Genomic DNA, 55882 nt, shown 5'->3' on the forward strand with positions numbered 1-55882 from the left:
CACCGCGGCGCACACCCTCTACGAGATCCTCCGGTTTGCCAACGCCCATAAGGTAACGAGGTTTGTCAGCCGGCATCAGGCCCGGCAGGTAATCCAGCACCTTGATCATCTCGTGCTTGGGCTCGCCCACTGACAGGCCGCCGATGGCCAGGCCGTCGAAGCCGATCTTGTCCAGGCCTTCGAGCGAGCGCTTGCGCAAGCTTTCATGCATGCCGCCCTGCACAATACCGAACAGGGCAGCGGTGTTATCGCCATGGGCGTTTTTCGAGCGCTGGGCCCAACGCAACGACAGTTCCATGGAAATCCGCGCGACGTCTTCATCGGCCGGGTACGGCGTGCACTCGTCGAAAATCATCACGATGTCGGAGCCCAGGTCACGTTGCACCTGCATCGACTCTTCCGGGCCCATGAACACTTTGGCGCCGTCCACCGGGGACGCGAAGGTCACGCCCTCCTCCTTGATCTTGCGCATGGCGCCCAGGCTGAACACCTGGAAACCACCGGAGTCAGTGAGGATCGGGCCTTGCCACTTCATGAAGTCATGCAGGTCGCCATGCTTCTTGATCACTTCGGTGCCCGGGCGCAGCCACAGGTGGAAGGTGTTGCCGAGGATGATCTCGGCGCCCGTGGCGACGATGTCACGCGGCAGCATGCCTTTTACCGTGCCGTAGGTACCGACCGGCATAAAAGCCGGGGTCTCGACGGTACCGCGAGGGAAAGTCAAACGGCCGCGGCGAGCTTTACCATCCGTGGCCAGCAATTCAAACGACATACGACTCATGATTGTTCCTCTGGGCCGCGCGGCGCCGGATTACGGGTGATAAACATCGCATCACCGTAGCTGAAAAAACGGTATCCGTTATCGATGGCGGCTTGATAAGCGGCCATGGTCTCGGGATAACCGGCAAATGCCGACACCAGCATCAACAGCGTGGATTCCGGCAAATGGAAATTGGTCACCAGAGCATCGACCACATGAAACGGCCGGCCCGGGTAGATAAAGATGTCTGTGTCGCCACTGAACGGCTTGAGCACGCCATCGCGCGCCGCGCTTTCCAGCGAGCGCACGCTGGTCGTACCGACCGCCACCACCCGCCCGCCGCGCGCCTTGCACGCGTCAACCGCATCCACGACGTCCTGGCTGACTTCCAGCCACTCGCTGTGCATATGGTGGTCTTCGATGTTATCCACACGCACCGGCTGAAACGTGCCGGCCCCCACGTGCAGGGTCACATAGGCCGTTTCAACGCCTTTGGCGGCAATCGCATCCAGCAGCGGCTGGTCGAAATGCAGCCCCGCCGTCGGTGCAGCCACCGCGCCCAGTCGCTGGGAATACACCGTCTGATAACGCTCGCGGTCCGAGTCTTCATCCGGGCGGTCTATATAAGGAGGCAACGGCATATGGCCGACGCGTTCCAGCAGCGGCAACACTTCCTCGGCAAACCCAAGCTCGAACAACGCATCATGACGGGCCAGCATTTCTGCTTCGCCACCGCCATCGATAAGGATCTTCGAACCCGGTTTCGGCGACTTGCTGGAGCGCACATGGGCCAGCACGCGATGGCTGTCCAGCACCCGCTCCACCAGAATTTCCAGCTTGCCGCCGGATGCTTTCTGGCCAAAAAGGCGAGCCGGAATCACCCGGGTATTGTTGAAAACCATCAAGTCGCCTGGGCGTAAATGCTCAAGCAAATCAGTGAATTGACGGTGTGCGAGGGCACCGCTGACCCCGTCCAGGGTCAGCAGTCGACTGGCGCGACGCTCGGCCAAAGGATGGCGAGCGATCAGCGAATCAGGGAGCTCAAAAGTAAAGTCAGCAACGCGCATGATGGGGTTCGTCTAGCAGGGCCGGGAAGTCTAGCGGAAATAGTGAAAATTGACCATGAAACGTGATTGACCAACGGTAATCTCATCTCTATACTTCGCCGCCATTGAGCCCTGATGGCGGAATTGGTAGACGCGGCGGATTCAAAATCCGTTTTCGAAAGGAGTGGGAGTTCGAGTCTCCCTCGGGGCACCATCTAAAGGTTTCATGTTGTTCTGACATGCTGCTGATACACAGCAAAGCCGGCCACTGCGCCGGCTTTCTTGTTTCTGCTTATCCCTTCTTTTTCCAGTATGTTCCTTGTTGTCTTATTCGGCGTTGATGTATGTTCGCCAAAAATACGAACTTGGCTCCATGAAAATTGAAGCGGTCCGGCATCAAGCGCGCCCTTCTCGCTGACACAGTCCTGTTATCACTTGAACCCGAAGCCAAGCAGTGCTGTGAGACCTATGACGTCGCTCGTACTTACTTCCGTGCGCCGCAAGCAAGCCTGCCAGTCACTGCGGAACATGATCCATGTGCGAGCCAAGGACGCGTCAGGCGACGCCCTGACCGGCCGCTTCAGGCCAGAGCTCAGCACGAAGGTGAGCACCCGGTAGAAGCTCATTACAACAGAACACAGTACAATCAACCCCTTTAGAACCGCCGCCTCTTTACAAGACGATAGACAATCACAAGGAACATCGTCATGCAGCGCATCGTTTTGACGGTATAGCCCAGGCACGATGACAAAAGGCAGGCACACAACAACTCGTCGGTGACGAAGCAATTTCATTCGGGGCCGGCCGTGACTTGACAGCTGCCCAAATTCGTTAAAAGGAGTCAACATGAATACTTATGCAATTGTTGGAGCTGGGGGATTTGGCCGAGAAGTGCTGCCACTCGTAAGAGAGAAACTCGGCGTGCTCAGCGAGGAAAAATTTCAGATTGTATTTGTCGATGATGGATCGCAAGCGGCAGAGATTAACGGCGTAGCAGTGATGACCACCGCTGAATTCAATGCATTGTCATCAGGCGAAAAATTCTTCAACATCGCCATAGGTAATAGCAGGATTCGCGAGCGAATTGCCGCCGAAATGATTTCTTCGGGAGCGCTGCCATTCACAATACACTCCATCAATAACAGTGTAAGTTTAGCCTGCAACGTAATAGGTGAGGGCGCAATTTTATGCCCATTCACAACCATTACATCCAATACAAAAATCGGGAAATACTTTCACGCCAACCTGTACTCTTATGTCGCACATGATTGCACGATAGGTGACTTCGTAACTTTCGCACCAAGCGTAAAATGTAACGGTAACGTCACCATAGAAGATCATGCCTATATAGGAACAGGTGCCATTATTAAGCAGGGAACACCAGAAAAACCAATTGTCATTGGTGAAGGGGCTGTTGTTGGGATGGGAGCCGTAGTGACCAAGAGCGTTGCACCGGGCACCGTAGTTGTCGGAAACCCGGCCAAACCACTTCGAAAGGGACTGGGCAGCTGATGAGAGACTTTACCATGGGGTCCGTTCCCATTGCTGAAATTACAGTTGGAATGAAGGCAAGCTACTCTCAAACTATAACGGACGCTGATATCAAGGCATTTGCAGGTATTAGTGGCGACCACAACCCTGTACACATCGACAGAGAATATGCTGAGGCTTCAAGGTTTGGCAAGCGTATCGCACATGGATTAATGTCTGCTGGGTTTTTCTCTGCCATATTCGGCACAAAAATCCCGGGGCCTGGTTGTGTGTATGTATCGCAGAGCCTGAATTTTTTACGCCCCGTCTATATTGACGACACTATCGTTGCCGAAGTTACAGTAACTAAAGTAGACTTGGAAAAACGCCGAGTTTTTTTCGATACTATCTGTAGCGTAAAAGGCAAGAAAGTCATTAGCGGATCTGCAGAAATCTTTATCCCAAACAAATAGCAACCACCCCGCTTTTTTGGGCGGGGCGGTTTCATCAATGGCGCAGAATGACTATCTCAACTCGAGAGCTTCAAGGCTTACAGTTGAAGACTAAATTACAATAGTACCCCTCAACACAATGCGCCACTCGCTTAAGAAAAACTTTGCATATTAGAAATATAGCATTCAGTGTTTTCCGGGCTTTCGTAACGATCAAGGATGAGAGGCATGTCGGTCCTCGGGCGAAGAAAGCCACTTCTCAGCGATTGAGTGTAGACTCCAACGTTAACATTATTGCGACGAGCCCTTGCGTCGACCGACACGCTGTCAATGCAGTAATTCATTGCACTGCCATTCCCACAAAGCTCGCCGCCGCTATTTATCATGCGGGATGAGTCCTGCCCTTCCATCACAACACCCCAAGCATTCTGCTCTGGCCCACCGCCTGGCACAGTGCCGGTGCAATAACAGTCGATCACAGAGTTGTTATTGCCGCCATTATCAATAAGAACAAGCGCTCGTCCTTTCCAATTAACCGACGTGATGTTCTGCACTGTACAATGCTGAGCGTAATGTAAATGCACGCCTACGGCGGAGTTCCCCGTAAATTCAAGACCTCGAATAAAGACGTTACGAATCGGCACACAAGTTGCCACGATAGCGCCGTTAGGATGTGCCGTCTTCAAGGCGTTATTAATTACCAAGGAGCCACCAAGCACGCGGAGAACTTGGCGAACCTCCATCGGTCCGTCGAGTGGCAGAGGCATACTTGCAAAATTAGTCGATGCATCCGAAATTACAATCCAATCCCCCGCCACATACTTTGTCGCGTCAGCGACGAAAATTTCAGTTTGATTCAGACCTGCTGCGCGAACAAGATAACTTGCCGGGCGTACCTTTCCTTGGTAATCAAACGCAGCATAACTTGGATCGGTAGGGGAGTTGGGGTTGCGGCCGATTCCGCTTGAATCAATTCGTACCTTTTCAATCCCCGGTGCTGGCTCGATGATGAGGCCATGAGCCGGAGTTAAATCCAACTTATTGAGAGATACGGGGGTCTTGATCGGGCATACGTCCCGATTGATTTGAATCCAACGATATCCAGCCTGAATGATTGATCTTAGCTGTGGCCCGTTATCGAGCGATGCGCTTGGCATAAACACATATGGAGTATCTTGATACATTGGTTACCTTATTCCTTAAATTAAATCGTCTCGCCTTCCTGGCGAGAAACAACTGTACATATAAACAGTACAAAAGTAAAGAAATGTGTAGGGATTTTCTCAGCCCCCCTAAATTCTGACACCACATGAGCGCTCGATTCGATAAGCCTGCCGTAGCGCCAAGCGCAGTGACCAGCGTTGCCCTGGACTGAGCGGCGCGCCCGACCAAGGATATGATGCGCCTACTGGACATTGATCGTACGACCCTGCCTCCCCTTCAAATCTCGGCCAATGTTTGGATCAACCTCAAAGGCAGACAGTAAGCACACTGCGTAAGTATACTTGTCGCGGCCCGCCATCTTCACAGGGCAACAGTTGCAACAAAACGTCGTCACACAAACCTCCCTCTATGGTCACGTGTATGGACGAACTTGAAACACCTATGGCCCTCAAGGTTGCTGAATAGCTTGGCCCTCCCAATGAGGCGACCATCTTAAAAAGACCTTGAAGTCCAAGGTCTTTTTTTCGCCTGCAGGAAAGTGATGATGGGCGGGCGAACGCGAGAAAAGAGGAACCTTGGCCATGGAACAGACGCTGGAAGCTGTAGCGCTTTTTGCGCTCAAGCTGGTGCATGAGACCGAAGGCGCGAGCCCGATTCTGCGGGACGACCTGGTCATGGACGGCTATGAGCGGGAGGTGTTTGGCTTGCTGGTGCGCAAGGGCGATATCAATGCCATCCAGCATAAGATCGACGAGTGCCTGGCATTGGCCCTCGAATCCCTGGGCGGTGCACACACCGTGATGGGCCGCGAGCTGCAACGGCTTGCGGTGGATGCGCGCCAAGCGACGACACTCGAAGAACTCAATGCCCCGCTCAACGCACTCAAGGATTACCTGAAGGCGATCCTTTAACGCCTGCCTTCGACCGCCATGCGTACAGCCAGGCCCATCAGCACCGAGCCCATCAACCAGCGCTGTACGGTTTGCCAGACCGGTTTGCGGATGAAGAACCCCGCGATCGAGCCCGCCATCAGAGCGATCAGCCCGTTGACGCTCACGCTGATCATGATCTGCGTAAAGCCCAGTACCAGCGATTGCGACAGCACACTGGCGTGCCCGTTGGGGTCGATAAACTGGGGCAGCAACGACAGATACATCACTGCCACTTTGGGATTCAGCAGGTTGGTGACAAAGCCCATCATGAACAGCTTGCGCGGGCTGTCCTTGGGCAAGTCCCGCACCTGGAAGGGCGACCGGCCACCCGGCTTCACCGCCTGCCAGGCCAGGTAAACCAGATACAGCGCCCCGCCGAGCCGCAGCGCGTCGTAGGCATAGGGAACCGCCATCACCAACGCGGTGATACCCAATGCCGCGCAGAACATATAGACGACAAAACCCATCGCAACGCCGCCCAGGGAAATCAGCCCGGCCACTCGCCCCTGGCAGATCGACCGCGAAATGAGGTAAATCATGTTCGGGCCGGGCGTCAGTACCATGCCGAGCGAGATCAGGCCGTAGGCAAGCAGGCTGGAGAGTTCGGGCATGGTGTGGCTCCTTGACGACGTAAAACCTTGTGATGGCCGGCGGGTTGTTGGCGCCATGGTAGGTCGATAAAAGGAACACCGTTAGATACAGATCCGCGAGCAAAACGTCATACACCGGTACCGGCATCTGCTGCACCACTCACCCAAGGAAAGGCACATGATCGACTTCAACAACAAAGGCTTCTTCAAGCTCAAGCAGAACAACGAATACGCCGAGCGCGTTTCGTCATTGCTGCTGGATGATGAGCAGGTCATCGATTCCTATAAGGCCATGCGCGATGGGGTGGTGTTCACCACCAAGCGCATCATCGCCGTGAACGTGCAAGGGATTACCGGCAGCAAAAAAGACTTCACGTCCCTGCCGTACAAAAACATCGTCGCGTATTCGGTGGAAACCTCCGGGACGTTCGATCTGGATTCGGAGCTGGAGATTTACTTTTCGGCGGTGGGGAAAGTGAAGTTTGAATTCACGGGAAAGACGTCGATTGTTGAGATATCGAGGGTGATTTCCAGGCATGTGCTTTGAACCGTTACGAAAACTCCGCTTTTAAGGATTTCCCACTATGGGCCCAAAAACCGCAGAGCTAATCGATGTGCTTGAGGAACTTGCCATCCTGCTGGAAAGCGATGGGGACAATCACTGGAGCCGATGGATGCGTAAGGCCAAAACCTTATTGCAAGCATCCGATTACTCCGGAATCACCTATTTGCGCTCTGCATACGGCGGAATGGGCTCGTTCAATGACCTCGTTCTTGGACAAAGCAGCGAAGGCGGCGTTTTTTTCTGGAAGCCTGGATACAAGGAGTTGAACGACCGGTTGGACGGGTTACGTAATAAAGCCGCGCAGTTGGGCGCGCAGATACAGCGCTCTCAGGCAGAGTAAACGTGCTTGAATCAATGTAGCGATTGCTAAAGTGACTTTTCCCACACCTCCCATCGAACAACGAGAATTTCAGGTTCTTCTCCGCTCTCATAGGCTCGCTTCCTTGCACAGGGAAGTGAGCAGCCATGACAGAGCGCGCGTATCCCATTACCGAAGAAGAGCAGCTGAAGCGGCGAATCCTGACGCCGCAGCCTAAGCAGATTCCGTATTCACCGTTCATTGATTTGTATGAAGCCCCTCCCGCGCCCACGCCTGAACCCGCGAGAATTCCAGGTCATGTATTCGCCAAGTCGTGCCAACTGCCCGACGGGATCATCAGCTACAACAACCCCACCGGTTATGTGCCGCTTGAGCTGATCAAGGATTACGGCCACTTCACGCTGTTAGGCGGACGGGAAGTGGACAGCCAAGGCGGCGTATCCCTCAGGAAAATCAGCGGTAGTGCCCTACCCGTTGGGCTTGGCCAGCTTGTGCTGCGTACATCCGCGTTGAAGTCCGCGGCTGCGGCGGTCGGTGCCGCCGCTGGGGGTTTGCTTGCAGGGCTGGTGGCGCTGGCCTGGCCGTCGGAGCTTGGCGACAGTGCGCTCTATAGCGAAGAGCAGCTTCGTCACCTGCAAAAAGCCCGTTCGCGGATGCGGTTGCATATCGAGCAACGCGCCGATGGGACGCTGAAGGGATATGGGTTTTACACCGGTAAAAATACCGACTGGCAGATGATCGATGTGGTGCAGTTTCAGAGTCGTGACAGTCAGTTCGTGGCGGATCTTGGCGAGGGTGTGGAGCTGATTTGGACGCCGGCCATTGATCCTGGCGACACCCTTGGCATTCCGGCATTGGAAGCTGCACCGCAAGCTCCGGTGATGTGGATTTATCCGCCGACGGAGGCTGCCGAGCAGATTCTGGTTAACCCGATTTATCCGCCGGAGTATCGGGATTTTATTCTGGTGTTTCCGGTGGAGTCGGGGGTTCGGCCGCTGTATGTGGTGGTTAGCGTTAGGGCGGGCGATCACAAATACCATTCCGCTCCCGGCACAGACGAAATCACCGGTTTCCTAAACCTGAGCAAGGCAAAACCCAAGACCCCAAAGCAAGGTGGGGCAGGGCTTAGAGAGCGCTGGATTGATGACAAAGGACGGATAATTTACGAGTGGGACTCGCAGCACGGCGAACTAGAGGCGTATAGAGCAAGCGATGGCAGTCACTTGGGGGCGTTCAACCACATAACTGGTGAACGGCTGAAAAAGCCTAAGAAAAAACGAAATATCAAAAAATTTTTGTGAGGGCATATGGGACTGAAATTAAGACTGGAATGGTTCGATAAGTCGACAGAGCTTGGTTTAGGAATAGAGCGCTCCGCAGACTTGGGCGAGGACTATACCGTTGTCGACTCGCTCAGACTGTCCGTTGAAGACGACATTAACAACGGAATGTTCCAGCTGCGTGAAGAATGGCTATTAACTATACAGCCGCTCTTCAGCCACAAAATTATTTCGTCGGAAAGTGACTACTTTCTCGCTCTCGATTATAGAAAGTCCTGGTGATCAAGAATAAGCCCGGGCCTCACAAACAGAAGCAAACCAAGAGTATTCATACCCTATGCGTCGTCTTGCACTTTCAGACAAAAAACTCCGCAACATCCCCAGGCGCTTGCGCGAAATAAGCCGATGGGCAGATAGTTTCGAAGGCTGGTTTTTAGAAGACTTCCCAGTGAGGCGAGGATTTGAAAACTTCAAAATCCCCGTCATAGAAACCTTGGTCGAAGGCAAGCAAACAACCCCGGCGATCCAGGCACACTGCGCTCAGCAATTGATCAACGCGGCCGCGCACCTGATTCAAGCCCGGCCCGATGAAACACCTGAATGCTGGATCGTAGCAGCCATTCTTGTGCCCGACATGTTCTCAAGCGAAGTCTGCGTCTACATCGATAAAAGCCGCTACCTCGGCGCTATTCTGCCCTTCGACCACGACTACTTTCGCCAAACCCGAATAACGGGCAGAAGCCTTGCAAACGAATGGGGGTTGATCATCCCCCCAGGCCTACACGAGGTGGGTTTTCACTTCATCCACGAAGATGAGGACGGAGAACAGTTCGAGTCAGAGCATTGGTATTTCGGCGAGGTCAGTTCATCGGATGAAGACCCGGGCGGCGACCGCTGGAAGTACAAGACTTTCAAAGCATTTCAGGCAGAACATCCGCATTTATTCAGCACAGCACCGTAGCCTTGCGATGAAAGCCGTGCTTATAACGACGGCCTTTTCAAGCAGCCCCCTCGCTAAAACTCAACCGCGCACACAACCCACCCACCTCCCGGTTATACAACTCCAACCGCCCCCCAATCTTCCCCACGATCATCTGCACAATCGCCAACCCCAACCCCGCCCCATTTGCATTCCCACGGCTATAAAACCGCTCGAACAACCGCCCAATCTCCCCCTCATCAATCCCCGGCCCCGCATCCTCCACACAAAGCTGCACCCCTCCTGAATCCGTCCCCCGCACCATCACCCTCACCTCACTCCCCGCCGGCGAGAAATTCAGCGCATTGGTCACCAGGTTCTGCAGCGCAATCGCCAACGCTATCGGGTCCGTTTCAATCCAGCATTCCTCATCCCCTTCCAGCACCAACTCAACGCCTTTCTCCATCGCCAGGGGCGTCAGTTCCGCAAGTTCTTCGCGCACCAACTCCGTCAACGGCACACGCACTCGTACGGTGTTGTTCAACTGCGGCTCGATGCGCGCCATGGTCAGCAGTTGGCTGCCAATGCGCGTCGCCCGGTCCACGCCATTTACCAGGAAGTCCAACGCCTCTCGCCGCTCCTCCCCGGTACCCGCGCTCTGGGCGTTCTGCGCGTGAATGCGCAATATCGCCAACGGCGTGCGCAGTTCATGCGCCGCGTCAGCGATAAACCGACGCTCCCGCTCCAGCAGGTCATCCACCTGCACCAACAACCGGTTCAGCGCGGTTTGCATCGGTTCCAGGTCCGTGGGCAATGGCTCAAGCTGCAGCGGTCGCAACGTATTGCTGTCCCGCCCGCGAATGGCCTGGGCCATGGCGCGCAGGGGCTTGAGGCCCCAGCCGATGGTCAGCCAGATCAACAACGCCAGCAGCGGCACGCCAATCAGGATGGGCCAGAGGGTGTGGCGGATGATGCGCTGGATCACGTCCTGGCGAATGTCGTCGCGCTCGCCCACCCAGATCAGCAGGCCTTGTTGCATGTCGGCGAGCATGAACGCGCACCAGTCGTTGCCGTTTTCCATCAGGTCGTGAGGCCCGAGGGTGGTGGGCGGTGCGTTGAGGATCGGCGCGTCGGTGGAGCGCACCAGCAGTTGGCCGTCGGTGCGCCATACCTGAAAGGTCAGGCGGGTTTCGTAGGGGTGCGCGGCGCCGTCTTCGCCGACGCGGCTCATGGCTTGATCGAAAGCCTGGTACAGGCGGTCCCAATCGGCATCGCCGGGGTCGCGCTGGCGCAGTACGCCTTGCAGCAAGCGGGCACTTTGGGCGAGTTGAGCGTCGTAGACTTCTTCGATTTCGTGGTGGCTGTCCCGCAGCACCAGCCAACTGATCAGGCCATCACCCAGCAGGATCAGCACCAGCACCGGAATGAGGATGCGCGCGCGGACCGAGTTCATGGCTTGAGTTCCACCATGTAGCCCACGCCGCGTACGGTGCGGATCAGTTCGGTGGAGAGTTTTTTGCGCAGGTTGTGGATAAGGACTTCGAGGGTGTTGCTTTCGACGCGGTCCTGCCAGCCGTACAGCGCGCGGGACAGACGTTCGCGGGTGACGACTTTGCCGGGGCGCACCATCAGTTGGTGCAGCAGTTGGTATTCCATCGGCGTGACCACAACGTCCTCGCCTTGATAACTGACCTGTTGGGTCACCGGGTCCAGGCTCACGCCCGCATGTTCCAGCAATGGCTGCGCCCGGCCCTGGCTGCGGCGCAACAGGGCGCGGACGCGGGCCTTGAACTCTTCGACATCGAAGGGTTTGACCAGGTAGTCGTCGGCGCCGGCATCCAGGCCGGCAATGCGTTCGGCGGTGCCGTCGCGGGCGGTGAGGATCAGCACCGGCAGGTCGTATTGCTCGGCACGCAGGGTTTGCAGGAGTGTGAGGCCGTCGAGGCGCGGCAGGCCGAGATCGAGCAGCAGCAGGTCGAAGCTTTCGGTGCGCAACGCGTGCAAGGCGCTGACGCCATCCTGCAACCAGTCCAGGGTGTAGCCTTCGGCGCCCAGGGCCACGCGGATCCCTTGGCCAAGGGCACGATCATCTTCGACAAGGAGCAGGCGCATAACTGATTCTCTGGAGTAACCGGCGGCATGATGCCGTGTAACCGTCGAGGCTATTTCGGGAAAGATGTTACGGGCCGTTGCCAACTAAGCTTTCGCTAAGGTTGGTTTTGCACAGTGAAACCTCCTATGCCTGTTGAGAGTGTTTCTGTGCGCAACAAGCCTTTTTTCGACACGTTTTCGATACGCGCGCCTTTAACGATCTGCAGTCTGCTACTGGTGTTTCTAGTTGCCTGGACCAGTCACCCGCCCCACGTGCTGGCGCCGTTTGCCCAAGCTGGCAAGGACACGTCCCCTGCAGCGGCCGCCCCGCAATACAGCAGCCGCTTTGTCTCCTCGCAGCTCAATGACTTTGTGCATTCCTCCTCGGTCACCGCCCTGCCCGGCGGCGACCTGATGGCCGTGTGGTTTGCCGGGTCCCGCGAGGGCGCCGCCGATGTGCAGGTGCGCACCGCGCGCTTTGACGCGAAAAGCGCCGAGTGGGGCCCGGAGCAAGTATTGGCCACCCGTGAAAGCACCCGCGACGGCACGCACCGCTACATCCGTAAACTGGGCAACCCGGTGATCGCCCTGGCACCGGACAATCGCCTGTGGATGTTCTACGTTTCGGTGTCGGTAGGCGGCTGGGCCACCAGCGCGATCAACGTGATGGTCTCGGATGACCTGGGGACGAACTGGTCGGCCCCTCGGCAACTGATCACCTCGCCTTTCTTCAATATCAGCACGCTGGTGCGCGCCGCACCGGTATTCCACGCCGACGGTTCCATCGGCCTGCCGGTGTACCACGAGTTCATGGGCAAATTCGCCGAGTACCTGTACTTGAGCCCCGACGGTGCGGTGGTCGACAAATTCCGTATCAGCCGTGGGAAGAACTCGCTGCAGCCGACCATCGTCCCGCAGGACGGCCAACGCGCCATCGCCATGTTGCGTTACGCCGGCGAAACCCATCACCGAGTCCTCGCCAGTCGCACCGAAGACGCCGGCCAAACCTGGAGCGAGCCTTACCCATTGGAACCGTCCAATCCCAACTCCTCGCTGGCAGCCGTCAGCACTGAAGGCGACGGTTTGCTCGTGGCCCTCAACGACCTGCAGGACGGCCGCTTCAAGCTCAGCCTGTACGGCACCGATGCCAAGCTCAATCAGTGGCGCACCGTGGTGGAACTGGATCAATCCCCCGACCCCTTGGGCCAACCGTTCTCCCCCGAGGCCTACAAGGAAATCATCGGCGAAGGCTTCCGCGCCTCCAGCGGCGCCCTGCGCCTGCCGCTGGAACAACGCTTCCTCAGCAACCTGGACTACCGGGTGTGCAAGCCCCGTGGCTGCGATTTCGAATACGAGTACCCATACTTCAGCCGCAGCCCGGACGGCATGTACCACCTGGTGTACTCGTGGAATAACACCTTTATCAAACATGTCAGCTTCAACGAAGCCTGGCTGTCGGAGCGCCTGTGATGGTTTCTGTATGGCAAGCACATTTGAGTTTTGTGCTGTTGGGTTTTGTGCTGCTCAGCCTGTTGCGCGTCACAACACCCTGGCGCCCCTGGCTGCTGCCGGTGTTGGTGGTGGTGAGTTTTATCCCGGTCAACGAACTGCCGTTGGCGGCGTATGTGCGCAGCTTCACCGATGACCTGGCCATCAGCACCCTGGTGTTGCTGGCGTGGGTCAGCCTGTGCCGGTTGGGCGTGGTGCAGCCGCTCCAGCGCCCGCAGAAGGTCCAGGTGCTGCTGCTGTTTGGCATCCTGAGCCTGGTGCTGTACCCGGCGACGATGGGCCTGACGTATTTCGACCCCTACCGCTGGGGTTTCAACCCTCGGCCGATGATCGTGCTGATAGGCGCGGCAGCACTGTTGATGCTCTGGCTGCGTAATACGCTGGCGGTGTGGATGCTCGCGGCGGGCACCCTGGCGTTCGCACTACGGCTCAAGGCCTCGGAAAACTACTGGGACTATCTGATCGACCCACTGCTGACGGGCTACTGCCTGGTGGCCGGGTTGTGGATGCTGGCGATGGCTGCCTGGCGCCCTCTTTTAAAATTGCACAGAGGTCAATGATGGGATGGTTGCACTCGCGCCGCCTGCGCTACGGCGTGGGCGCGATCGGTTTGGTATTTGCGTTGCTGGCGGCACTGCGGCTGGTGTTTGTATGGGGATTTTCCGGGGTCGACCTGAGGGAGCCCGCACTGCTGGAAACCGTGGGCATCGGCCTGCGTTTCGACCTGCGCCTGGCGGTGCTGATCCTGTTGCCCCTGGCACTGCTCGCCTGGCTGCCACGCTGGAACCTGGTGACTGTCCCCGCCCTGCGCTGGCTGGCACGGGGTTATCTGCTGCTGGCGCTGGCCATCGTCGGGCTGGTGTACATCATCGACTTCGGCCACTACGCCTACCTCGGTGTGCGCATCAACGCCACGGTGCTGCGTTACCTGGAAGACGCGCAGATTTCACAACAGATGGTGTGGGAAACCTACCCGGTGCTGTGGATAACCTTGAGCTGGCTTGCCGCCGTCGGCCTATGGACCTACGCCCTGGTTCGCCTTGAACGCATCACCCTGGATGGCGAACGCAAACCCATTGGCAAGTTGGCCATCGCATCCGTGGCCACCGTCGGCGTGATCGCGGTATTGCTGGCCCTGCTCGGCCGCGTCGCCAACCTCAATATCGAAAACCCGGTGCCTCTGCGCTGGAGCGACGCGTTCTTTTCCGGCAACAACCAGATCGCCGCCGTGGGCCTCAACCCGGTGCTGTTTCTGTACGACACCCTCAAGGTCGGCCAGTCGCAATTCGATGAGGCGCGGGTGCGAGAGCATTACCCGCAAGTCGCGAATTATCTGGGGGTCAGCCAGCCCGACCCCGAGCAGTTGAACTTCGCCCGTGAACAAGCCGTGCAGCCTTATCGGCTCAAGGGCGAGCGCCCGCCGAACGTGATCTTCGTGATGCTCGAGTCCCTCGGCACCAGCGCCGTGGGCGCCTATGGCAACCCGCTGAACCCCACGCCGAACCTCGACAAGCTGGCGAAGGAAAGCTGGTTCTTCAAACACTTCTACGTGCCCGTCACCGGCACCGCCAAAACCGTGTGGGCGAGCATCACCGGCGTGCCCGACGTTACCCGCCAGGAGACGGCAACCCGCAACCCGCTGATCACCCGGCAACACACCTTGATCAATGCGTTCGAGGACTACCAGAAGCTCTACATGATCGGCGGCAATGCCGGCTGGGCGAATATCAACGCCTTGATCCGCCAGAGCATCGACGGCGTGAAGCTGTATGACGAAAGCCACTGGCGCTCGCCACGGGTGGACGTGTGGGGCGTTTCGGATCTGGACCTGTTCAAGGAAGGCGACGAACTGCTGCGGGCCATCCCCAAGGACCAACCGTTCTTCGCCTACCTGCAAACCTCCGGCAACCACCGACCGTTTACCATCCCCAAGACCAACGATGGCTTCAAGGTGCATGACCTCACCGTGGAACAAGTGCAGGCCGCAGGCAGCCGCAGCGTCGAGCAGTACAACGCCGTGCGCCTGCTGGACTTCAACATCGGCCGCCTGATGGAAATCGCCAAGGCTGGCGGTTACTACGACAACACCATCTTCGTGTTTTTCGGCGACCACAACACCCGAATCAGCCAGATTCCGCACATGGCGCCGGCATTCGAGCAGCTTGGGCTGGAAAGCAACAACGTGCCGATGATGATCCACGCGCCCGGCCTGCAACCCCGGGTGATCGAAGAAGCCGTCGGCCTGGCGGACCTGCTGCCGACCGTGGCCGGCATGGCGGGCATACCGTTCCGCAATGGCGCGATGGGCCGGGATATCCAGCAACCTGCGCCGGAAGGCGAGCGCGTGGTGCCGCTGGTATTGCGCGAGGGCACGTTCCCGCTGATCGGCGGCGTGACCAAGGACTTCCTGCTGCAAATGGAGCACGACGGCAGCTCGCCGACCCTGCATGACCTGGCGTCGCAAACGCCGAGGGACAATGTGGCTCAGCAGTATCCCGAGGAGTTTGAGCGGTTGCAGGGGCTGACCCGTGGCCTGCATGAGAGTGCGCGATTGATGTTGTTCCGGAACGTGCGCTGAAGTCACCTGACGGTCGGGCTGTACTATCGGCCCAGCCAATCCATCCCCACAATCTATCGATTTGAGGTCCACCTCACCCTCCCCGACTATGGCGGCACTTCCAATAACAAAAACCAGGAACCCGCCATGACTGCCCGCTTCCACAACCCGGTAGACACCCGCTTCGGCTGGGGCTGCCTGCAAGAACTCGCCGCTCTTACCGAAGGCCAGAGCGTCGCCCTCGTGACCTTTCCCGAAGCCCGCGGGCTCGGTTTGGTAGACCGCATCCAGGCCCTGCTGGGCGAACGCCTGGTGTACGTCATTGAAGACGTACAGCCCAACCCTGACGTGGCCCAACTGCGCGACACCTACGAGCGTTTCTGGCTGCAGGCCGGTGACTGCCAGGTGGTGGTCGCCGTCGGCGGTGGCAGTGCAATTGATACGGCAAAGGCCTTGATCGTCGGCACAGATTCCGGGGATTTCGACGAGCTGCTGGCGTTGCTGGCCACCGGTAAACCTTTCGCGCCGGCCCGCCACAAGCTGTTGATTGCCGCACCGACCACCGCCGGCACCGGCAGCGAAGTCACGCCATGGGCGACGATCTGGGACTCCGCCAGCCTCAAGAAGTATTCGCTGCACCTGGACTGCACCTGGCCGACAGTGGCGATCATCGACCCGCAGTTGATGCTGACGGTGCCGGCCGGGGTCACGGTGTCCACCGGGCTGGATGCCTTGTCCCATGCGCTGGAATCGATCTGGAACGTCAACGCCAACCCGGTCTCGGACACCTTCGCCATCTCCGCCATCGAAGACATCCTGGAATGCCTGCCGCGCTTGCGGCGTGACCTCGGCAACCAGGAATTGCGCTCGCGCATGGCCTTGGCGGCGCTGAAAGCCGGCCTGGCTTTTTCCAACACCAAGACCGCCCTCGCCCACTCCATCTCTTATGAGATGACTCTGCACCACGGCCTGCCCCATGGCATCGCCTGTTCCTTCACTTTGCCGCTGGTACTGGGCCTGGCATGGGGGCACGACGCCGCGCGGGACCGCACTCTGCAACGGGTATTCGGCACCGACCTGCAGCAGGCCCAGGCGCAGTTGCGCGACTTCCTCCACAGCCTGGACGTGAAGACCGAATTTGCCGACTACGGCGTGAATGCCACCGAGGCCGAGGCGATGATCCGCTTCGCCCTGCAAGGCGCACGCGGCAAGAATTTCATCGGCGCGCAAGCGGCCTAGACTCACCGTAATTCGGTCGTTTCCTGTTGCACCTATCAAGAGTGCCCCCCAGCGGCTGCGGTCGCCGGGGCGAATAACAATAAGGAAAACATCATGAATCGTGCACACGTGCTGCCTGTTCCTGCCGTCCGTACCTCATCGTTTCGCGTAGCCCAGTGGCGCATGCTGCTGGCGGCGATGTTTTGTTATCTGTTTTTCTACACCGGCCGCCAGACCTTCGGCTTTGCCATCCCCGGGATCCAGGCCGAGTTCGGCCTGACCAAGGAAACCCTCGGCTGGGCCTCCGCGGCGATGCTTTGGGCCTACGCGATTGGCCAGGCAATCAACGGCAACCTCGCCGACAAGTTCGGCGGCCGCCGCATCATGACCCTGGGCGCGGTGCTGTCCTGCGCGGCCAACTGGGTCACCAGTTTCGCCAGCGGCTTTGCCGGGCTGATCCTGCCGTGGGGCATCAACGGTTACTTCCAGGCCCTCGGCTGGGCACCCGGCAGCCGGCTGATTTCCAATTGGTGGAGCGCCGGCGAGCGCGGCAAGGTGTATGGCTTTTATGTGTTCGCGGCCGGGTGCGCCTCGGTCCTGTCGTACGTCACCTCCATCGTGGTGCTGGAAGTGTTCCAACTGGAATGGCGCTGGATCTTCCGCCTGCCGGTGCTGTTGATGTTGGCGGGCGGCATTATTTTCTACCTGGTGGCCCGCGAGCGGCCTCAAGACATGGGCTTCGAGCCCCTGGCCGATACTGGCGTGGCGAATGCCGAAGACAAGAATCATGAAGTGGCCCACGGCGAAGTCGAATCCTCGGCGCAGCGCTACAAGGCGGTGCTGAAAAATCCGCGGCTGATCATCGCCGCGATCTCCCTGGGTTTCCAGAACGCCGCCCGCTACGGCCTGATCGTCTGGGTGCCGGTGCACTTCCTCGGGGCCAACTGGAAAAGCGGCGACAGCATGATCGACCCCAAGTGGATCACCGTGGCCCTGCCGGTGGGCATGGCCATCGGCGCCCTGAGCAACGGCTGGGTCTCGGACAAGCTGTTCGGCTCCAAACGCTACCTGGCGATCATGCTCTACATGTTCCTCGGCGCCGCCACCAGCCTGTGGATGTGGAGTTTGCCGCCCCACAGCGCAATCGGCCTGGTAGCGTTGTTCCTCTGCGGGTTCTTCGTGTATGGCCCGGCGTCGAGTTTCTGGGCGCTGTGCCCGGACCTGGTCGGCGCCAAGCGTGCGGGTACGGCCACGGGCGTGATGAATTTCTCATCCTATCTGTTCGCCGGCCTGGCGGAACCGCTGATCGGCAGTATGCTCGACAGTACCGGCAATACCTCGCTGATCTTCATCGTCGTGACCTCGGCCTGCCTGTGCAGCGCAGCGGTGGCGTTGTTTATCCGACGTTGATGACCGGCCCGGCGGACCTCAGGAACAGGACTCGTTATGTACCAGTACCACAAGTGGCTGCGCTCGTTTCATGCGGTGGCGAAGACCGGCAGTTTCACCCTCGCCGCCGAATACCTGAGCGTCGGCCAGCCGACGGTCAGCGAGCAGGTCAACGGGCTGGAGAAGCAGTTCTCGGTGGAGCTGTTCCACCGTCGCGGGCGGTTTATCGAGATGAGTGCCGCCGGGCACACCCTTTACGGGATCACCCAGGGGCTGTTCGGCCAGGAGGATGAAGCCATGCAACTGTTGCAGAGTTTCAAGCAGCGCAAGACCGGACTGCTGCGCCTGGGCGCGGTGTCGCCGCCGATCGCGATGAACCTGACCTACGAGCTGATGCAGCGCCACCCGGACATCGAACTGGAAACCTCGTTTTCCCCGGAAAAGGAAACCCTGGACCGGCTCTTCAACTTCGATATCGACGTGGCGATCCTGGCCCTTTCGGAGTTCGACCAGCGCTTCGATACCCAGCTGTACCGGCGCTATCCGATTATTGCGGTGGTGCGCGATGACCACCCGTGGGCCCGGCAGAAAGAGGTGCACGTGGAACAGATCAGCCGCGAAAAGTGGGTGATGCGCGAGAAAAGCTCACGCACCCGGCAACTGGTGGAAGAAAGCTGCAAGCGCCAGGGCATCGCCGTGAACTGCGTGATGCAGCTGAACAGTCGCGAAGCCATTGTGCACGCGATCACCAAGGGCATCGGCATCGGCTTTGTGTCTGCCGTGGAATACGCCGAAACCCCGGGCACCACGCCGATCACCTTCGTCGACCATCCGTTTTTCATCGACTACCACTTGTGTTGCCTGGGCATCCGCCGCAACCGACCGATGATCGCCGAGCTATTCGAGGCCAGCCCGATCCCGGCCACCTGATCGTCTTGACCGTTTAAACCCTCACCAGGCGCTTACCTCTTCTTTGAGAGAGGGACGGCCTGCTCACACCTGAAAATGGAGACTTGCCATGCACTACCAACAACCTTCCAAGCTGCAAGCCGTGGTCCTGGACTGGGCCGGCACCGTCGTCGACTTCGGTTCCTTCGCCCCCACGCAGATTTTTGTCGAGGCGTTCGGCGAGTTCGGCGTCGCCGTTTCCCTGGAGGAAGCCCGCGGCCCGATGGGCATGGGCAAGTGGGATCACATCCGCACCTTGTGCAACCTGCCACAGATTGCCGAGCGTTATCGGGCGGTATTTGATCGCTTGCCGACTGACGAGGATGTCACCGCACTGTATGAACGCTTCATGCCGTTGCAGATCGAGAAAATCGCGCTGCATTCGGCGGTCATTCCCGGCGCCCTTGAGGCGATCAACACCCTGCGCGGGCAGGGCTTGAAGATTGGCTCCTGCTCCGGGTACCCGGCGGTGGTGATGGCCAAGGTGGTCGAGCTGGCGCGACAGAACGGCTACGTCGCCGACCATGTGGTGGCGACCGACGAAGTGCCCAACGGGCGCCCGCATCCGGCGCAGGCACTGGCCAACGTGATTGCCCTGGGGGTCAGCGATGTGGCCGCGTGCGTGAAGGTCGACGACACCTGGCCGGGGATCCTGGAAGGCCGTAGCGCCGGCATGTGGACGGTGGCGTTGACCTGTTCCGGCAACGCACTGGGTTTGACCTACGAGCAATACAAGGCGCTGCCTGCTGCTGAGCTGGCGCTGGAGCGTGCGCGCATTACACAGATGTTCGAGGGCTCGCGGCCGCATTACCTGATCGACACCATCGTCGAACTGCCGGCGGTGATCGACGATATCAATGCGCGTTTGGCGCGCGGAGAAACGCCGCAGGGTTTTTGATGGGCCGATGGGGTCAGTGAGCTGACCCCACACTGCGGCCTATCGCCCTGCGACAAGCTGCTCGCTAAGTATCCACAGCCGCTGCGCCAACCCGGTATCCACCGCCCACGGCCTGACACCCAACTGCTCTTCCGATTCCGCACTCACTGCCGCCGCCACATCACAGTTCTCGCAATAGACCCCGCCCATTCCCGCCAACTGCCCACTCACCGCGCACCACACACTGGTGGCCGCGCCTTGCTCCGGGGTTTTCATGTTCCGCTCAGGGTCGATCACCGGTTTCCCGTGCTCGTCGACATAGCCTGATGCCTGCAAGACTTCAGGCTTCATGTGCCGCACCAGATCGGTAATGATTCCACCGGGATGCACCGCAAAAGCCCGTACCCCACTCGCCGCACCGAGCGTATCCAGATGCACGGCGAACAGCGCATTGGCAGTCTTGGACTGACCGTAGGCCCTCCATGGATCGTAGGCCTGGCGCTCGAAATTCCAGTCGTCAAAGTCGACGGCGCCGTGCACATGCCCCCGTGAGGACAGCGTCACCACCCGTGCACCTTCGGCGCGCTGCAAGGCCGGCCACAGGCGCTGGGTAAGCAGGAAATGCCCGAGATGGTTGGTCGCAAACTGAGATTCGTAGCCAAGGGCATTGCGGCTCAGCGGCGGCGCCATGATGCCCGCGTTATTGATCAGCAGGTGCAGCGGGCAGCCTCTCGCCAGAAAGCGCTCGGCAAACTGTTCGATGGACTGGGCGTCCATCAAGTCCAGGGGTTCAAGTTGCAGCTGTGGGTAAGGTTTGAGTGCGGCGCGTGCCTTGGCCAGGTCACGGGCCGGGATGATCACGCGGGCGCCCGCGGCAGCCAGGGTACGGGCGGTGACCAGGCCAATGCCGGAGTAGCCGCCCGTGACAATCGCCACCTTGCCCGAGAGATCGACGCCCCGGATGACTTCGGCGGCGGTGGTTGCTGCTCCATAGCCGCTGTGGATCGGTTTTTGTACTGTGGGCATGACAGAGTCTCCATTGGACGTGTGGTTAACACGCTACCCCTCGAAAGCCGTACTCTGAATACTCGAACATCCCGTTTACATGCGTAAAAGTACGAATATGCCCAGCGACCCGTTTTCCGAGATTCTCACGTTCGTGAATGCCCAATCGGTGATGACCGGCGGATTCAGCGCGGGCGGCGCCTGGGCCCTGCGTTTTCCCGCGCCGGACAAGATCAAGTTTTTCGGGGTGGTGAAGGGGCAGTGCTGGTTGTGGATGGATGGCGAACTGGCGCCGGTGTTGATTGAGGCGGGCGATGTGTTCCTGCTGTGTGCGCAACGCTCGTTTGTGCTTGCAGGCGATGTGTCGGTCGCGCCTTTGGAAGCGCGGCAATTATTCGCTGACGCCGGCCGCTTCCCGCAAATCGGTGACGGCCAGGGCTGTGTGCAAATCGGCGGCTACGTGCAACTGGACCCGGAGAGTGGCGGCCTGCTGGCCAACGCGCTGCCGCCCCTGATCCACGTGCGGGCCACGTCGCCGCAAGCGACAATCGTGCAATGGCTACTCGGCCAGTTGGCACATGAGGGGCAAGCCAATTTGCTCGGGGCAAGCTTGGCGTCGGCGCAACTGGCGCAGTTGATGTTTATCCAGATCCTGCGGGCCTATGTCGAGACCTCGGGCGTATTACCCGAAGGCTGGCTGCGCACGGTCAGCGACAAGCGCCTGGCCCCCGCGCTGCGCTTGATGCACAGCGAGCCGGAGCGTGCCTGGACACTGGAAGACCTGGCTACGGCGGCTGCGATGTCGCGCACCACCTTTTCGCACTACTTCAAGAGCGTTGCCGGGGTACCACCGTTGGCGTACCTGACCGAGTGGCGCATGCGCCTTGCGCAACGAGCGTTGCGCGAGGGGAATCTGTCAGTGGGCGTGTTAGCGCAGTCGTTGGGGTACGGTTCTGAAAGTGCGTTCAGCAACGCCTTCAAGCGAGTGACAGGAAAGGCCCCGAGGCATTATCGGGACGCGTGCCGTCAATCCAGTAGCGCGGCGCCCTTGAGCAGCGCGTAAAGCCCTTCCGGTACCAGTGGCGACTGCGCGGTGAAGCTTGAGCTGCCCTTCCAACTCACCTTGAACGCAAAACCGTTGCTTTCAGCACCGTCAAGATACGGCTGCTCGTATAGGCTCTGATCCGCAAATTGACCATCGTAGACCTGGACGATCTCGTGTCCGGGGTGGCCGTCGTAGGTAAAGATGCTTTCAAGCGTGCCGAGCAGGCGCAGGCTGTGAATCGGCTGCGCCAGTTCCTCCTGGACTTCTCGCACGATGGCCTCGGCGCTGTGTTCACCGAATTCGATGCCGCCACCGATGGGGCGAAAGACTGTCTGCTGTTTCACCGCATCCTGGAATTCGTGAACCAGAATTCGACCGTTGCGGTGAAAGATACAAAGGGCAAGCGCCCGGATACGCGGTGCGACCATGGAGTGAAATCCTTGTCTTGGGATCGGTGTTTATTGCGCCTGAAATGTCGCAAGGTACGCCAGCAAGTTGTCGATTTTCTCCTGATCGCTGATCCCCCAGAAAATCATCCGGGTGCCGCTCACGACCTTTTTCGGTGCCTCGATGTAGGCGGCCAGCTTGTCCCGCGTCCAGACCACGCCTGAATTCTTCATCGCATCTGAATACTGGTAATCAGTGGTCGTGCCGGCCGGGCGGCCAATGATGCCGTTGAGCTGCGGCCCGAAACCGCCCCGGGCATTTTCGCCGACGCTATGGCAACCGCCGCAGGTTTTGCTGAATAACTTTCCACCGGCTTCGGCGTCTCCCGCCGCCGCTGCCGGCAGGCTGACGAGACCGGCAATCAGGGCGAGGCTGAATAATACGACGTACTTCATGGGTAACTTTCCATCCGTTGTGCCGGTTCAGCTGGGGACTTGCCATGACATGGCACAGCGACTGCCCGGCGCAAAACCGTGACGATACTCCTCGCGCAGAGCCTCTGCCAAACGATGATCCGGCGCCAGCGAGCGCTCTGGCTGAAATCCCAGCCGCTGGTAGAACGGGGCATTCCAGGGCACATCGCGAAACGTGGTGAGGGTGACGGCCCGCAACAGGCGCAAACTTGCCTCATTCATCACGGCCTCAAGCAATTGCCGCCCTGCGCCACGGCCCTGCATGACCTGCGCCACCGACAGTTCATGGATGTGCAGGTCGTCATCAAACATCTGTGCACTGAGAAAACCCTGGACCTGGCCAGCAGCATCCACCGCCACCCAACACGTACCCCACGCGATCAACTGCAGATGACGTTCAACACTCATGACCTCGGCATCGGCCAGCCAGCTCAAGGATTCGATCGCACGAAAGGACTGGGCCGCACTGCGCTCTATTGCAGGTAAACACACTGCGTCGGGTGCGGCGGCAAGTCGGATAACAGTGAGCATGAGGCAACCCGGGATCGTTGAAACACCTGAGATTAACATCTGGAAACAGCCACTCAATTGATATCACCCCACCACTCTGCTTGCATGCCCGCTCCTCTCGGCACAGCGGTTCAGGAGACAAGCGATGAAAACCATGGTGGTCGGTGCAAGCAAAGGATTGGGCAGGGCCTTGATGGAAGGGCTGGGCGGGGTTGGGGATACGCTGATCGGGGTGTCCCGCAGTCGCCCTGATCCCTTGATGTGCAGCACTGGCGCCGAGGTGCGCTGGGTGGAAGCAGACCTTGGCGTGCCTGGCCAAGCGGCGCACGTCATCGAGCAGGCGGTGGAGGCAGGCGGGCTGGACACACTGATCTATAACCTGGGCATCTGGGAGGCGCGGGCGTTTGATCCGGCGTACAGCTATCTCACCGACGAGGACACGCAACTGGAAGCCATCGTCAGTTGCAACATCACCGCACCGCTGTTGTTGATCAAGCGGCTGCTGCCGGTGTTATTGAAGAGCCCACAGCCGCGCATCATCCTCACAGGCTCGACCTCGGGACTGCCCCAGAGCGGCCGGCCCGAAGTGGCGTTCGGCGCCTCGAAATTCGCCTTGCGCGGCATCGCCGATGCGCTGCGTGAAGGCTATCGCCAGCAGCGCCTGGGCGTCACTTGCCTGAACCTGGGCTATCTGAATACCGAAGATTCCTTGAGCACCTCACGCACCCAGGCCGAACAGCGCGGTGAGGGCCAATTGATTCCGGTGCATGACGTGGTGCAGGTGGTGCGTATGGTCTTGAGCCTGTCCGGCGCCAGTTTCGTCAAGGAGCTGACGTTGCCGGCGCTGCTGGATGAACGCTTCTAGCAGGTTTCGCCAGTGGAGCGCCCTGCCCTGACGCAATTCAAAGACAACCAAATGACCACCCATCGCAAAAAAAACATCCAATCGAACCTAATCGACGGCGCCCCACTCCACCTTACTTAACCCGGATGGTGGAGTAAGGATCATGGCTCAGCCATCGATATTGGTGCTGGAAGACGACGAAATCATTCGCTCGTTGATGGTAGATGTACTGGAGGATTTCGGCGCGGTGGTGACCTCGTTCCCGTCCGCAGACGAAGGAATGATTTTTCTTGAACGAGCCAGTGATCCGGTAGACTTGATTGTCAGCGATATCCAGATGCCCGGCCTGCTCAATGGCTACGACTTGAGCAAAGTAGTCGCCCATCGCTGGCCGACGCTGCCGGTGGTGCTGACCTCGGGCAACACCGCAATGGCCTCGCAGTTGGGCAGCACCGTGCGGTTCCTGCCCAAGCCGTGGACCACCAAGCGCCTGATCGACTGCGTGCAGTCGGCCCTGGTGCAGGGTTCGCCCATGCACTGATAGCATCGCGATATCAGCCAAGGCGAACTTCACGGCGACTCCTGCGGTCAGTTATTAAGCAACCTTACATGGCCAGCAGGCCCCCAGTTCGAGTTTACTGAATGCATTCACAGGCCCATGACGTTGGTGCGCCCCCTGTACTTGAAGCCCTGCGCTCGGGTACCGCTTTACTGCACGTCGCCCTGGAAAAGCGCTTGCCGTTTTTCTCCCCGCAGCTGGATCACACTCGGTATAAACGCCTGCTCCAGGCCTATTACGGGTTCTACAACCCTCTGGAAACGACGCTGAACGACAGCGGCTTGATCCCCGTGGGGTTTGATCAGGTGCTGCGTCGCAAAACTCCCACCCTGCTGACGGATCTTCACGCCCTGGGCCTGGACGCCCGAGCCATCGCCGCCCTTCCCCATTGCCTGTCGCTACCGCTCCTCGACACGCCGGCCGCCTGCCTGGGCGCGCTGTATGTGTTGGAAGGCGCCACCCTGGGCGGGCAAATCCTGCGCCGGGAAATGGCCCAGCGCCTGGGACTGGATGCCGACAACGGCGGCGCGTTTCTCAACGTGTACGGCGCTGAAACCGGTCGGCGCTGGAAAGACTTTCTCGACTACCTGAGCCATGTGCCCCTCGATGCGCACGCCAAACTGCGCGCCGTGAACGCGGCCCGCTCGACATTCAGCTGCTTTGAGCAATGGCTCGACAGCCAGGAGGTACTGCTATGAAACCCGAAGATTTTGAAGAGTTGCTTGCCAACTGTGCAGACGAACCCATCCGCTTCCCGGGGGCCATCCAGCCCCACGGTGCGCTGCTGACCCTGTCCGAGCCGGACCTGCATATCGTGCAGGTGAGCGCCAACGTAGCCGAACTGTTCAACCACTCGCCGGAATCCCTGCTGGGCCAGCCGCTGCACACATTGATCGGCATTGAACATGCCGAAGCCGTCCGGGCCATGGTCACGCAAAACAGCTTTTTCGACGCCGCACCGCTGCACATGACCCTCAACGGCGCCGAGTTCGAAGGCTTGCTGCACCGCCATCAGGATGTGCTGGTGCTGGAGTTCGAACCACGGCTCAAGGACTTCCAGCCGCGGGCACTCAATGGCCGGACCAGCAACCTGGGCAAGATGCTTCAACGCCTGCAGGCGGCGAAAACCCTGCAAGCCTTGTATGAAATCAGCGTCAACGAAATCCAGGCCATGACCGGCTACGACCGGGTGCTGATTTATCGTTTCGAAGAGGAAGGCCACGGCCAGGTGATCGCCGAAGCGTCCGCCCCGTCGATGGAATTGTTCAACGGCCTGTTCTTCCCGGCGTCTGACATCCCCGAACAAGCCCGGGAGCTGTACCGCACCAATTGGCTGCGGATCATCCCCAATGCCGATTACGAGGCAGTGCCGCTGGTGCCCAGGCTGCGCCCGGACACCGGCCAGCCCCTGGACCTGAGCTTCGCCACCCTGCGCAGCGTGTCGCCGATTCACTGCCAGTACATGAAAAACATGGGGGTGCTGTCGTCCATGAGCATCTCCCTGATGGCCGGCGACAAACTCTGGGGCCTGATCAGTTGCGGCAACCGCCAGCCGCTGCTGGTGCCCAATGATTTGCGCACCGCGTGCCAGACCATCGGCCAGGTGCTGTCGTTGCAGATCAGCGCCATGGAGGCCCTGGACCTAAGCCGCCAGCGCGAAGAAAAAGTCGAGGCCCTGGCCTTGCTCAGCCAGGCCATGCAGGCCTCGCCCGCAAACGTCTTCGATGGCCTGGCGCAGCGTCCGCAATTGCTGATGGACCTGACCCTCGCAGGCGGTGTGGCAATCATCGAAGACAAGCAACTGCACCGCTACGGCAATTGCCCGGAACCTGCGCAGATTCGCGCCCTGCACAAGTGGCTGCAAGAGACCGGGCAGCCGGTGTTTGCCAGCCATAACCTGGCCTCGGTTTACCCGCCGGCGGCTGAATACCAGCACGTAGCCAGTGGCGTGCTGGCCATGAGCTTGCCCAAGCCGGTGGACAACGGCGTGTTGTGGTTTCGTCCCGAAGTGAAGGAAAACATCAACTGGAGCGGCGACCCGAACAAACCCCTGGACCTGGAAAGCACCGACGCGGGCCTGCACCTTCGCCCACGCACCTCGTTTGAAATCTGGAAGGTGGAGATGGCCGGCATTTCCACCAAATGGAGCCACGGTGACCGCTTCGCCGCCAACGACCTGCGCCGCTCGGCCCTGGAAAATGACCTGGCCCGCCAGGTGCTGCGTGAACAACAGGCGGTGCGCGCCCGGGATGAACTGGTGGCGGTGGTTTCCCACGACCTGCGCAACCCGATGACGGTGATCTCGATGCTCTGCGGCATGATGCAAAAAGCCTTCAGTTCCGATGGCCCACACACCTCGCGACGGATTTCCTCGGCCATCGATACCATGCAACAAGCCGCCGGGCGCATGAATGTGCTGCTGGAAGATTTGCTCGACACCTCGAAGATCGAAGCCGGGCGCTACACCGTCAAGCCGGTGGCCCTGGACGTGAGCCAGATGTTCGAGGAGGCCTATTCACTGCTCGCGCCCCTGGCGATGGAAAAGGGCATCGACCTGTCCTTCAATGCCGAACCCGGGCTGCAAATCCATGCCGACCCGGAACGGTTGTTCCAGGTGCTGTCGAACCTGATCGGCAACGCCATCAAGTTCACCCCGCGCCAGGGCAATATCGGCATCAGTGCGTTGAGCAATGGCGAAGAGATTGTGTTTTCGGTGCGTGACTCCGGCGAAGGGATCGCCCCTGATCAGTTGCCTCACGTGTTTGATCGCTACTGGACGCAAACCGAAAACAATCCCACCGGCAGCGGCCTGGGCTTGTACATCACCCAAGGCATCGTGCAGGCCCACGGCGGGCGGATCGAGGCTGAGAGTGAGTTGGGGCGAGGCAGCGAGTTTCGGTTTACGGTGCCCAAGCCGGCTTGAAACGGCGCCTCATCGAGACGGCGAAGCATATGGAAACCCAAAGGCCCGGAACGCCGGACCGGGCCAGGGCCACTGATCAGGACGCACTCAAAGGGAGGTGAATGCGCACACTTCACGTCCTTTCTAATGAGAGCCAAAATCTATGTCCTTTCCAATCATTGGCAGCGCTTTCCATATCCAATCCTTCAATGGGCCCACTCATTCGCCTCAAGCCACTCAACCCGTCCAACCTATTCAGCCGGCCCCCAAACCAAACGATGAGCCCTCGCGTAGCAGTTCCAACCAGCAAAGTTTTCAGTCGAATAGCGGTAATCTGACTGATCTGGGAAAAGGCAATTTGCCGTGAGGGTTTAAGCCTTCCTAAACCGGCAACACCACCACGGCGGCCAACCCGCCACACGGGCGATTCTCCAACGTCAGCGTTCCACCGTGTTCCAGGACAATCGCCCGTGCCGTGGAAAGGCCCAAACCGACCCCGCCGGTACTTTTATTGCGTGAGCCTTCCAGCCGAAAGAACGGCAGGAACACCTGCTCATGCTGCTCCTGCGGGATGCCCGGGCCACGGTCCAGTACCCGTATCGTCACCACGCCCGGACTCTGTTGCAGTTCGATTTCCGGCGCCCGCCCGTAGTGGATCGCATTGTCCATCAGGTTGGTCATCACTCGCTTGAGCCCCAGCGGGCGACCGAAATACACCAGCCGTGGCGGGCCATTGAAGGTGATGTCGATGGACTGGTCGCGGTAATCGTCAATCAGCGTTTGCAGCAACTCAGCGAGGTCAAGTTGGGTAGCCTGTTCCAGACGCGCATCGTCGCGAAAGAATTCCAGCGCGGTGTTGATCATCGCCTGCATCTCGTCGACATCCCGGAACAGGCGGTGCTGCTGGTCGGCATCTTCGATGAATTCCCCCCGCAGGCGCAGGCGGGTCAGCGGCGCACGCAGGTCATGGGAAATCGCGGCGAGCATCTGGGTGCGGTCCTGGATGAAGTGCTGCAACTGCGCCTGCATGCCGTTGAACGCGAGAATCGCCTGGCGGATTTCCTGGGGGCCGACCGGCTCGATAGGCGGCGCACGAAAGTCGGCGCCGAAACGTCGCACACCCTGGGCGAAATACTGCAGCGGCCGGGCCAGGCGCCGGGTGGCGATCAGCGTGACCAGCGCGGTGGAAATCAGTACCAGCATCAGCACGATCAGGCTTCGCGGGCCTTCCGCCAGGCCCCAGCTGCGCGACGGCGCGCTGAACATCAGCCAGGATTCATCCACCAGTTGCACCACCAGCGCATAGCGCCCGCCGGGGCCAGGCCAGTCGGACGGTTCGTAGGCTTCCATCCGCCGCTCCGGCCCCTTGAGCAGCTGTTTGAACACCTGGTCGGAGTGAAACCCTGGGTCTTCCAGAACCGGCACATCAATGCCTGTGCGGGTGGCCGACCAACTCACATTGAAGCTGTCATCGGCCACTGCCCGAGTCAGTTGCGCGCGCTGGGACGGCTCTGCCGCTTCGATCATCCGCACGATCACCGCGACCTTCTCCAACAGGCCGGTTTCACCCAACGGCGGCCTGGCCCAAACGCCAGCCAGTTGCACAAACAGCGCATTGAAGGCCAGCGCAGTGAGCATCGCAATCAGGATGGTCAGGGCAATCCAGCGGGCCACGGTGTCCCGGGGTTTGAAGCGGCTCAAGAGCGGGTCACCGCGACGGTGAACTGGTAACCACCGTTGCGCACGGTACGAATCATCGCCGGGCGCTTGGTGTCGAACTCCAGCTTGCGTCGCAGGCGGCTGACCTGCACGTCGATGCTGCGGTCGAACGCGTCGTGGCTATGGCCCCGCGCCAGGTTCAGCAATTGCTCGCGGGTCAGTACGCGCTGAGGGTGTTCGACGAACACCAGCAGCAGGTCGAACTCGCCGGACGACAACGGGATCATCACCTGGTCCGGCGAGCGCAACTCACGGCGCGTCAGGTCCAGTTGCCAGCCGGCGAAACGAATCAGCGGGCGCGACACGTCGCCCAACGTCGGCCGGTTTTCACCCGCCCGACGCAGTACGGCGCGCACCCGGGCAAGTAATTCACGGGCATCGAAAGGTTTGCTCAGGTAATCATCGGCGCCCATTTCCAGGCCCACCACGCGATCACTCAGTTCGCCCATGGCGGTCAGCATGATCACCGGTGTTGCGTATTGCTGGCGCAGGCGCTGGCACAGCAACAGGCCGTTATCCCCCGGCAGCATCAGGTCGAGGATGATCAGGTCGGCAGGTGTACGCTCCATGGCCGCCCACAGCTCGGCGCCATTGGCGGCGGTCTCGACCGTGTAGCCATGTTGCAGGAAGAATTTCTTCAGCAGGGCGAGGACCTCGAGGTCATCGTCCACGATTAAAAGATGGCTCACCGATGGGCATCACTTGGTCTTGTCGATGCGCCATCTAAAACCATTCGACGCGGCCCGTCATATATTTCAATCGTGCAATAAAGCGTCAACGGCGCAATAAAGCAGACATCTTTGCGCAAGCTGCGGCTGCCAGCATCGGCTTCCTTTTCCCGGAGACTGACCCCATGCGCTCGCTGACGTATCCCCAGCACCTGGCTCGCCAGGCGGTGTTGTTGCTGACTGTGTCTTACCTCACAGGCTGCGCGAGCCCGGCCAACGTAACGAGTACCACACGCTGCGCACAGGTTTCCTACCCGGTGTATGACCCCGCCGAACCAGTCAACCGGGGCGTGTTCGCCTTCAACCGCGCGGTGGATGACTACGCCCTGGCGCCTGTAGCCCGAGGCTACCGATACATGCCGGAGTTTTTCCAGCAGGGTGTGCATAACTTCGCCAGCAACTTCAGCGAGCCCAAGGTCTTCATCAACGACCTGCTGCAAGGCAACCCACGGCGTTCGATCAACACCCTGGGACGTTTTGCGGTGAACACCACCGTGGGGATCGTCGGCTTGATTGATGTCTCGGACCCGCTGGGCATCCCTCGCCACACCGCCGATTTCGGCCAGACCTTTGGCGTGTGGGGGATTGGCAACGGGCCGATTGTCGAACTGCCGTTGCTGGGCACCGGCAACAGCCGCGATGCGGCGGGCAAGGTCCTGAACTTCCTGGTGGCGCCGCTGGGCGACAGCGATACCGTGCAAACCCTGGGCACCATCAGCCTGGTGGGTGGCACAGTGGACACGCGCGCCTCGTTGCTGCCGCTGACCGACAGCCTGCAAAAGCTGCCGGACTACTACAGTGCCTTGCGTAACGTGGTGGCCGAACACCGCGCGGCCTTTGTGCTGGAGGGCAAGCAGGGGGCGACGTCGCCTCAGGCCGATAATTGTGCACAGGGAGCCGGCGATGATTTCTGAATCAAGCTCACTGGTCCTGCAACGTCAGGTTCGTAAACGCGGGACCAGCGCGCTGCTCTGCCGGGAGACTCGCCTGAGCCTGTCGTCGGAGCAGGGCCGCCTGGTGCTGAGCCGCTATGTCGAACGGTACAGCCCGCAGGGTGTGCGCTGGGTCGAGCGCCAGCACAGTGTGGCCCTGGCCGAAGTGCTGCGCTGGATGATTGCCGAAGGCGAGACCTGCGCCACGCAGTCATGATTTGAGATGAAAGGTTTATAGCCCGGGCCAGTGGGCGCCGGGTAATTTGCGGCTCGCCCGGGTATCGCGCCTTAACAAAACGCTGACATTCAATGCGTTACCTTTTCGGCCCAACCTTGCCCAGAGCCGTTGCCTTGATGCCTCACCCCGACACACTTCCCGCTGTACTCGCCGGCCCGTTGCTGCGACGCCTGGAACCGCGGCGCCTGGTGATGTGGCTGGTGGGAAGTCGTCCCCTGGCATTGACCCTGAGGCTGCAAGTCGCCCAAGGCGCGGCGCTCGATATCGAGTTGGACGCCAGCCAATGCAAGGTGGTGCCCGTCGGGCGCCAGGCCTTTATCCATCTGATCGACGTACCGCTGGCGGAAGCCCTGCCCCAGGACGTGAGCATCGGCTACGACCTGCTGGTAAACCGTGCCGGTATCGCCGAATGGGCGCCGCACCTGCTCTACCCGGGCGCACAAGGCCCGCATTTCGTCCTGCACAGCCGCATCCACCAATTGGTCCACGGTTCCTGCCGCAAGCCCCATCACAGCGCAGCCGACGGTTTGCTGTGTGTCGACCGGCTGCTGGCCGCATCGAACACCCTGGAGGAACGCCCGGCCTTGTTGATGATGAGTGGCGACCAGGTCTACGCCGACGATGTCGCGGGGCCGATGCTGCGGGCCATTCATGCCCTGATCACGCGCCTCGGCCTGTTCGATGAACACCTCGACGGTGCCGTCGTCGACAACAGCGCCGCGCTTTATGAGCATGCCGCCAGCTACTACCATCGAGCCGACCTGTTGCCCGCCCTGAAGAGCAACGAGACCCTGCGCGAGCGTTTTTTTGGCGGGGTGAAGAAGCCTATTTTCACCAGCAGCAGCGCCGACAACCACTTGGTGACTTTTGCCGAAGTCATGGCGATGTACCTGCTGGCGTGGTCGCCCGTACCGTGGCAGTTGATCACCCCGCAAGCGCCGCAACTGCGCGCCGAAGGGCACGTACGCTATGGGCACGAGCAAGTGCAGATCGACACGTTCCGTGACGGCCTGGGTGGCGTGGCCAGGGTGTTCGCCCACCTCTCCTGCCTGATGATCTTCGATGATCACGACATCACCGACGACTGGAACCTCAGCGCCCAATGGGAAGAAACCGCCTACGGGCATCCGTTCTCCAAGCGCATCATCGGCAACGCACTGCTGGCCTACATGCTGTGCCAGGGCTGGGGCAATAACCCGGATGCGTTCGATACGGTGATCGGCAAAACCCTGGCGCTCACCACACAGGCCCACGACAACTACCTGCAGCCTGTCGCTCAAGATGAGCTGGTGGATGACCTGCTGAAGTTCCAGCAATGGCATTACGTGCTGCCCACCACCCCCGCACTGGTAGTGCTCGACACCCGTACCCGGCGCTGGCGCAGCGAGTTCAACCTCAAGCAACCCTCCGGCCTGCTGGACTGGGAAGCGCTGAGCGAACTGCAACAGGAGCTGCTGGATCACCCTTGCGCGATCATCGTTTCACCGGCGCCGATCTTCGGCGTCAAGCTGATCGAAACCGTACAGAAGGCCTTCAGCTGGTGCGGCTACCCGCTGCTGGTGGACGCGGAAAACTGGATGGCCCACCGCGGCGCGGCACAGGTGATCCTCAACATCTTTCGTCACTCCCGCACACCGGGCAACTACGTGATCCTCTCGGGAGACGTGCACTACTCGTTCGTCTATGAAGTGCTGATTCGCCACCGCAATGCCGGTCCAAAAATCTGGCAGATCACCAGCAGCGGCATCAAGAACGAATTCCCGCCGCGCTTGCTGGAATGGTTCGACCGTCTCAATCGATGGCTCTACTCACCGCGCTCACCGCTGAACTGGTTCACCCGTCGCCGACTCATGCAGGTAGTGCCGCATATTCCGGAACACGCTGAAGCGGGCGAACGGCTCTGGAATTCTGCCGGGATCGGGCAGGTGTTTTTTAACCGGCAGGGGCAGCCTGAGGCGATTTATCAGCACAATGCCAATGGGGCGCCCAGGACCAGGATGGCGGCGCCTGATCAGAAGCTGAACCCAAGCAAGTAGTGGCTTTTAGCCACATTCTCACTAGACCAAAGACCCCCTTCTAAGCGCCAAGGCGCCGTTGTACAGTACCGCCAGCCACGGAGTATCGGCATCAATTTTGGCTGGCCCCAGGAGCCAGTCCACGCAGGGAGTGCGCAATGGACGATACATCCGGCAGCGAACCGTCAAGGAAGGACTTTTGCGACCTTAACGCCGACATGCTGCATGCCATCATGGAGCTGGTCAGCGACGGGATCTGGGACTGGAACGCCAACACCGGGTTCGTCTACCGCAACCCCGGCTGGTACGAAATGCTCGGCTATGCCCATCACTCCCTGGAAAACAGCGTATTCACCTGGGAAAACGTGATTCATCCCGATGACTATCCCCAAGTGATGGTGCTGTTTGATAACTACATCAACCGCCGCACCACTCACTATCAAGCCGAATACCGCTGCCGCAAGAAAGACGGCTCCTACCTGTGGATCGAAGACCGCGGCTACGTGATCGCACGTAACGACGACGGCTCGGTGGCACGCATGGTCGGCGCCCACCGCAGTATCCAGGCGCGCAAACAGTCCATCGAACAGCTGGAGCGCCGCAATCAATCCCTTGAAGCCCTGGTGGCCGAGCGCACCCGCGAGCTGTCGCGGGTCAATCAACAACTGCAGTTGCAACTGGACGAGAATCGCTCCCTGGCCGAACGCGACGCCTTGACTCGCGTGGCCAATCGTTACCGCCTTGAACGCGTCCTGCTGGAAGAGTGCGCTCGCGCCCAACGGTTTCGCCTGCCGCTGTCGCTGATCGCCATGGACATTGACGACTTCAAGCCCATCAACGATCAGCACGGCCATGCCGTAGGCGATGAAACCCTGGTGCGCGTGGTGGAATGCCTGGAGGCCTGCATTCGCCACGGCGACTTGCTGGCCCGCTGGGGCGGCGATGAATTCATGGTCATCGTGCCCAAAAGCACGTTGGAGACCGCGCGGGAATTGGCCGAGCGAATGCGCTGTGCGCTCAAGGACTTGCCCGCCGTGGGCAGCTTCAAAGTGACGTTGAGCCTCGGCGTGGTAGAGCGACGCAACGATGAGTCACCCGCCTGCCTGATGGCCAGGGCCGATCAGGCGTTGTATCGCTCCAAGGCGGCGGGCAAGGACACGGTTTCTTCGTGAAACCTCAGCGAACCGGCGGCGCGTATTGGATCCCGCCGTTGCTCCACAGGGCATTAAGGCCGCGCTTGATCTTCAGCACGCTGCCCTGGCCGATGTTGCGCTCGAACACCTCGCTGTAGTTGCCCACTTGCTTGACGATCTGCACGACCCAGTCCTTGCGCAGTTTCAGGTCCTTGCCGTAGTCACCGTCTGCGCCGAGCAAACGGGCGACGTCCGGGTTCTTGCTGGACTTGGCTTGCTCTTCAACGTTCTGCGAAGTGATGCCCATTTCCTCGGCATTGAGCATGGCGAACAACGTCCACTTGACGATGCTGAACCACTCGTCGTCGCCCTTGCGCACCAGCGGGCCCAATGGCTCCTTGGAAATGACTTCAGGCAATACGACGAACTCATCCGGGTGAGCCATCTTGATCCGCTGGGCGTACAGCCCCGACTGGTCGGTGGTGAGCACGTCGCAGCGGCCCGCTTCGAGGCCCTTGGCACTTTCGTCAGCAGTGTCGAAGGTAATCGGCGTGTACTTCAGGCCGTTGGCGCGGAAGTAATCCGAGACGTTCAGCTCGGTGGTGGTGCCGGCCTGGATGCAGATGGTCGCGCCGTCCAGGTCCTTGGCGCTCTTCACACCGAGCTTGGTGTTCACCAGGAACCCGATGCCGTCGTAGTAGGTCACGCCGGTGAACACCATGCCCATGCCCGCGTCACGGGAACTGGTCCAGGTGGTGTTGCGGGAAATCAGGTCGATCTCGCCGGATTGCAACGCAGTGAAACGCTCCTTGGCGGTCAACTGGCTGAACTTCACTTTCGACGCGTCACCAAAGAGTGCTGCGGCGACGGCGTGGCACACGTCCACATCAATGCCGGTCATCTTGCCGTTGGCGTCCGGCACGCCAAAACCCGGTAACCCATCACTGACCCCACACTGGATAAAACCCTTCTTCTGGATCGCATCCAGGGTCGCCCCCGCGTGTGCGCTTGCGGCCAGCCCCAATAGTGCTGCGGCGGTGAATGCCGCCAACGTGGATTTCATGTGCTTCATGCAAGGCGCTCCCTGTCGGTCTTTATTATTCGGCGCCACAAACCCGCGCCGTTTATAGTGTTGCCGGTCAGTATCAACGGCTTTACACCTTGGCCACAAACGACGTTTAGGCAAAGGCTCCTTCCGATTTGGAATGAACTTCTCATGATCTCGAAACGCTTGACCCCTTCGATGACCGCCCTGCAGTGCTTCGAAGCTGCCGCCCGCCACCTGAGTTTCACCCGCGCTGCCGAAGAACTGCACCTGACCCAGAGCGCGGTGAGCAAGCAGGTGGCACAGCTCGAAGAGATGCTCTGCCACCCGCTGTTCCAGCGGGTGCGCCAGCGTTTGTACCTGTCGCCGGCGGGCTCGCTGTACCTGGAGGAAGTACGCAAGATCCTCAACCAGGTGGATATTTCCAGCCGCTACATCCTCACCTACGGTGGCGAGACCGAAGTGCTGCGCATCGCCACCCAGCCGACCTTCGGTGACCGCTGGCTGGTGCCCAAGCTCAAGGATTTTGCCGCGCGCCATCCCAATATCCATCTGGACGTGCGCAACGAACTGGAGCCGTTCGACGTGTTGCAGGCCAAGGCGGATATCGCGTTTTTCTTCGGCCAGGGAGCGTGGCCGGGGGCAACTTGCATCGAGTTGTTTCGCGAAGCCGTGGTGCCGGTCTGTGCCCCCGGGTTTGTTGCCGCTGGCAGCGACGCCTCGTCCCGCCACACCTTGCTGCAATGCACCTCGCGCCCGGAAGCCTGGCACGAGTGGTTTCTGGAACAGGGCCTGCACTCGCAAAACAGCTACCACGGGCCGCGTTTCGACACGTTCTACATGTGCATCCGCGCCGCGCAATCGGGGTACGGCGTGGCGTTGGTGCCGCAGTATCTGGTGGCCGAGGAATTGGCGAACGCCAGCCTGATGATCCCCTGGGATTACAGAATGCCGAGTGCCGGCGCGCACTTTATCGCCCATGCCGAACATGCCGGGGAGATCCCGAAAGTGAAGGCGTTCCTGAACTGGATGGTGGATGTGGCGAGGGAGCTTGCTCCCTCGCCATAGCACATCCCGACTTTTAATAATGATCCGGCGACTTTATTTCGTTTGCGGGGCAAGGCGGCTCACGGCTTAGATAAAAGGACGCATCCTATTCTTGAGTCCCGGATCCATGAGCCGCGAAACCATCAGCCAGTCGATTTCCATCGTCCACCCCATCAGCCTCAGCCATGGCCGGAACGCCGAAGTCTGGGACACCACCGGCAAGCGCTTCATCGATTTCGTCGGCGGCATCGGCGTGCTCAACCTGGGCCACTGCCACCCGCGTGTGGTGGAGGCGATCCGCGACCAGGCCACCAGGCTCACCCACTACGCCTTCAATGCCGCGCCTCACGCGCCCTACATCGAACTGATGGACCGTCTTACCGCATTCATCCCGGTGGATTACCCGGTCAGTGGCATGCTCACCAACAGTGGAGCGGAAGCGGCGGAAAACGCCCTGAAAATTGTCCGCGGCGCCACTGGCCGCACCGCCGTCATCGCCTTTGACGGTGCGTTTCATGGGCGCACGCTGGCGACGCTCAATCTCAACGGCAAGGTCGCGCCCTACAAGCAAAAAGTCGGCGTATTGCCGGGGCCGGTGTTCCACCTGCCCTACCCCAGCCGCGACAACGGCGTGACCTGCGGCGAAGCACTCAAGGCGATGGACCGCCTGTTCAGCGTGGAAATCGACGTCGACGACGTGGCCTGTTTCATCATCGAACCCGTGCAGGGCGAAGGTGGTTTCCTGGCGCTGGACGTGGAATTTGCCCAGGCCCTGCGACGCTTCTGCGATGAGAAAAACATCCTGTTGATTGCCGATGAAATCCAGTCCGGCTTCGGCCGCACCGGCCAGCGCTTCGCCTTCTCACGCCTGGGCATCGAACCGGACCTGATCCTGCTGGGCAAAAGCATCGCCGGCGGTGTGCCGTTGGGTGCGGTGGTGGGTCGCAAGACATTGCTCGACAACCTGCCCAAAGGCGGCCTCGGCGGCACCTACTCCGGTAACCCGATTGCCTGCGCGGCGGCCTTGGCCACCCTGGATGAAATGACGGACGAGCACCTGCAAGGTTGGGGCGCGCAGCAGGAAGAAGCGATCGTCAGTCGCTATGAATCATGGTGTTCGAAAAGGCTCTCCCCCTACCTCGGCCGCTTGACCGGCGTGGGCGCCATGCGTGGCATCGAACTGGCCAACGCCGACGGCAGCCCGGCGCCACAACAACTGGCCCAACTGCTGGCACTGGCCCGCGAGGCGGGTTTGTTGCTGATGCCCAGCGGCAAATCGCGGCATATCATCCGCCTGCTGGCGCCGTTGACGATTGAAGCGGCGGTGCTGGAGGAAGGGCTGGATATTCTTGAAGAGTGTTTGGCGAAGTTGGCTTAAAAACCAGAAAGCCCGGCGGGAAGCCGGGCTTCGAACGGAAAACGTCAGTGGACGAGTCGGGCGACGCCAAAGGCGATGGCAGACAAGGCGCCAGCTGTTCCGACAAACCATTTCAGCAGTCGGGTTTCCAACGATTGCATATCCGTTCTGAAATTGGCGATTGAGAGATCCAACCTGGAGGTTGCTTCGAGCAGGTCGATTTTGGTCTGCATCAGATCGGACTTGGTGGCCATGTGCTCCTGCATGCCATCCAGCTTCGTCTCGACGCGCTCCAATCTTGCCTCAACTTGTGAAATACGCTTTTCCAAATCGTTTTCTCCTCCGTTGCCCCCACCGCCTGCGCCGCCTTTGCGGTCGTAGCCTGATGACGAACCTTGACGGTACTCCTGGCGAAGATAGCTCACATTATCCTTGAGGTCATTCGCCATTTCAGGCCTCCTTCTTTTGGGTCAAAGCATTCAGTCCATCAGCTACACCTTCCATGCAGTCGATAAACTCATTCAGCTTCACCCATGCTTCATCTGCCGCCTGTTTTACATCCACGTCTTCACTATGTTTGAGCGCACCGGACAAGCTAATGATGCCGGAGCCGAGCCTAGCAATTGCACTGTGATACTGACCGAGAATAATGACTAGTTCCCCGGCTGTTACGGCCTTTGCCTCACCCACGTTGTCGTCGCCTTCCATGTCGACCCCCCATCTGTTTTGGTGACGCAGATAACCACGCCCTCAAACACAAACCAACGCACAGATTGCTACCAAATCCGACGATCCAGCGCACTATTACCAAATCCGAAAGAATCCATCTTCCGTTTAGCCCTTTCTCTCCCCGCGCCAGGGCTTTATCCTTGTCAGCAACAAACTGAAACGTTTCATCATTCCACCAAACCATCGACCGCCCGTGTTCAACGCCCTTGTGCGAACGCGCCAGGCCGCTGTTTGCGTTTCAAAACCATAAAATATTAAGACCCCATTTTGCCTATGCCTGCTTTCCCAAACCTGCGCCTGTGCGCTGCGCTGTTACCGTTCGGCCTGATCAACTGTGCCCAGGCCGCACCTGCCTTTGACGCTGAATCACCGTGGATGCTGGGTGATTTCGGCGGCACTCGGACAGCGCTGTCTCAACTAGGCTACGACTTCAAATTCGACTACACCGGCGAAATGGGCAGCAACCTGCACGGCGGCTCGGATCACGACCGCACTGCGCGCTACAGCGACCAATTCGGCCTGGGCACGCACCTGGATCTGCAGAAGATCCTCGGCTGGCACGACGCCGAGTTCCAGTTGACGGTAACCGAGCGCAGCGGCAACAACATCACCAATGACCGGGTCAACGATCCGCGTGTGGGCGGTTTTACCTCGTCCCAGGAAGTCTGGGGCCGTGGCCAGACCTGGCGCCTGACGCAGATGTGGTACCAGCAGAAATTCTTCGACCAAAAGCTCGACATCAAGGCCGGGCGCTTTGGCGAAGGTGAAGACTTCAACAGCTTCCCCTGCGACTTCCAGAACCTCGCATTCTGCGGCTCGCAGGTCGGTAACTGGGTTGGCAGCATCTGGTACAACTGGCCGGTGAGCCAGTGGGCGTTGCGGGTCAAATATCACCTGACGCCCGAGTTGTACGCCCAGGTCGGCGCCTACGAACAGAACCCGTCCAACCTCGATCGCGGCAACGGCTTCAAGCTCAGCGGCAGCGGCACCCAAGGCGCCCTGCTCCCGGTTGAGCTGGTGTGGACGCCTACGCTGAACGGCCTGCCCGGCGAATACCGCGCCGGCTACTACTACAGCAGCGCCAAGGCCAGCGATGTGTATAAAGACCGCAACGACCAGCCGGCAGCCCTCAGCGGCGAGGCCTATCGCAGCGCCTCCAGCAAGCACGGGGTGTGGCTGGGGGTGCAGCAGCAAGTCACCAGCCTGGCCAGCGACCATTCGCGGGGCTTGAACGTGTTCGCCAACGGCACGATGCACGACAAGAAAACCAACGCTGTGGATAACTACGTGCAAGCCGGCGTGGTCTACAAGGGCCTGTTCGACGCCCGCGCCAAGGACGATATCGGTTTCGCCGTGGCCCGGGTGCACGTCAACCCGGCCTACCGCAAGAATGCCGAGGCAAGCAACCAGGCCCACGCGGTATACGACTTCGATGACCCATCCTACCTGCCGATTCAACACACGGAATACAGCGCTGAGCTCTATTACGGCATCCATGTCACCCAGTGGCTGACGGTGCGCCCGAACCTGCAATACATCCGTCACCCCGGAGCCGTGGCCCAGGTGGATGACGCGCTCATCGGCGGGATCAAGCTGCAAAGCTCATTCTGACGTTGTAAGTAAATTCTGAAGAAAACGAATTAGCCCTGAACCAAGCCTGCGCCGGAACGTCATCTACAGTGAACTGTGCGCAATCAATTCAAAACGTAACGGAGAACCACACTATGAGCACTGATGGTGCTTCAAGTCCAAGTCGCCTGCTGCCCAGGCTGCTGGGGATCTTGCTGCTGATAATGGGCCTGGCCTTGTTGGCCGGGGGGATCAAGCTGAGCATGCTCGGCGGGTCGCTGTATTACCTGCTGGCCGGTCTCGGCATCACCGTCACAGGCCTGTTGCTGCTGGCTACACGCCGTGCGGCGCTGGGCTTGTACGCACTGGTGCTGTTTGCCAGCACCGTATGGGCGCTGTGGGAAGTCGGCCTGGACTGGTGGCAACTGGTACCGCGCCTGGCCCTGCTGTTTGCCCTCGGCATCGTCATGCTGCTCCCGTGGTTCCGCCGTCCGTTGCTGCGTGGCCAAGCCTCGCCGCTGGGCACTGGCGCGCTGAGCGTCGCGGTCGTACTGGCCGGCGCCGCTGCATTGGCCAGCCAATTCACCGACCCGGGCGCCATGGTCAAGAAAGGCCAGCTGGACCGCGATGCGGTACCGGGCATGGCCAGCACTGCGCCAGCCCAGGCTGATGGTGACTGGAACTCCTATGGCCGTTCGGCCTTCGGTGATCGTTACTCGCCACTCGCACAGATCACTCCGGAAAACGCCCACAAGCTGGTTCCAGCCTGGACCTTCCGTACTGGCGACATCCCTGGCCCAGGCGATCCCGGTGAAACCACCGCGGAAAACACCCCGCTGAAAGTCAACGGCATGCTCTACGTGTGCACGCCTCACAGCCAGGTGATTGCCCTGGACCCGGACACCGGCAAGGAAATCTGGCGTTTCGACCCGAAGATCAGCAGCGAAGGTGCTGCCAACTTCAAGGGTTGGGCGCACATGACCTGCCGTGGCGTGTCGTATCACGATGATGCCGTGTATGCCTCGGAACAGAGCCCGACTGGCAGCGCCAGCCCGGCCGCCGCGCCGAATGCCTGCCCGAAACGCATCTTCGTCCCTACCGCCGACACCCGTCTGATCGCCCTGAACGCCGACACCGGCAAGATGTGCGAAGACTTCGGTGACAAAGGCCAGATCGACTTGCGTGCCAACATCGGCACCTTCGCCCCGGGCGGTTACTACTCCACCTCGCCACCGGCCGTTACCAAGAACCTGGTGGTAATCGGCGGTCACGTGACCGACAACGTCTCCACCGACGAGCCTAGCGGCGTGATCCGTGCGTTCGACGTGCACACCGGCAAGCTGGTGTGGAACTGGGACAGCGGCAACCCGGACGACACCACCCCGTTGGCCGAGGGCAAGACTTACACCCGCAACTCGCCAAACATGTGGTCGATGTTCGCGGTGGACGAAAAACTCGGCATGCTCTACCTGCCGATGGGTAACCAGATGCCCGACCAGTACGGCGGCGACCGGACTCCGGACTCCGAGAAGTACAGCGCCGGCCTGACTGCCCTGGACATCGACAGCGGCCACGTGAAGTGGACCTTCCAGTTCACTCACCATGACCTGTGGGACATGGACGTGGGCGGCCAGCCTTCGCTGATCGACATCAAGACCGCTGACGGCGTGAAGCAAGCGGTGATGGCGTCGACCAAGCAAGGCAGCATCTACGTGATCGACCGCTCGAACGGTCAGCCTGTAGTGCCGATCAATGAAATCCCTGTACCGCAAGGCGCAGTGGCCGGCGATCACACCGCACCGACCCAACCGAAGTCCGACCTGAACTTCATGCCACCGCCCCTCAAGGAGCGTGACATGTGGGGCGTGACGCCGTTCGACCAGATGCTGTGCCGGATTGACTTCAAATCCATGCGCTACGACGGTCCGTTCACCCCCCCATCGCTGCAGGGCTCGATCGTTTACCCAGGTAACTTCGGCGTGTTCGACTGGGGTGGCATTTCCGTCGACCCGGTTCGCCAGATCGCGTTCGTGAACCCAAGCTACATGGCGTTCAAATCGAAACTGATCCCGGCTGCCGATATTGCCAAGCAAGGCCCACGGGTCAGCGAAACCGAAGGCGTGCAGCCGAACAAAGGCGCGCCATACGGCGTGATCCTCGAAGCCATGCTGTCGCCACTGGGCCTGCCGTGCCAGGCGCCGGCGTGGGGTTATGTGGCCGCGGTCGACCTGACCAACCACCAGACCATCTGGATGCACAAGAACGGCACCGTGCGTGACAGCTCGCCGGTTCCGATTCCACTGACCATGGGCGTGCCAAGCCTGGGCGGGACTTTTACCACCGCCGGTGGCGTGTCCTTCCTCAGCGGTACCCTTGACCAGTACCTGCGTGCCTATGACGTGAAAAACGGCAAGCAGTTGTGGGAAGGCCGCCTGCCGGCAGGCGCGCAAACCACACCAATGACCTACACCGGCAAGGACGGCAAGCAGTACGTGCTGGTCATGGCCGGCGGTCATGGTTCCCTGGGCACCAAGCAGGGTGACTATGTGATGGCGTTCAAACTGCCGGATTAAGCAAAACCGGCAGTAAGAAAAAGGCGGCTACCTAAGTGGGTAGCCGCCTTTTTTTATGCGTGAAATAAAGCGATCCGATAGCGCCGATGTATTTAAAAGTTTACTCGGAAAAGTCCTATACCTCCCCAAAAGTCTTTCCCTCAACTTTGGCCCTGCGCCATCCGACGCTCACTGTCGCCAGTAAATCCCCAGCCAAACAAACGTTATCTATATGACGTGCTGTAACTAACATGGAGTTTTCATCATGACGGACCTCAACAGCGTTGAATCAATACCTGCAGTCCCACATAGCCAGGTGCCCGGGATCCTGGCGCTTGAGCAACTCGACACACTCAGCCTGGAAAAACTTATTCGCGGAGAAATACTTGCCATCCGGGTACCTGACTACGCGAATGAACAAACCAGCGAAGTACTAAATAAACATATCAACGAAACGGCGACGCTCCAGGAATATAACCACGAGACCTATGAGCACGGAAAAGTTGTCCAGCATTTCTATGGTGTCCATCGCTGGGGAACACCGTTCAACTCCACCTACGGCAAGGCCGCAGACAGCTATTCGCAGCAGAAATACTACGCAGACGCCACCCACATGCGCTGCGTGATCGATGACCTCTGTGCCCCGCGCAAACCACCCATCCATCTACTGATGGAGCATATCCGGCAGGTGTGGCCAGAAGGCGCGACAACCGCGGCGTTCCAGGGCCAGCCGATGTTCTGCGGCATTATCCGCGCCATGTTCCCGGAGACAGCCCACCTCTCCGAAACAGTCCCCCATGTCGATTGCCTGCCCTTGTCGATTGCCGAACTGGAACATCAATTCAGCGCGAATATTTACCTCGAAGTACCACCTTCCGGAGGTGAACTGGTCATTTGGGATACCGAGGCGTTTACCTACGACGAGGTCATCCGTTTCGAAGGGGCGGAACTGCCCGAAGATCGTTTGCAAAAACCGCTGCGCATCCAGCCGCAGAAAAACGAACTGGTGATTATCAATACTCGCCGTCCCCATGCCATTTGCGGTTTCGATTCAGGCAAGCGCATCAGCATCCAGTCGTTTATCGGCTATACCACTGGCCAGCCGTTTTACTTCTGGTGCTAACGCCTTTATTTCTCTTCCTGACGGACACCCTGATATGACACCTGAAGAATTCCGCCGACATGGCCACGCCATGATCGACCTGATTGCAGACTATCGACAAAACATCGAGCAACGCGGTGTGCAACCCACCACGGCCCCGGGCGAAATCAGGTCCGCATTGCCGGCCAGCCCGCCTGAGACAGCCGAACCGTTCGAACAGATCATGGGCGACGTCGAAACACTGATCATGCCCGGTCTGTTGCATTGGCAGCATCCAAGCTTCTTCGGGTTCTTCCCGTCGAATGTGGAACTGTCCTCCGTCCTCGGCGATTGCTTGAGTACCGGCCTGGGCGTGGTGGGATTGTCGTGGCAATCGAGCCCGGCCCTGACCGAAATCGAGGAAGTCACCACCGATTGGCTGCGCGACATGATCGGCCTGAGCGCCAACTGGAGCGGAGTGATCCAGGACTCGGCCTCGACCTCCACCCTGGTGGCGCTGATCAGCGCCCGCGAACGCAGCTCCCACTACGCGCTGATGCACGATGGCCTGCAAAACAGCGGCGCCCCCTTGATCGTCTACACCTCGGCCCACGCCCATAGTTCAGTGAACAAGGCCGCGATCCTGGCGGGGTTCGGCCAGAACAATATCCGTACCGTGGCAACCGACGAACACAATGCAATGTCACCGCATGCATTGGAGCGGGCAATCGAACAAGACCTGGCTGCCGGGAACAGACCCTGTGTGGTGATTGCGACCACCGGCACAACGGCAGCCATGGCCATCGACCCCCTGGAAGCCATCGGCGCCCTGACGCAACGCCACGGCCTGTGGTTGCATGTCGACTCAGCCATGGCCGGGGCCGCGATGATCCTCCCGGAATGCCGCGCGCTGTGGCACGGCATCGAGAACGCCGACTCGCTGGTCCTCAACCCTCACAAATGGCTGGGGGCGGCGTTTGATTGCTCGGTGTACTTTGTACGCGACCCCGAGCACTTGATTCGCATCATGACCACCAACCCCAGCTATCTACAGTCCAAGGCTGACGGCCAGGTCAGGAACTACCGCGACTGGCGGATCTCCCTGGGCAGCCGGTTCCGCGCGCTGAAGCTGTGGTTCCTGATCCGCGAGCAAGGCGTCAGCGGCCTGCAGGCCCGGCTGCGGCGTGACCTGGCGAATGCCCGCTGGCTGGCAGAACAGATTGAAGGCAGCAAACACTGGAAACTGGTAGCCGCCGTCACCCTGCAAACCTTGTGCATTCGCCACGAGCCACCAGGCCTTGATGGTGAGGCGCTGGATAACTACACCCGGGCCTGGGCGGAAAAGCTCAACCATTCAGGCAGCGCCTACGTCACCCCCGCCGTGCTCGACGAGCGCTGGATGGTACGCGTGTCCATTGGCGCGCTGGGGACGGAGCGCCACCACGTCGAAGGCTTGTGGGAACGGTTGCAAAGCCTGGTCGATGCAACGGTGGAACACTGAAAGACCGGCGTCGGTGCAGCCACCGACGCCCTAGACCGGCACGCGCTCGCGGCGCATCCACATCTCAAACGCCATGGCATTCAACGGCCGGCTGATCAGATAGCCCTGGGCCGTGTCGCACTTCCAGAGCTTGAGCAGCTTGAGGCTGGGCTCGAACTCCACCCCTTCGGCCACCACCTTGAGCCCCAGGTTGTGGCTCATTTCGATGGTCGAGCGCACGATCACGCCGTCGCCGGAAGTGCTGTCGAGGTTGCGCACAAACGACTGGTCGATCTTCAATTCCTGCACCGGCAGGCGTTGCAGTTGCGCCAGGGATGAATAGCCGGTGCCGAAGTCATCCACCGACAGGCTGATGCCACAAGCGCGCAGTTGCTCCAGCACGCTGAGGGCCTGGGCCGGGTTGTGCATGATCGCGCTTTCGGTGATTTCGAAAATCAGTTGCCGGGCCGATACCCGGTAGTGCGCCAGCAACTCGGTCACCCGCGGGGCCAGGCCGTCATCGGCGAGGTCATCCACCGAGATGTTCACCGACAACTGCACCTCCAACCCGCTCACCGCCCACTCGGCCAGTTGGCGAATGGCTTCTTCGATCACCCACTGGGTCAGGCTGCCCATGCTGCCGGTGCGCTCGGCCAGGGGAATGAACTCGGCCGGCGACACCAGGCCCAGGGTCGGGTGCTGCCAGCGCAACAGCGCTTCGGCCTGGCGCACATGGCCATGGTGCAGGTCGAGCTTGGGCTGGTAACACAGGTACAACTCGCCCTCCGTCGGCGCCCGGCGCAGGTCACGAATCAGGCTGATCTGGCGTTGATGGGCGAGGTCGCGGTCCTGCTGGTAGATCTGTAAGTAACCCGGGAACGCTGCCGCATCGTGGCGGGCAATCGCGGCGCGGCTGATCAGCTCTTCAACCTGCTGGCCGTCGGCCGGGTAGGCGGCGATGCCGATGCTCACTTCGTGGCGCAATTCATCGCCACCAATGCGCTGGGGTTCGGTGAGCAGCCCATACAAGCGGTCAGCCAGGGCCACCGCGCGGTCGATCGCAGTGTTTTCCAGCAGCAGCAAAAACTCGCTGCCGGTGATGCGCGCGGCGGTGTCGCTGGCCGACAGGCTCGACAGCAGGCAGCGGCTGGCTTCGCGGAGCATTTCTTCCACGCCTTCCGGGCCGTAGCCTTCGTTGATCACCCGGTAGTTTTCAATCCCCAGGTACAGCAACACCACCGGCCGGCCAGCGCTGATGGCGCTGCCCAGGCGCTCCATGGCCAGCGCGCGGTTAGGCAGGCCGGTGAGCGGGTCGTGCAAGGCGTTGTGGGCCAGTTGTCGCTCGCGTACCGCGATCCCGGTTTGCATGGCGTTGAAGGCCTGGGCCAGCAGGCCGAATTCATCGTGGCTGCGCACCTGTACCGGTGTGCGGTAGTCACCGGCCCCGATGCGTTCGGCCGCCTGCACCAACGCATTGAGTGGGCGTGAAACCCGCCGCGCCAGAAACAACGCACCCGCGAGCGACACCAGCAGCACCACCAGGGCGATCGCGAGAAATTGCCGGTCCAGCGGCGCGAAGGATTCAAGGGCGTGGTCCAGCGGGCTTTGCAGCAGCACCCGGACCTCGCCACCGTCTGCCGTGTTGCCCAACGGCAGCACCTGGCTGAGATAGCGCTGGCCGTGGAACAGGTTCAATTGCGCCACCGGGCTGATGTACGCGCCCTGCAGGTCGCTGGCAATCGACGCCTGTAGCGCCTCGGGCTGAGTACTGAACAATTCGCCGGGCTGACCATGCTGCGCGCTGATGAACGACACTTCCAGGTTGCTCATGGAGCGCAATTCACTGGCAAAGATTTCGTCCATGGGAAAGCCCATGGCGACACGGGCGATCGGCGCGGGGTCGACGACTTCCTGTTGCACCAGCAGGAAAGGCCGGCCATCCAGGGCCACGATCAACATTTGCAGGCCGCTGCGCCGGGCCTGGCGCAAGGCATCGTTATAGGGAAAGGCCTGGCCGGACGTCAGCGCCGGTAACGTGCTGACCATCACGCGGCCGTCGAGCCCCAGCACAAATACCTCGCTGGAACTCAGGCCGGTGCCATGCCGGCGCAGGGTCGCGAGAATCGCGTCGGGCTCGCCATCGGCGACAGCCTGGCGAAACGGCAGGTCCGCCGTCAGCCAGTTCAAGCCGTATTGCAGGCGCCGGCCACGCAGGTCGAGCAGGCGTTCGAACACCTGGCTGCCGGTTTCCAACTGCACCTGAGCCTGGTTTTCCACGGCGCGATTGGTGGCGGTTTTCACCGCGAAATACACCGCCGCCACGACCACCAGCAACAGCAGCGCCAGCACCCCGGCAATCCGGGTTTGAAACGTATGGCGCCACCTCATTCTGTTGCCCTCTGGCAGCGCCTGCCCCCTCCAGCCGAAACGTCCCTTCGTCATACGCGTCCCTCGCGACAGCTGAACCGGCGTCAAATAAATATCCTTTTTACAGGGATATTTGAATTATCCAGATTAGCTGCGCAAGAGAAGAAGTGCACCCAATAAATACGGGAGTTTATATGTCATTAATTTGGCGACAGGCTGCCGTTACGACGTTCGCGCCCGCATGAAGTCCCCCCAACGCCGCACGAGATAGTTGTGCTCATCCATCACCGAGTTCCACACCGCGATATGCCCCATGCGCTGTTCATAGGAGCCGCCGTCGCGCACGTCACCCACATCGATCAGCGGCAAGCCATCGCTGCCCAACAGCTCTTCCCGGGCGGGCAGCCCGGCGTACCAGTAGTCCCATTCGGCACTGCTCAGGTGATCACGGCTGCGAGCCGGGTTGCCGATGTAATAACCCTGGCGCGCCATCACCGCACCCGGCCAGCCGGACAGCCACCAGTTGAGGTAGGCATAGGCCGCATCCAGCACCGGGCCCTTGGCATGGCGCGACAGCGACAACCCGCCGAACCAGGCGCGATAGCCTTCACGGGGCACCGCCAGGCGGTATTTGACCCCGGCCCGATGCAGGCGCATCAGGGTCGGTGACCACAGGCTCTGGATATCGATGCTAGGGCTGAGCATCAGTTGCGCGGCTTCCTCGTCATCGGACCAGAACGCCGCGAAGTGGCCTTCCTTCTGTTTACGCACCAGGATATCGGCCAGTACATCGATCTCTTCGATGCTCATGTTGCCGATGTCCTTGAAGCTCGCGAGGCCCGCGCCTTGCACGGCCAGCGCCGCGTCGAGGGCGCCGATGGCGGCGTCGCTCTGCAACGCAGTGCGTGCGCCCCAGGCCGGGTCCAGCAACCAGCCCCAACTCTCGTTGCCGCGGTTGAACCCTTCGGGCAAGCGCTCGGGGCGGTAGGCGAAACTGTCGGCGTTGTGGGTCAGGGGCAGCATGCTGATGCGTTCGGTGACGGTGCTGCCGAGGCTGCCGTCGTGCTGCACGAAGAGGCGCTCGCTGGGCACACTGCCGCTGCCCAGACGGTCGTTGGCGGACAAGCGTCCGCGCTTGGGCAGGTCGTTGATCTCGTGCCACAGCGCAATGCGCCGGGTGTCGATCGGCTGGATCGCCCGCGCCGGCCACACGAAGTCGACGTTGTGAAACCACTGGTCGTAGAGGTCGTAGCTGTCAGGTTGCATCACCGCAATGCGCTGGGCCTGCTCGACATCATGCACCTGGTACACCAGGCGAATGCCCAGCTCTTTTTCCGCTCGCACACGCAAGGTTTCGAGCAAGGTCACCGAGGTGCCGAGGACGCGAAGCGTGATCATGCGGCGAACCTTCTGGAGAACACTTCAAAGGAGCGCCGCAGCAGAGCCGGGTCGAGCCCGCGCAGGATAAACACCAGGCGCGATTGCCGATCGGTTCCCGGCCAGGCAGGCAGGTGAACCGGGGCATGCAGGCAATGCTGCACGCCATGAATGACGATGGGAGCGTTACTGGCGTTCACGTTGAGCAGTCCTTTGACGCGAAGAATACGTTCGCCGTGGCATCTTAACAGCATCGATAACCAGACCCCGAAACCGACCCAATCCAGCGGCTGATCGAAGGTCAGGCAACAGACTTGCGCAGCGCCGTGGTTGGCGGCGGTGGTTTGATGGAGTTTCCAGCGGCTGACTTCTGCAGCGGGCTCGGCACTGCGCAGGCCTTCGCCAAGCAGCAGTTGTTCACCGCTGTCGATATCGCAGGTATTGAGGATCGGCGTGCCGGCGTTCAGTGCCTGCAAGTGCAAGCGCAACGGGCCACAGTCTTCGACGAGGTCGGTCTTGCTCAACAGCAGGCGATCGGCAGCGGCCACTTGCGCCAGCCATTCCGGGTGCAGGCGCTCTTGCAAAGCGGCGTGGCTGGCGTCCACCAGCGTCACCACCAGGCCGATATGAAAGCGCCCGCGCAGTTGCACGTCGTTGTTCAAGGTCGCGAGGATTGGCGCCGGGTCAGCCAGGCCGGTGGTTTCCAGGATCACCCGCTTGAAAGCCGGAATCTCACCCCGCTCACGACGCTGCAACAGGCCGAGCAAGGCGTCTTTCAACTCGCCGCGAATCGAACAGCACACGCAGCCGCTGGGCAGCAGTACGGTGTCGGGCGCGACTTCCTCCACCAGCAGGTGGTCGATGCCGACGTCGCCGAACTCATTGATCAGCAACGCTGTGTCGCCGAGGCTTTCACCTTGCAGCAGGCGCTTGAGCAAGGTGGTCTTGCCGCTGCCGAGGAAGCCGGTGATGACGTTTAGCGCGATGCTCATAGTTCTACCTCAATGATGCCCCTGCAGGAGTCCGGCTTGCCGGCGATGGCGATATCAAGGACGCCATCGCCGGCAAGCCGGGCTCCTACAGTTCCAGATGATCGAGCAGGCGCGGGTCCAACGGGTCCAGCGGTCGACCGAGCATGGTCTCTGCCGCCTGCCACAGTTGATCCAGGCCGCTGGCCAGTTCCTGTTTGCCGGTGGCGCCCAGCAGCAGATAGGACGCGCCCTGGAAGTCTTCGACCTTGAGCCGGAACACCGCCAGCACCTGGTTGATCGCCGCGATGCGGCGCAGGCGTTCGCGTCGGCGCGGCAATTCATCGCCCAAAGGGTCGCTCCAGTGCAGGTCTTCGCCCAGCAGGCCGCAAAGTCCGCACATGCTTAGTACCCGCTCATGGCATGACGTCGCCGGAGTTCGGGCCAAGGGTCTGGCCGACGAACAGATTGCCGCCCGGCTCGCTGGCCAGCAGCACGGCAGTCGGCGCGACTTCGTCCGCCAGGCCGAAACGACCCAGGGGCAACTCGGCGGCCTTGGCGCGTTTCCAGGTGTCGCTGATGCCGCCTACCAATGGCGTTTCGATAGGCCCGGGTGCGATAGCGTTGACCAGTACGTTGTCCTTGGCCACTTCCAGGGCCAGGGATTTAGTGAAGCCGATCACTCCGGCCTTGGCCGCCGCATAGTGCGTCAACTCGGCGCCGCCCTTGATCCCCAGTTGCGAGGCGACGTTGATGATCCGGCCCCAGCGCTGGGCGATCATGTGAGGCAAGGCGCGCTGGCTGGCGACGAACACGCTGGTGAGGTCGACGCGCAGCATGTCGTTCCACATGTCCAGGGTCAGGTCGACGCAACGGGCCTGGGTCAGCATACCGGCGTTGTTGACCAGGATGTCGATGCCGCCGTAGTGGGTGACGCAGGCATCGACGCTGGCCTGGGCGCCGTCGACGGTGCCGACATCGGCCACGCACTCGAGGACTTCGGCGCCGAGGTTGCGGCAGGTGATGGCGGTTTCGGCGAGGGTGGCGGCATCGCGGTCGGCCAGCAACAGGCGCGCGCCTTCGACGGCGTAGGCACGGGCGATGGCGGCGCCGATGCCGCTGCCGGCACCAGTGATCACGGCACGGCGGTTAGCGAGTTGGGGCATGGTGAACTCCTCAAATAATCAAACGGCGAACGCGGTCAAAAATGTGGGAGCGGGCTTGCTCGCGAAAGCGGAGTGCCAGCCAATACATGCGGAACTGATCCACCGCATTCGCGAGCAAGCCCGCTCCCACATTTGGAGCGAGTCCGGCTTAAAACTGGGGGTTAGTCCGGCCAGCGCACGGTCAAGCCACCATCAATCACGATGCTCTGCCCGGTCAGGTAGCTCGATTCCTCACTGGTCAAAAACCGCACCAGGGACGCCACTTCATCCGCCCGCCCGACCCGGCCCAACGGAATCGCCCGCGCCGCTTTCGCCAGCCCTTCCGGCCCGAGGGAGTTCTTCGCGTCCAGCGACTGCGGCGTCTCGATCAACCCCGGAATCACCGCGTTGCAACGAATCCCCAACGGCGCCAATTCCACCGCCAGCGACCGACACAACCCCGGCACACCGGCCTTGGCCGCCGCATAGTGCGCGTGCTCCTGCCAGCCATACACGCCACCGGCAATCGACGAAATCGCCACCAGCGCACCGCCTTCATGCATGTGCCGGGTTGCCGCCCGGAAGGTGCGCATCACCCCGGTCAGGTCGACGTTGAGCATCTCGTTCCACAGCTCGTCGGTCATTTCCAGCAGTGGCGCACGGCGTAACAAACCGGCGTTGGCCACCGCGTAATCGAGGCGACCGAAGTGCTGGACCGCCTGCGCCGCCAGGTTATCCACCGAGGTTGTATCGCCCACGTCCAGCGGCAACATCAGGCATTCACCGCCCGCCTCTTCCACCAGCGCAACCGTGTGATGCGGGTCATGGGGATCGGCCGGGTAATACCCACCCACCACCGCCACGCCGCTGCGGGCATACGCCACCGCGAGGGCCTGGCCGATGCCGCTGGCGGCACCGGTAATCAATGCAACTTTACGACTCATCGAATCAACTCCTTACTGGACGGTTTCCGGACGCACATGGCGCGCGGCAAACATCAACGCACCGGAGAGGAAGCACGGCACTGCGCCAAACCACAGCGCAGCGGTCTGCCAGTCACTCCCGGCCGACAACACCTGGGTCGCGCCGAACCCGGCAACCACCGCACCAATCGGCCCCATGGCATGGATAATCGCGCCACCGGTAGCCCGGATGCTGGTGGGAAAACTTTCACTGATGAAAAACAGCGCCGCCGAGTACGGCCCGATCAGGAAGAACAGGCCCAGGCTGTACAGCCCCACCACCATCGCCATGTTGCTCGGGCCAAACAGCATCCCGGCAAACGACAGCCCGCCGAGCATCCAGCCCAGGCCGATGACATTGCGCCGGCCGATCTTGTCGCCCATCCAGCCGTGGCTGAGGTAGCCGCAGTAGCCCACCAGGTTCGACAGCACGAGGATGATCAGCGAGTTCTCGAACGAGATGTGGTGCACGCTGACGATCACCGACGTACCCAGCACGCTGAACACCTGGATCGCCGCCCAGTTGAGCAGCAGCGCCGCACCGATCACCAGGGTTGCACGGCGGGCCGGGCCACGGAATGCGGCCTTGAGGCCGGCCTTGCTGTGTTCGTCATAGTCCACGCCGTAGGTCACGGCGACGTTTTGCGCCTCTTTCACCGCGCCGCTTTTACGCAGCTCGCTGATGCGCTGGTGAATCTGGAACTGCGGGCTTTCCTTGAGCTTGCGCGCCATGACCGCGATGACAATCGCCGGGATCGCCGCAAACACGAAGCACCCCTGCCAGCCAATCACCGGCAGCAACAGCGCGGTCAAACCCGCCGCGATCAACGCGCCCACCGGCCAGCCGCCCTGCACCAGGCTGTAGATAAAGCCGCGACGCTTGGCCAGTTTTGGATCATCGGAAGCTGCGTACAGTTCGCTCAAGTAAGTCGCGTTGACGGTTTCCTCGGCATACCCCAGGCCGCCCAGCGAACGGATCAGGATCAGCGACGACTTGCCCCACGCACCACCAATGGCGGTGAGCGCCGAGCAGATCGCCGAACCGGCCACGGTGAAAATAATCCCTTTGCGCCGACCCAGTTTGTCCACGATCGGACCGATGGCCAGCGCGACCACGGCGGTGCCTACCGCCACCCATGTCGCAATCTCCGCTTGCTCCACTTCACCCCAGTTAAAGTGCCGCCCGATTTCCGGCAGCAAGGTGCCGAAAAGGATGAAGTCATACACCGCAAACACCCAGGCAAAAAAAGCGATCCAGGTGGCGAAACGCACTTCCTTGGGCGTCAGTTGCCGGGGTTTCCAGCCAGTCAGATCAAGCTTGTTGTAGATAGACATGAATCGCGCCTCGGGAGGTTGGCCAGGGTTTAGGTACGGGTGTCAGGTACGTGGTTGGCGGCGGATAAAGTCATCGGCGATTTCGTCGAAGGTGACGAAGCGCACGCCGGCATGGCTCTGGATGTGTTCGATCAGCCGCTCAAGCATCAGCAGCACTTGCGGGCGGCCGGACACGTCGGGGTGGATGGTCATGGTGAACACCGCGTGTTCGTGCTCGCGGTAGACCCAGTCGAACTGGTCGCGCCACATTTCTTCGAGGTGACGCGGGTTGACGAAGCCGTGGCTGTTGGGGGCTTTCTTGATGAACATCATCGGCGGCAGGTCGTCTAGGTACCAGTTGGCCGGGATCTCCACCAGGTCGGTTTCTTCGCCGCGCACCAGGGGTTTCATCCAGGTGTCGGGGTGCTGGCTGTAGTCGATCTTGGTCCAGGTGTCGCCCTTGCGCACGTAGTACGGGTGGAAGTCGTTGTGCATCAGGCTGTGGTCGTACTTGATGCCTTTTTTCAGCAGCAGTTCGTTGGTGACCTTGCTGAATTCCCACCACGGCGCGACGTAGCCGGTGGGGCGTTTGCCGGTGACCTGGGTGATCAGCTCGATGGACTTGTCGAGGACGATTTCTTCCTGCTCGGCCGTCATCGCAATCGGGTTTTCGTGGCTGTAGCCGTGCACACCGATTTCGTGACCGGCGTCGGCCACCGCCTTCATCTGCTCGGGAAAGGTTTCCATCGAGTGGCCGGGGATAAACCAGGTGGTGCGCAGGCCGTAGCGCTCGAACAATTTGAGCAGGCGTGGCGCACCGATTTCACCGGCGAACAGGCCGCGGGAAATGTCGTCCGGGGAATCTTCGCCGCCATAGGAACCGAGCCAGCCGGCGACCGCGTCGACGTCGACGCCAAATGCACAGAGGATGTCTTTAGCCATGATGTGTCTCCTTAAAAAGTGAGTGCGGTTTCTACTGACAGCGCGGCCCGAAGCAGGCGCGCGTCTTCGCCGCTGGGGGCGCTGAGCAGCAGGCCGGTGGGCAGGCCCAGGGCATCGCGGCCGCTGGGCAGGCTGACGCCGGGCATGTCCAGCAGGCTGCCGGGCATGGTCAGGCGCAGGGTGGCGAGGTTGGTGCTGACGAACAGTTCAAAGTCGGCTTCCAACGGCGCCAGGGCCGGGGCCACATGGGCCACGGTGGGGGTGATGAGGATCGCGCCGTCGAGTTCGTCGACAAGCTGCTGTTGCAGGCGGCGACGGGCGTCGTACAGCGCCAGCAGTTGGCTGGCCGGCAGTGTGCGGGCCGCTTCAAGGCGACGGCGAACGCGGGGGTCGAGTTGCTCGGCATCAGGGCTGTCGAGCAGGGCTTCGTGGAGGGCGAAGGCTTCGAAGGCGCCGAGCCAGCCCTGGTGCAGGATCAGGTCGAGGGTGGCCTGGAAGGTCTTCGAGGGGCGCACGTCAATCAGCGCGCCATCTGCCTTCAATCGGTCCACACAACGTTGCAGGTTATCGCGCACCGCAGGTTCAACCCGTGCGTCTTCCAGCACACTTTGCTCGACCCAGAACCGCTGGCCATTGAGGCTGCGGGGCGGGCGTGGTGGGCGCTGGTCGCGACCATTGAGCAGGTCGTCGATGGCCAGTGCATCGCGCACGCTGCGGGTCAGCGGGCCGAGGCTGTCGAGGGTGTGAGCCAGCGGGAAAACGCCGTCGCGGCTGTAGCGCCGGCAACTGCTGCGATAACCGACCACGCCATTCAGCGCAGCCGGAATACGGATGGAGCCGGCGGTGTCGGTACCCATGGCGATCGGCACGATGCCGGCTGCCACGGCGACCGCCGAGCCCGACGACGAGCCGCCGGGAATCCGCGGTTGATCGACGCTGGCCGGGTTGTGCGGCGTGCCGAAATGCGGGTTCAGGCCCAGGCCGGAATAGGCCAGCTCGCTGAGGTTGGTCTTGCCGACGCTGACCATTCCGGCGCGGCACAACAGGCCCACACTTGGTGCGTCCAGCAAGACAGCCGGCGCATTGCGGCGATAGGCCGCGCCCGCCGTGGTAATGCTGCCGGCCACATCGAACAGATCTTTCCAGGCCAGTGGCACCCCGTCGAACACGCTCAACGGCTGGCCGGCACGCCAACGGGCAGCCGACGCTTCGGCCTCACGGCGGGCGCGCTCGGCGGTCAGGGAGATGAACACGCCGGGGGCCATGCTCGCGTGGGCAAGTGCCTGTTCCAGGACCTGCACCGGGTCGCTGCGACCGCTGGCGAAATCCTCGGCCATTGAAGTGGCGTCTGACATAGGAATGACCTTTGAA

Annotated in this window: 54 protein-coding genes and 1 tRNA gene; 31 read left to right on the forward strand and 24 right to left on the reverse strand. The window is 60.7% G+C overall.

Annotated features, from left to right (window positions below):
- A partial coding sequence (gene tgt / locus ACIOMR_RS19620; protein ID WP_401195967.1) for a tRNA guanosine(34) transglycosylase Tgt occupies nucleotides 1-772 on the reverse strand: 772 nt, incomplete at its 3' end.
- A gap of 5 nt (nucleotides 773-777) precedes the next feature.
- On the reverse strand, nucleotides 778-1827 hold the full coding sequence (queA, locus tag ACIOMR_RS19625) for a tRNA preQ1(34) S-adenosylmethionine ribosyltransferase-isomerase QueA (protein WP_003210316.1): 1050 nt from the start codon (nucleotides 1825-1827) through the stop codon (nucleotides 778-780).
- A 108-nt stretch (nucleotides 1828-1935) separates the two neighbouring features.
- Here queA and ACIOMR_RS19630 point away from each other — a divergent pair.
- The 3 genes from ACIOMR_RS19630 to ACIOMR_RS19640 all read left to right on the forward strand — a co-directional run bounded on the left by ACIOMR_RS19630 (nucleotide 1936) and on the right by ACIOMR_RS19640 (nucleotide 3749).
- A tRNA-Leu gene (locus ACIOMR_RS19630) sits at nucleotides 1936-2020 on the forward strand.
- 632 nt (nucleotides 2021-2652) lie between these two features.
- Nucleotides 2653-3318, forward strand: coding sequence for an acetyltransferase (locus tag ACIOMR_RS19635; RefSeq protein ID WP_401195903.1), 666 nt, complete (start codon nucleotides 2653-2655; stop codon nucleotides 3316-3318).
- Complete coding sequence (locus ACIOMR_RS19640) at nucleotides 3318-3749, forward strand: MaoC family dehydratase (RefSeq protein ID WP_008438438.1); 432 nt, start codon at nucleotides 3318-3320, stop codon at nucleotides 3747-3749. Before ACIOMR_RS19635 ends, ACIOMR_RS19640 begins: the two co-directional genes overlap by 1 nt.
- 131 nt (nucleotides 3750-3880) lie before the next feature.
- On the opposite strand, the gene ACIOMR_RS19645 is transcribed toward ACIOMR_RS19640, so the two are convergent.
- Nucleotides 3881-4912, reverse strand: coding sequence for a hypothetical protein (locus ACIOMR_RS19645; RefSeq protein ID WP_083853252.1), 1032 nt, complete (start codon nucleotides 4910-4912; stop codon nucleotides 3881-3883).
- A gap of 561 nt (nucleotides 4913-5473) precedes the next feature.
- On the opposite strand from ACIOMR_RS19645, the gene ACIOMR_RS19650 reads away from it, so the two are divergent.
- Nucleotides 5474-5803 carry a hypothetical protein gene (locus tag ACIOMR_RS19650; protein WP_003210318.1) on the forward strand — a complete coding sequence of 110 codons (330 nt, stop codon included), beginning with the start codon at nucleotides 5474-5476 and terminating at the stop codon, nucleotides 5801-5803.
- Here the strand turns inward: ACIOMR_RS19650 and ACIOMR_RS19655 are convergent.
- Complete coding sequence (locus ACIOMR_RS19655) at nucleotides 5800-6435, reverse strand: LysE family translocator (RefSeq protein ID WP_003210319.1); 636 nt, start codon at nucleotides 6433-6435, stop codon at nucleotides 5800-5802. The two genes, ACIOMR_RS19650 and ACIOMR_RS19655, sit on opposite strands and share 4 nt — an antisense overlap.
- 157 nt (nucleotides 6436-6592) lie before the next feature.
- On the opposite strand from ACIOMR_RS19655, the gene ACIOMR_RS19660 reads away from it, so the two are divergent.
- The 5 genes from ACIOMR_RS19660 to ACIOMR_RS19680 all read left to right on the forward strand — a co-directional run bounded on the left by ACIOMR_RS19660 (nucleotide 6593) and on the right by ACIOMR_RS19680 (nucleotide 9539).
- A complete protein-coding gene (locus ACIOMR_RS19660; protein WP_003210321.1) occupies nucleotides 6593-6961 on the forward strand; it encodes a PH domain-containing protein in 369 nt (122 codons plus the stop codon).
- 37 nt (nucleotides 6962-6998) lie between these two features.
- Complete coding sequence (locus tag ACIOMR_RS19665) at nucleotides 6999-7319, forward strand: DUF6966 domain-containing protein (protein ID WP_008438441.1); 321 nt, start codon at nucleotides 6999-7001, stop codon at nucleotides 7317-7319.
- 125 nt (nucleotides 7320-7444) lie between these two features.
- Nucleotides 7445-8599 (forward strand): S-type pyocin domain-containing protein, encoded by a 1155-nt coding sequence (locus tag ACIOMR_RS19670; protein WP_401195909.1) that lies wholly within the window; start codon nucleotides 7445-7447, stop codon nucleotides 8597-8599.
- Nucleotides 8600-8605: 6 nt separating this feature from the next.
- A complete protein-coding gene (locus tag ACIOMR_RS19675) occupies nucleotides 8606-8860 on the forward strand; it encodes a colicin E3-like toxin immunity protein (RefSeq protein ID WP_102368185.1) in 255 nt (84 codons plus the stop codon).
- A 55-nt stretch (nucleotides 8861-8915) separates the two neighbouring features.
- Nucleotides 8916-9539 carry a DUF3916 domain-containing protein gene (locus ACIOMR_RS19680; RefSeq protein WP_401195912.1) on the forward strand — a complete coding sequence of 208 codons (624 nt, stop codon included), beginning with the start codon at nucleotides 8916-8918 and terminating at the stop codon, nucleotides 9537-9539.
- A 37-nt stretch (nucleotides 9540-9576) separates the two neighbouring features.
- On the opposite strand, the gene ACIOMR_RS19685 is transcribed toward ACIOMR_RS19680, so the two are convergent.
- Together ACIOMR_RS19685 and ACIOMR_RS19690 are read right to left on the reverse strand one after the other, a co-directional pair.
- Nucleotides 9577-10950, reverse strand: coding sequence for an ATP-binding protein (locus tag ACIOMR_RS19685; protein ID WP_401195915.1), 1374 nt, complete (start codon nucleotides 10948-10950; stop codon nucleotides 9577-9579).
- Nucleotides 10947-11609, reverse strand: coding sequence for a response regulator (locus tag ACIOMR_RS19690; protein WP_177021394.1), 663 nt, complete (start codon nucleotides 11607-11609; stop codon nucleotides 10947-10949). The genes ACIOMR_RS19685 and ACIOMR_RS19690 overlap by 4 nt, the downstream gene beginning before the upstream one ends.
- Nucleotides 11610-11789: 180 nt before the next feature.
- Here ACIOMR_RS19690 and ACIOMR_RS19695 point away from each other — a divergent pair, with 180 nt between their 5' ends.
- The 7 genes from ACIOMR_RS19695 to phnX all read left to right on the forward strand — a co-directional run bounded on the left by ACIOMR_RS19695 (nucleotide 11790) and on the right by phnX (nucleotide 20107).
- The gene (locus ACIOMR_RS19695) at nucleotides 11790-13058 is read left to right on the forward strand and encodes a sialidase family protein (RefSeq protein ID WP_177020425.1); all 1269 of its coding nucleotides are present in this window, start codon (nucleotides 11790-11792) and stop codon (nucleotides 13056-13058) included.
- Nucleotides 13058-13657 (forward strand): hypothetical protein, encoded by a 600-nt coding sequence (locus ACIOMR_RS19700; protein WP_177069723.1) that lies wholly within the window; start codon nucleotides 13058-13060, stop codon nucleotides 13655-13657. Before ACIOMR_RS19695 ends, ACIOMR_RS19700 begins: the two co-directional genes overlap by 1 nt.
- Nucleotides 13657-15675, forward strand: a complete 2019-nt coding sequence (locus ACIOMR_RS19705) for an LTA synthase family protein (protein ID WP_401195918.1) — start codon at nucleotides 13657-13659, stop codon at nucleotides 15673-15675. The genes ACIOMR_RS19700 and ACIOMR_RS19705 overlap by 1 nt, the downstream gene beginning before the upstream one ends.
- A gap of 126 nt (nucleotides 15676-15801) precedes the next feature.
- Complete coding sequence (psrA, locus tag ACIOMR_RS19710; RefSeq protein WP_003210343.1) at nucleotides 15802-16893, forward strand: iron-containing alcohol dehydrogenase PsrA; 1092 nt, start codon at nucleotides 15802-15804, stop codon at nucleotides 16891-16893.
- A gap of 93 nt (nucleotides 16894-16986) precedes the next feature.
- The gene (locus ACIOMR_RS19715) at nucleotides 16987-18282 is read left to right on the forward strand and encodes an MFS transporter (protein WP_003210345.1); all 1296 of its coding nucleotides are present in this window, start codon (nucleotides 16987-16989) and stop codon (nucleotides 18280-18282) included.
- Between the two features lie 36 nt (nucleotides 18283-18318).
- A complete protein-coding gene (locus ACIOMR_RS19720; protein ID WP_102368178.1) occupies nucleotides 18319-19191 on the forward strand; it encodes a LysR substrate-binding domain-containing protein in 873 nt (290 codons plus the stop codon).
- A gap of 88 nt (nucleotides 19192-19279) precedes the next feature.
- The gene (gene phnX, locus ACIOMR_RS19725) at nucleotides 19280-20107 is read left to right on the forward strand and encodes a phosphonoacetaldehyde hydrolase (RefSeq protein ID WP_401195923.1); all 828 of its coding nucleotides are present in this window, start codon (nucleotides 19280-19282) and stop codon (nucleotides 20105-20107) included.
- A 39-nt stretch (nucleotides 20108-20146) separates the two neighbouring features.
- On the opposite strand, the gene ACIOMR_RS19730 is transcribed toward phnX, so the two are convergent.
- Nucleotides 20147-21112: an oxidoreductase gene (locus tag ACIOMR_RS19730; RefSeq protein ID WP_177081127.1), complete on the reverse strand. Its 966-nt coding sequence runs from the start codon at nucleotides 21110-21112 to the stop codon at nucleotides 20147-20149.
- 79 nt (nucleotides 21113-21191) lie between these two features.
- Here ACIOMR_RS19730 and ACIOMR_RS19735 point away from each other — a divergent pair, with 79 nt between their 5' ends.
- Complete coding sequence (locus ACIOMR_RS19735) at nucleotides 21192-22154, forward strand: AraC family transcriptional regulator (protein WP_401195926.1); 963 nt, start codon at nucleotides 21192-21194, stop codon at nucleotides 22152-22154.
- Here the strand turns inward: ACIOMR_RS19735 and ACIOMR_RS19740 are convergent.
- From ACIOMR_RS19740 to ACIOMR_RS19750, 3 genes are read right to left on the reverse strand one after another with little or no spacing between them, the layout of a single operon-like run.
- A complete protein-coding gene (locus ACIOMR_RS19740; protein ID WP_087695149.1) occupies nucleotides 22118-22564 on the reverse strand; it encodes an NUDIX hydrolase in 447 nt (148 codons plus the stop codon). The genes ACIOMR_RS19735 and ACIOMR_RS19740 overlap by 37 nt on opposite strands.
- Nucleotides 22565-22594: 30 nt before the next feature.
- Entirely contained in the window at nucleotides 22595-22978 is a 384-nt protein-coding gene (locus ACIOMR_RS19745) for a cytochrome c family protein (RefSeq protein ID WP_003210355.1), read from the reverse strand.
- A gap of 27 nt (nucleotides 22979-23005) precedes the next feature.
- Nucleotides 23006-23527 carry a GNAT family N-acetyltransferase gene (locus ACIOMR_RS19750; protein WP_401195929.1) on the reverse strand — a complete coding sequence of 174 codons (522 nt, stop codon included), beginning with the start codon at nucleotides 23525-23527 and terminating at the stop codon, nucleotides 23006-23008.
- Nucleotides 23528-23651: 124 nt separating this feature from the next.
- On the opposite strand from ACIOMR_RS19750, the gene ACIOMR_RS19755 reads away from it, so the two are divergent.
- The 4 genes from ACIOMR_RS19755 (at nucleotide 23652) to ACIOMR_RS19770 (ending at nucleotide 27832) form a co-directional block, all read left to right on the forward strand.
- The gene (locus ACIOMR_RS19755) at nucleotides 23652-24371 is read left to right on the forward strand and encodes an SDR family oxidoreductase (protein ID WP_177021388.1); all 720 of its coding nucleotides are present in this window, start codon (nucleotides 23652-23654) and stop codon (nucleotides 24369-24371) included.
- Between the two features lie 142 nt (nucleotides 24372-24513).
- On the forward strand, nucleotides 24514-24891 hold the full coding sequence (locus ACIOMR_RS19760; protein ID WP_003210361.1) for a response regulator: 378 nt from the start codon (nucleotides 24514-24516) through the stop codon (nucleotides 24889-24891).
- 101 nt (nucleotides 24892-24992) lie between these two features.
- Nucleotides 24993-25607: a biliverdin-producing heme oxygenase gene (locus ACIOMR_RS19765; RefSeq protein WP_177069715.1), complete on the forward strand. Its 615-nt coding sequence runs from the start codon at nucleotides 24993-24995 to the stop codon at nucleotides 25605-25607.
- Nucleotides 25604-27832 carry an ATP-binding protein gene (locus tag ACIOMR_RS19770; RefSeq protein ID WP_102605925.1) on the forward strand — a complete coding sequence of 743 codons (2229 nt, stop codon included), beginning with the start codon at nucleotides 25604-25606 and terminating at the stop codon, nucleotides 27830-27832. The genes ACIOMR_RS19765 and ACIOMR_RS19770 overlap by 4 nt, the downstream gene beginning before the upstream one ends.
- Before the next feature lie 360 nt (nucleotides 27833-28192).
- Here the strand turns inward: ACIOMR_RS19770 and ACIOMR_RS19775 are convergent, their stop codons facing one another.
- Both ACIOMR_RS19775 and ACIOMR_RS19780 read right to left on the reverse strand, forming a co-directional pair.
- Entirely contained in the window at nucleotides 28193-29512 is a 1320-nt protein-coding gene (locus ACIOMR_RS19775; protein ID WP_102368174.1) for an ATP-binding protein, read from the reverse strand.
- A complete protein-coding gene (locus ACIOMR_RS19780) occupies nucleotides 29509-30219 on the reverse strand; it encodes a response regulator (protein WP_023659139.1) in 711 nt (236 codons plus the stop codon). Before ACIOMR_RS19780 ends, ACIOMR_RS19775 begins: the two co-directional genes overlap by 4 nt.
- Before the next feature lie 164 nt (nucleotides 30220-30383).
- Between ACIOMR_RS19780 and ACIOMR_RS19785 the strand changes: the two genes are divergently transcribed.
- The 4 genes from ACIOMR_RS19785 to ACIOMR_RS19800 all read left to right on the forward strand — a co-directional run bounded on the left by ACIOMR_RS19785 (nucleotide 30384) and on the right by ACIOMR_RS19800 (nucleotide 34615).
- Nucleotides 30384-31172: a VacJ family lipoprotein gene (locus ACIOMR_RS19785; RefSeq protein WP_003210369.1), complete on the forward strand. Its 789-nt coding sequence runs from the start codon at nucleotides 30384-30386 to the stop codon at nucleotides 31170-31172.
- Entirely contained in the window at nucleotides 31162-31407 is a 246-nt protein-coding gene (locus ACIOMR_RS19790) for a hypothetical protein (protein ID WP_003210371.1), read from the forward strand. Before ACIOMR_RS19785 ends, ACIOMR_RS19790 begins: the two co-directional genes overlap by 11 nt.
- Nucleotides 31408-31544: 137 nt before the next feature.
- Nucleotides 31545-33464, forward strand: coding sequence for an alkaline phosphatase D family protein (locus ACIOMR_RS19795; protein WP_401195936.1), 1920 nt, complete (start codon nucleotides 31545-31547; stop codon nucleotides 33462-33464).
- A gap of 137 nt (nucleotides 33465-33601) precedes the next feature.
- Nucleotides 33602-34615 carry a diguanylate cyclase gene (locus ACIOMR_RS19800; protein ID WP_023659140.1) on the forward strand — a complete coding sequence of 338 codons (1014 nt, stop codon included), beginning with the start codon at nucleotides 33602-33604 and terminating at the stop codon, nucleotides 34613-34615.
- A 4-nt stretch (nucleotides 34616-34619) separates the two neighbouring features.
- Here ACIOMR_RS19800 and ACIOMR_RS19805 read toward each other — a convergent pair whose 3' ends face one another.
- The gene (locus ACIOMR_RS19805; protein ID WP_008438485.1) at nucleotides 34620-35648 is read right to left on the reverse strand and encodes an amino acid ABC transporter substrate-binding protein; all 1029 of its coding nucleotides are present in this window, start codon (nucleotides 35646-35648) and stop codon (nucleotides 34620-34622) included.
- 144 nt (nucleotides 35649-35792) lie between these two features.
- Between ACIOMR_RS19805 and ACIOMR_RS19810 the strand changes: the two genes are divergently transcribed.
- Nucleotides 35793-36689 carry a LysR substrate-binding domain-containing protein gene (locus ACIOMR_RS19810; protein ID WP_003210377.1) on the forward strand — a complete coding sequence of 299 codons (897 nt, stop codon included), beginning with the start codon at nucleotides 35793-35795 and terminating at the stop codon, nucleotides 36687-36689.
- 106 nt (nucleotides 36690-36795) lie between these two features.
- A complete protein-coding gene (locus ACIOMR_RS19815; RefSeq protein WP_087695157.1) occupies nucleotides 36796-38046 on the forward strand; it encodes an aspartate aminotransferase family protein in 1251 nt (416 codons plus the stop codon).
- Nucleotides 38047-38090: 44 nt separating this feature from the next.
- On the opposite strand, the gene ACIOMR_RS19820 is transcribed toward ACIOMR_RS19815, so the two are convergent.
- A complete protein-coding gene (locus ACIOMR_RS19820; RefSeq protein WP_003210382.1) occupies nucleotides 38091-38474 on the reverse strand; it encodes a DUF1640 domain-containing protein in 384 nt (127 codons plus the stop codon).
- Nucleotide 38475: 1 nt separating this feature from the next.
- Nucleotides 38476-38733, reverse strand: coding sequence for a hypothetical protein (locus ACIOMR_RS19825; RefSeq protein ID WP_003210383.1), 258 nt, complete (start codon nucleotides 38731-38733; stop codon nucleotides 38476-38478).
- A 294-nt stretch (nucleotides 38734-39027) separates the two neighbouring features.
- Between ACIOMR_RS19825 and ACIOMR_RS19830 the strand changes: the two genes are divergently transcribed.
- The 4 genes from ACIOMR_RS19830 (at nucleotide 39028) to ACIOMR_RS19845 (ending at nucleotide 45457) form a co-directional block, all read left to right on the forward strand.
- Complete coding sequence (locus ACIOMR_RS19830; protein WP_087695158.1) at nucleotides 39028-40365, forward strand: carbohydrate porin; 1338 nt, start codon at nucleotides 39028-39030, stop codon at nucleotides 40363-40365.
- Nucleotides 40366-40478: 113 nt separating this feature from the next.
- On the forward strand, nucleotides 40479-42896 hold the full coding sequence (locus ACIOMR_RS19835) for a glucose/quinate/shikimate family membrane-bound PQQ-dependent dehydrogenase (RefSeq protein ID WP_008438499.1): 2418 nt from the start codon (nucleotides 40479-40481) through the stop codon (nucleotides 42894-42896).
- 244 nt (nucleotides 42897-43140) lie between these two features.
- Nucleotides 43141-43998, forward strand: a complete 858-nt coding sequence (locus ACIOMR_RS19840) for a 2OG-Fe(II) oxygenase (RefSeq protein ID WP_003210388.1) — start codon at nucleotides 43141-43143, stop codon at nucleotides 43996-43998.
- A 34-nt stretch (nucleotides 43999-44032) separates the two neighbouring features.
- Complete coding sequence (locus ACIOMR_RS19845) at nucleotides 44033-45457, forward strand: pyridoxal-dependent decarboxylase (protein WP_008438501.1); 1425 nt, start codon at nucleotides 44033-44035, stop codon at nucleotides 45455-45457.
- Between the two features lie 30 nt (nucleotides 45458-45487).
- Here the strand turns inward: ACIOMR_RS19845 and ACIOMR_RS19850 are convergent, their stop codons facing one another.
- The 9 genes from ACIOMR_RS19850 to ACIOMR_RS19890 all read right to left on the reverse strand — a co-directional run bounded on the left by ACIOMR_RS19850 (nucleotide 45488) and on the right by ACIOMR_RS19890 (nucleotide 55866).
- Complete coding sequence (locus ACIOMR_RS19850) at nucleotides 45488-47824, reverse strand: putative bifunctional diguanylate cyclase/phosphodiesterase (RefSeq protein ID WP_401195945.1); 2337 nt, start codon at nucleotides 47822-47824, stop codon at nucleotides 45488-45490.
- A gap of 201 nt (nucleotides 47825-48025) precedes the next feature.
- Complete coding sequence (locus tag ACIOMR_RS19855) at nucleotides 48026-49201, reverse strand: PotD/PotF family extracellular solute-binding protein (protein WP_102368164.1); 1176 nt, start codon at nucleotides 49199-49201, stop codon at nucleotides 48026-48028.
- On the reverse strand, nucleotides 49198-50172 hold the full coding sequence (locus ACIOMR_RS19860) for a GTP-binding protein (RefSeq protein ID WP_178903560.1): 975 nt from the start codon (nucleotides 50170-50172) through the stop codon (nucleotides 49198-49200). The genes ACIOMR_RS19855 and ACIOMR_RS19860 overlap by 4 nt, the downstream gene beginning before the upstream one ends.
- An 85-nt stretch (nucleotides 50173-50257) precedes the next feature.
- The gene (locus ACIOMR_RS19865; RefSeq protein ID WP_003210398.1) at nucleotides 50258-50551 is read right to left on the reverse strand and encodes a hypothetical protein; all 294 of its coding nucleotides are present in this window, start codon (nucleotides 50549-50551) and stop codon (nucleotides 50258-50260) included.
- A 13-nt stretch (nucleotides 50552-50564) separates the two neighbouring features.
- Nucleotides 50565-51314 carry an SDR family NAD(P)-dependent oxidoreductase gene (locus tag ACIOMR_RS19870; protein ID WP_008438505.1) on the reverse strand — a complete coding sequence of 250 codons (750 nt, stop codon included), beginning with the start codon at nucleotides 51312-51314 and terminating at the stop codon, nucleotides 50565-50567.
- 161 nt (nucleotides 51315-51475) lie between these two features.
- The gene (locus tag ACIOMR_RS19875) at nucleotides 51476-52237 is read right to left on the reverse strand and encodes an SDR family NAD(P)-dependent oxidoreductase (RefSeq protein WP_003210402.1); all 762 of its coding nucleotides are present in this window, start codon (nucleotides 52235-52237) and stop codon (nucleotides 51476-51478) included.
- Between the two features lie 12 nt (nucleotides 52238-52249).
- Complete coding sequence (locus ACIOMR_RS19880) at nucleotides 52250-53590, reverse strand: MFS transporter (protein ID WP_003210404.1); 1341 nt, start codon at nucleotides 53588-53590, stop codon at nucleotides 52250-52252.
- 42 nt (nucleotides 53591-53632) lie between these two features.
- Nucleotides 53633-54511: a polysaccharide deacetylase gene (locus ACIOMR_RS19885; RefSeq protein WP_003210406.1), complete on the reverse strand. Its 879-nt coding sequence runs from the start codon at nucleotides 54509-54511 to the stop codon at nucleotides 53633-53635.
- 11 nt (nucleotides 54512-54522) lie between these two features.
- Nucleotides 54523-55866: an amidase gene (locus ACIOMR_RS19890; protein ID WP_401195951.1), complete on the reverse strand. Its 1344-nt coding sequence runs from the start codon at nucleotides 55864-55866 to the stop codon at nucleotides 54523-54525.
- Nucleotides 55867-55882 lie beyond the last annotated feature (16 nt).

This window comes from Pseudomonas sp. NPDC087814 (genome assembly GCF_044742865.1).
Lineage (GTDB): Bacteria > Pseudomonadota > Gammaproteobacteria > Pseudomonadales > Pseudomonadaceae > Aquipseudomonas.

Excerpts from the sequence above, each read along its gene's own strand:
- queA (WP_003210316.1), bottom strand. The coding sequence starts at position 1,827 with ATGCGCGTTGCTGACTTTACTTTTGAGCTCCCTGATTCGCTGATCGCT.
- ACIOMR_RS19635 (WP_401195903.1), top strand. The coding sequence starts at position 2,653 with ATGAATACTTATGCAATTGTTGGAGCTGGGGGATTTGGCCGAGAAGTG.
- ACIOMR_RS19640 (WP_008438438.1), top strand. The coding sequence starts at position 3,318 with ATGAGAGACTTTACCATGGGGTCCGTTCCCATTGCTGAAATTACAGTT.
- ACIOMR_RS19645 (WP_083853252.1), bottom strand. The coding sequence starts at position 4,912 with ATGTATCAAGATACTCCATATGTGTTTATGCCAAGCGCATCGCTCGAT.
- ACIOMR_RS19650 (WP_003210318.1), top strand. The coding sequence starts at position 5,474 with ATGGAACAGACGCTGGAAGCTGTAGCGCTTTTTGCGCTCAAGCTGGTG.
- ACIOMR_RS19655 (WP_003210319.1), bottom strand. The coding sequence starts at position 6,435 with ATGCCCGAACTCTCCAGCCTGCTTGCCTACGGCCTGATCTCGCTCGGC.
- ACIOMR_RS19660 (WP_003210321.1), top strand. The coding sequence starts at position 6,593 with ATGATCGACTTCAACAACAAAGGCTTCTTCAAGCTCAAGCAGAACAAC.
- ACIOMR_RS19665 (WP_008438441.1), top strand. The coding sequence starts at position 6,999 with ATGGGCCCAAAAACCGCAGAGCTAATCGATGTGCTTGAGGAACTTGCC.
- ACIOMR_RS19670 (WP_401195909.1), top strand. The coding sequence starts at position 7,445 with ATGACAGAGCGCGCGTATCCCATTACCGAAGAAGAGCAGCTGAAGCGG.
- ACIOMR_RS19675 (WP_102368185.1), top strand. The coding sequence starts at position 8,606 with ATGGGACTGAAATTAAGACTGGAATGGTTCGATAAGTCGACAGAGCTT.
- ACIOMR_RS19680 (WP_401195912.1), top strand. The coding sequence starts at position 8,916 with ATGCGTCGTCTTGCACTTTCAGACAAAAAACTCCGCAACATCCCCAGG.
- ACIOMR_RS19685 (WP_401195915.1), bottom strand. The coding sequence starts at position 10,950 with ATGAACTCGGTCCGCGCGCGCATCCTCATTCCGGTGCTGGTGCTGATC.
- ACIOMR_RS19690 (WP_177021394.1), bottom strand. The coding sequence starts at position 11,609 with ATGCGCCTGCTCCTTGTCGAAGATGATCGTGCCCTTGGCCAAGGGATC.
- ACIOMR_RS19700 (WP_177069723.1), top strand. The coding sequence starts at position 13,058 with ATGGTTTCTGTATGGCAAGCACATTTGAGTTTTGTGCTGTTGGGTTTT.
- ACIOMR_RS19705 (WP_401195918.1), top strand. The coding sequence starts at position 13,657 with ATGGGATGGTTGCACTCGCGCCGCCTGCGCTACGGCGTGGGCGCGATC.
- psrA (WP_003210343.1), top strand. The coding sequence starts at position 15,802 with ATGACTGCCCGCTTCCACAACCCGGTAGACACCCGCTTCGGCTGGGGC.
- ACIOMR_RS19715 (WP_003210345.1), top strand. The coding sequence starts at position 16,987 with ATGAATCGTGCACACGTGCTGCCTGTTCCTGCCGTCCGTACCTCATCG.
- ACIOMR_RS19720 (WP_102368178.1), top strand. The coding sequence starts at position 18,319 with ATGTACCAGTACCACAAGTGGCTGCGCTCGTTTCATGCGGTGGCGAAG.
- phnX (WP_401195923.1), top strand. The coding sequence starts at position 19,280 with ATGCACTACCAACAACCTTCCAAGCTGCAAGCCGTGGTCCTGGACTGG.
- ACIOMR_RS19730 (WP_177081127.1), bottom strand. The coding sequence starts at position 21,112 with ATGCCCACAGTACAAAAACCGATCCACAGCGGCTATGGAGCAGCAACC.
- ACIOMR_RS19735 (WP_401195926.1), top strand. The coding sequence starts at position 21,192 with ATGCGTAAAAGTACGAATATGCCCAGCGACCCGTTTTCCGAGATTCTC.
- ACIOMR_RS19740 (WP_087695149.1), bottom strand. The coding sequence starts at position 22,564 with ATGGTCGCACCGCGTATCCGGGCGCTTGCCCTTTGTATCTTTCACCGC.
- ACIOMR_RS19745 (WP_003210355.1), bottom strand. The coding sequence starts at position 22,978 with ATGAAGTACGTCGTATTATTCAGCCTCGCCCTGATTGCCGGTCTCGTC.
- ACIOMR_RS19750 (WP_401195929.1), bottom strand. The coding sequence starts at position 23,527 with ATGCTCACTGTTATCCGACTTGCCGCCGCACCCGACGCAGTGTGTTTA.
- ACIOMR_RS19755 (WP_177021388.1), top strand. The coding sequence starts at position 23,652 with ATGAAAACCATGGTGGTCGGTGCAAGCAAAGGATTGGGCAGGGCCTTG.
- ACIOMR_RS19760 (WP_003210361.1), top strand. The coding sequence starts at position 24,514 with ATGGCTCAGCCATCGATATTGGTGCTGGAAGACGACGAAATCATTCGC.
- ACIOMR_RS19765 (WP_177069715.1), top strand. The coding sequence starts at position 24,993 with ATGCATTCACAGGCCCATGACGTTGGTGCGCCCCCTGTACTTGAAGCC.
- ACIOMR_RS19770 (WP_102605925.1), top strand. The coding sequence starts at position 25,604 with ATGAAACCCGAAGATTTTGAAGAGTTGCTTGCCAACTGTGCAGACGAA.
- ACIOMR_RS19785 (WP_003210369.1), top strand. The coding sequence starts at position 30,384 with ATGCGCTCGCTGACGTATCCCCAGCACCTGGCTCGCCAGGCGGTGTTG.
- ACIOMR_RS19790 (WP_003210371.1), top strand. The coding sequence starts at position 31,162 with ATGATTTCTGAATCAAGCTCACTGGTCCTGCAACGTCAGGTTCGTAAA.
- ACIOMR_RS19795 (WP_401195936.1), top strand. The coding sequence starts at position 31,545 with ATGCCTCACCCCGACACACTTCCCGCTGTACTCGCCGGCCCGTTGCTG.
- ACIOMR_RS19800 (WP_023659140.1), top strand. The coding sequence starts at position 33,602 with ATGGACGATACATCCGGCAGCGAACCGTCAAGGAAGGACTTTTGCGAC.
- ACIOMR_RS19805 (WP_008438485.1), bottom strand. The coding sequence starts at position 35,648 with ATGAAGCACATGAAATCCACGTTGGCGGCATTCACCGCCGCAGCACTA.
- ACIOMR_RS19810 (WP_003210377.1), top strand. The coding sequence starts at position 35,793 with ATGATCTCGAAACGCTTGACCCCTTCGATGACCGCCCTGCAGTGCTTC.
- ACIOMR_RS19815 (WP_087695157.1), top strand. The coding sequence starts at position 36,796 with ATGAGCCGCGAAACCATCAGCCAGTCGATTTCCATCGTCCACCCCATC.
- ACIOMR_RS19820 (WP_003210382.1), bottom strand. The coding sequence starts at position 38,474 with ATGGCGAATGACCTCAAGGATAATGTGAGCTATCTTCGCCAGGAGTAC.
- ACIOMR_RS19825 (WP_003210383.1), bottom strand. The coding sequence starts at position 38,733 with ATGGAAGGCGACGACAACGTGGGTGAGGCAAAGGCCGTAACAGCCGGG.
- ACIOMR_RS19830 (WP_087695158.1), top strand. The coding sequence starts at position 39,028 with ATGCCTGCTTTCCCAAACCTGCGCCTGTGCGCTGCGCTGTTACCGTTC.
- ACIOMR_RS19835 (WP_008438499.1), top strand. The coding sequence starts at position 40,479 with ATGAGCACTGATGGTGCTTCAAGTCCAAGTCGCCTGCTGCCCAGGCTG.
- ACIOMR_RS19840 (WP_003210388.1), top strand. The coding sequence starts at position 43,141 with ATGACGGACCTCAACAGCGTTGAATCAATACCTGCAGTCCCACATAGC.
- ACIOMR_RS19845 (WP_008438501.1), top strand. The coding sequence starts at position 44,033 with ATGACACCTGAAGAATTCCGCCGACATGGCCACGCCATGATCGACCTG.
- ACIOMR_RS19850 (WP_401195945.1), bottom strand. The coding sequence starts at position 47,824 with ATGAGGTGGCGCCATACGTTTCAAACCCGGATTGCCGGGGTGCTGGCG.
- ACIOMR_RS19855 (WP_102368164.1), bottom strand. The coding sequence starts at position 49,201 with ATGATCACGCTTCGCGTCCTCGGCACCTCGGTGACCTTGCTCGAAACC.
- ACIOMR_RS19860 (WP_178903560.1), bottom strand. The coding sequence starts at position 50,172 with ATGAGCATCGCGCTAAACGTCATCACCGGCTTCCTCGGCAGCGGCAAG.
- ACIOMR_RS19865 (WP_003210398.1), bottom strand. The coding sequence starts at position 50,551 with ATGTGCGGACTTTGCGGCCTGCTGGGCGAAGACCTGCACTGGAGCGAC.
- ACIOMR_RS19870 (WP_008438505.1), bottom strand. The coding sequence starts at position 51,314 with ATGCCCCAACTCGCTAACCGCCGTGCCGTGATCACTGGTGCCGGCAGC.
- ACIOMR_RS19875 (WP_003210402.1), bottom strand. The coding sequence starts at position 52,237 with ATGAGTCGTAAAGTTGCATTGATTACCGGTGCCGCCAGCGGCATCGGC.
- ACIOMR_RS19880 (WP_003210404.1), bottom strand. The coding sequence starts at position 53,590 with ATGTCTATCTACAACAAGCTTGATCTGACTGGCTGGAAACCCCGGCAA.
- ACIOMR_RS19885 (WP_003210406.1), bottom strand. The coding sequence starts at position 54,511 with ATGGCTAAAGACATCCTCTGTGCATTTGGCGTCGACGTCGACGCGGTC.
- ACIOMR_RS19890 (WP_401195951.1), bottom strand. The coding sequence starts at position 55,866 with ATGTCAGACGCCACTTCAATGGCCGAGGATTTCGCCAGCGGTCGCAGC.